Source organism: Endozoicomonas montiporae CL-33 (genome assembly GCF_001583435.1).
Taxonomy (GTDB): domain Bacteria; phylum Pseudomonadota; class Gammaproteobacteria; order Pseudomonadales; family Endozoicomonadaceae; genus Endozoicomonas_A; species Endozoicomonas_A montiporae.
Map to the genome: position 1 here is coordinate 2740678 of NZ_CP013251.1, position 55548 is coordinate 2796225.

The 55548-nt window shown below is 47.1% G+C and carries 62 protein-coding genes, 2 tRNA genes and 1 pseudogene (1 of these 65 only partly in view); 37 read left to right on the forward strand and 28 right to left on the reverse strand.

What is annotated here, in order from left to right:
* From EZMO1_RS12560 to EZMO1_RS12595, 8 genes are all read right to left on the reverse strand, one after another.
* Window positions 1–713, reverse strand: partial view of a hypothetical protein gene (locus EZMO1_RS12560; protein WP_145912581.1) — the 5' portion only. Its footprint begins 58 nt before the window's first position; the window shows 713 of its 771 coding nt (coding positions 1–713); the start codon lies at window positions 711–713; its stop codon lies off the left edge, out of view.
* Window positions 714–1138: 425 nt separating this feature from the next.
* Entirely contained in the window at window positions 1139–1360 is a 222-nt protein-coding gene (locus EZMO1_RS12565; protein WP_034872985.1) for a hypothetical protein, read from the reverse strand.
* A complete protein-coding gene (locus EZMO1_RS12570) occupies window positions 1357–1791 on the reverse strand; it encodes a DUF7673 family protein (protein ID WP_187300019.1) in 435 nt (144 codons plus the stop codon). Before EZMO1_RS12570 ends, EZMO1_RS12565 begins: the two co-directional genes overlap by 4 nt.
* 5 nt (window positions 1792–1796) lie before the next feature.
* Window positions 1797–2111 carry a hypothetical protein gene (locus tag EZMO1_RS12575; RefSeq protein WP_034872984.1) on the reverse strand — a complete coding sequence of 105 codons (315 nt, stop codon included), beginning with the start codon at window positions 2109–2111 and terminating at the stop codon, window positions 1797–1799.
* Entirely contained in the window at window positions 2104–2424 is a 321-nt protein-coding gene (locus EZMO1_RS12580; RefSeq protein ID WP_034872983.1) for a hypothetical protein, read from the reverse strand. The genes EZMO1_RS12575 and EZMO1_RS12580 overlap by 8 nt, the downstream gene beginning before the upstream one ends.
* 325 nt (window positions 2425–2749) lie before the next feature.
* Complete coding sequence (locus EZMO1_RS12585) at window positions 2750–5476, reverse strand: toprim domain-containing protein (protein WP_034872982.1); 2727 nt, start codon at window positions 5474–5476, stop codon at window positions 2750–2752.
* Window positions 5463–5648 (reverse strand): hypothetical protein, encoded by a 186-nt coding sequence (locus tag EZMO1_RS12590; RefSeq protein WP_034872981.1) that lies wholly within the window; start codon window positions 5646–5648, stop codon window positions 5463–5465. The genes EZMO1_RS12585 and EZMO1_RS12590 overlap by 14 nt, the downstream gene beginning before the upstream one ends.
* Window positions 5645–5941, reverse strand: coding sequence for a helix-turn-helix transcriptional regulator (locus tag EZMO1_RS12595; protein ID WP_145912582.1), 297 nt, complete (start codon window positions 5939–5941; stop codon window positions 5645–5647). Before EZMO1_RS12595 ends, EZMO1_RS12590 begins: the two co-directional genes overlap by 4 nt.
* 185 nt (window positions 5942–6126) lie before the next feature.
* Between EZMO1_RS12595 and EZMO1_RS12600 the strand changes: the two genes are divergently transcribed.
* Both EZMO1_RS12600 and EZMO1_RS12605 read left to right on the forward strand, forming a co-directional pair.
* Window positions 6127–6732 carry an XRE family transcriptional regulator gene (locus EZMO1_RS12600; RefSeq protein WP_034872979.1) on the forward strand — a complete coding sequence of 202 codons (606 nt, stop codon included), beginning with the start codon at window positions 6127–6129 and terminating at the stop codon, window positions 6730–6732.
* Entirely contained in the window at window positions 6732–7916 is a 1185-nt protein-coding gene (locus EZMO1_RS12605; RefSeq protein WP_082211606.1) for a tyrosine-type recombinase/integrase, read from the forward strand. Before EZMO1_RS12600 ends, EZMO1_RS12605 begins: the two co-directional genes overlap by 1 nt.
* A 624-nt stretch (window positions 7917–8540) precedes the next feature.
* On the opposite strand, the gene EZMO1_RS12610 is transcribed toward EZMO1_RS12605, so the two are convergent.
* The 3 genes from EZMO1_RS12610 to EZMO1_RS12620 form a co-directional block, all read right to left on the reverse strand.
* Window positions 8541–9941 (reverse strand): IS1380 family transposase, encoded by a 1401-nt coding sequence (locus EZMO1_RS12610; protein ID WP_034873155.1) that lies wholly within the window; start codon window positions 9939–9941, stop codon window positions 8541–8543.
* 224 nt (window positions 9942–10165) lie between these two features.
* Complete coding sequence (locus tag EZMO1_RS12615; protein WP_034874099.1) at window positions 10166–11467, reverse strand: ISKra4 family transposase; 1302 nt, start codon at window positions 11465–11467, stop codon at window positions 10166–10168.
* A 67-nt stretch (window positions 11468–11534) separates the two neighbouring features.
* The gene (locus EZMO1_RS12620) at window positions 11535–11909 is read right to left on the reverse strand and encodes a hypothetical protein (protein ID WP_061509498.1); all 375 of its coding nucleotides are present in this window, start codon (window positions 11907–11909) and stop codon (window positions 11535–11537) included.
* Window positions 11910–12171: 262 nt separating this feature from the next.
* On the opposite strand from EZMO1_RS12620, the gene EZMO1_RS25545 reads away from it, so the two are divergent.
* Window positions 12172–13595 (forward strand): ISNCY family transposase gene (locus EZMO1_RS25545; RefSeq protein ID WP_244886696.1). Its coding sequence is split into 2 segments (ribosomal slippage): window positions 12172–12616 and window positions 12616–13595, totalling 1425 coding nucleotides; the frame shifts between segments, so codons are not numbered across the junction.
* 280 nt (window positions 13596–13875) lie between these two features.
* On the opposite strand, the gene EZMO1_RS12635 is transcribed toward EZMO1_RS25545, so the two are convergent.
* The 4 genes from EZMO1_RS12635 to brnQ form a co-directional block, all read right to left on the reverse strand.
* Entirely contained in the window at window positions 13876–14622 is a 747-nt protein-coding gene (locus EZMO1_RS12635) for a sulfite exporter TauE/SafE family protein (RefSeq protein ID WP_236631959.1), read from the reverse strand.
* A gap of 26 nt (window positions 14623–14648) precedes the next feature.
* Entirely contained in the window at window positions 14649–15419 is a 771-nt protein-coding gene (locus EZMO1_RS12640; protein WP_034872977.1) for a TauD/TfdA family dioxygenase, read from the reverse strand.
* A gap of 161 nt (window positions 15420–15580) precedes the next feature.
* Window positions 15581–16276 (reverse strand): aspartate/glutamate racemase family protein, encoded by a 696-nt coding sequence (locus tag EZMO1_RS12645; protein WP_034872976.1) that lies wholly within the window; start codon window positions 16274–16276, stop codon window positions 15581–15583.
* 144 nt (window positions 16277–16420) lie between these two features.
* Window positions 16421–17755, reverse strand: coding sequence for a branched-chain amino acid transport system II carrier protein (gene brnQ / locus EZMO1_RS12650; RefSeq protein ID WP_051789322.1), 1335 nt, complete (start codon window positions 17753–17755; stop codon window positions 16421–16423).
* A 597-nt stretch (window positions 17756–18352) separates the two neighbouring features.
* Between brnQ and EZMO1_RS12655 the strand changes: the two genes are divergently transcribed.
* The 5 genes from EZMO1_RS12655 (at window position 18353) to EZMO1_RS12675 (ending at window position 23327) form a co-directional block, all read left to right on the forward strand.
* Entirely contained in the window at window positions 18353–19186 is an 834-nt protein-coding gene (locus EZMO1_RS12655; RefSeq protein WP_160174006.1) for a TauD/TfdA family dioxygenase, read from the forward strand.
* A gap of 184 nt (window positions 19187–19370) precedes the next feature.
* The gene (locus tag EZMO1_RS12660) at window positions 19371–21233 is read left to right on the forward strand and encodes an aspartate ammonia-lyase (protein ID WP_160174005.1); all 1863 of its coding nucleotides are present in this window, start codon (window positions 19371–19373) and stop codon (window positions 21231–21233) included.
* Between the two features lie 210 nt (window positions 21234–21443).
* A tRNA-Cys gene (locus EZMO1_RS12665) sits at window positions 21444–21517 on the forward strand.
* A 51-nt stretch (window positions 21518–21568) separates the two neighbouring features.
* Window positions 21569–21642: transfer RNA gene (locus EZMO1_RS12670), tRNA-Cys, on the forward strand.
* 170 nt (window positions 21643–21812) lie between these two features.
* Window positions 21813–23327, forward strand: a complete 1515-nt coding sequence (locus EZMO1_RS12675) for a cobyric acid synthase (RefSeq protein ID WP_236631935.1) — start codon at window positions 21813–21815, stop codon at window positions 23325–23327.
* Here the strand turns inward: EZMO1_RS12675 and EZMO1_RS12680 are convergent.
* The 4 genes from EZMO1_RS12680 to EZMO1_RS12700 form a co-directional block, all read right to left on the reverse strand.
* Window positions 23324–23995 (reverse strand): Dph6-related ATP pyrophosphatase, encoded by a 672-nt coding sequence (locus tag EZMO1_RS12680; RefSeq protein ID WP_034872973.1) that lies wholly within the window; start codon window positions 23993–23995, stop codon window positions 23324–23326. The two genes, EZMO1_RS12675 and EZMO1_RS12680, sit on opposite strands and share 4 nt — an antisense overlap.
* A 55-nt stretch (window positions 23996–24050) precedes the next feature.
* Window positions 24051–24443 carry a hypothetical protein gene (locus EZMO1_RS12685; RefSeq protein ID WP_034872972.1) on the reverse strand — a complete coding sequence of 131 codons (393 nt, stop codon included), beginning with the start codon at window positions 24441–24443 and terminating at the stop codon, window positions 24051–24053.
* 96 nt (window positions 24444–24539) lie between these two features.
* A protein-coding gene (locus EZMO1_RS28140) for an IS1 family transposase (protein ID WP_420809906.1) occupies window positions 24540–25297 on the reverse strand; the annotation gives its coding sequence in 2 pieces (ribosomal slippage) (window positions 24540–25030 and window positions 25030–25297; 759 coding nt in all).
* 132 nt (window positions 25298–25429) lie between these two features.
* Complete coding sequence (locus EZMO1_RS12700) at window positions 25430–25876, reverse strand: hypothetical protein (RefSeq protein WP_034872971.1); 447 nt, start codon at window positions 25874–25876, stop codon at window positions 25430–25432.
* Between the two features lie 225 nt (window positions 25877–26101).
* Here EZMO1_RS12700 and EZMO1_RS12705 point away from each other — a divergent pair, with 225 nt between their 5' ends.
* The 8 genes and pseudogenes from EZMO1_RS12705 (at window position 26102) to EZMO1_RS28145 (ending at window position 32499) form a co-directional block, all read left to right on the forward strand.
* Window positions 26102–27598, forward strand: a complete 1497-nt coding sequence (locus tag EZMO1_RS12705) for a CoA-acylating methylmalonate-semialdehyde dehydrogenase (protein ID WP_034873540.1) — start codon at window positions 26102–26104, stop codon at window positions 27596–27598.
* A 12-nt stretch (window positions 27599–27610) separates the two neighbouring features.
* Window positions 27611–28771, forward strand: coding sequence for an acyl-CoA dehydrogenase family protein (locus tag EZMO1_RS12710; protein WP_034872970.1), 1161 nt, complete (start codon window positions 27611–27613; stop codon window positions 28769–28771).
* On the forward strand, window positions 28768–29556 hold the full coding sequence (locus tag EZMO1_RS12715; protein WP_034872969.1) for an enoyl-CoA hydratase: 789 nt from the start codon (window positions 28768–28770) through the stop codon (window positions 29554–29556). Before EZMO1_RS12710 ends, EZMO1_RS12715 begins: the two co-directional genes overlap by 4 nt.
* Window positions 29557–29588: 32 nt before the next feature.
* Entirely contained in the window at window positions 29589–30470 is an 882-nt protein-coding gene (mmsB, locus tag EZMO1_RS12720; protein WP_034872968.1) for a 3-hydroxyisobutyrate dehydrogenase, read from the forward strand.
* A gap of 9 nt (window positions 30471–30479) precedes the next feature.
* Entirely contained in the window at window positions 30480–31250 is a 771-nt protein-coding gene (locus tag EZMO1_RS12725; RefSeq protein WP_034872967.1) for an SDR family oxidoreductase, read from the forward strand.
* Between the two features lie 90 nt (window positions 31251–31340).
* Window positions 31341–32000, forward strand: a pseudogene (locus EZMO1_RS12730) (transposase); the annotation flags it as partial.
* A complete protein-coding gene (locus EZMO1_RS12735; RefSeq protein WP_051789319.1) occupies window positions 31997–32323 on the forward strand; it encodes a FlgO family outer membrane protein in 327 nt (108 codons plus the stop codon). The pseudogene EZMO1_RS12730 and the gene EZMO1_RS12735, both read left to right, overlap by 4 nt.
* Window positions 32311–32499: a FlgO family outer membrane protein gene (locus EZMO1_RS28145; RefSeq protein WP_420809943.1), complete on the forward strand. Its 189-nt coding sequence runs from the start codon at window positions 32311–32313 to the stop codon at window positions 32497–32499. The genes EZMO1_RS12735 and EZMO1_RS28145 overlap by 13 nt, the downstream gene beginning before the upstream one ends.
* Before the next feature lie 22 nt (window positions 32500–32521).
* Here the strand turns inward: EZMO1_RS28145 and EZMO1_RS12740 are convergent, their stop codons facing one another.
* The 5 genes from EZMO1_RS12740 to EZMO1_RS12760 all read right to left on the reverse strand — a co-directional run bounded on the left by EZMO1_RS12740 (window position 32522) and on the right by EZMO1_RS12760 (window position 37103).
* Window positions 32522–33538, reverse strand: coding sequence for a protein DA1 (locus EZMO1_RS12740; RefSeq protein WP_034872966.1), 1017 nt, complete (start codon window positions 33536–33538; stop codon window positions 32522–32524).
* A 23-nt stretch (window positions 33539–33561) separates the two neighbouring features.
* Window positions 33562–34230 carry an O-methyltransferase gene (locus EZMO1_RS12745; RefSeq protein WP_034873538.1) on the reverse strand — a complete coding sequence of 223 codons (669 nt, stop codon included), beginning with the start codon at window positions 34228–34230 and terminating at the stop codon, window positions 33562–33564.
* An 18-nt stretch (window positions 34231–34248) separates the two neighbouring features.
* Entirely contained in the window at window positions 34249–35364 is a 1116-nt protein-coding gene (locus tag EZMO1_RS12750; protein ID WP_034872965.1) for a tyrosine-type recombinase/integrase, read from the reverse strand.
* 6 nt (window positions 35365–35370) lie between these two features.
* Window positions 35371–36456: a DNA-binding protein gene (locus tag EZMO1_RS12755; RefSeq protein WP_034872964.1), complete on the reverse strand. Its 1086-nt coding sequence runs from the start codon at window positions 36454–36456 to the stop codon at window positions 35371–35373.
* 308 nt (window positions 36457–36764) lie between these two features.
* Window positions 36765–37103: a hypothetical protein gene (locus EZMO1_RS12760; protein ID WP_034872963.1), complete on the reverse strand. Its 339-nt coding sequence runs from the start codon at window positions 37101–37103 to the stop codon at window positions 36765–36767.
* A 196-nt stretch (window positions 37104–37299) separates the two neighbouring features.
* Here EZMO1_RS12760 and EZMO1_RS12765 point away from each other — a divergent pair, with 196 nt between their 5' ends.
* From EZMO1_RS12765 to EZMO1_RS12860, 21 genes are all read left to right on the forward strand, one after another.
* Window positions 37300–37722, forward strand: a complete 423-nt coding sequence (locus EZMO1_RS12765) for a hypothetical protein (RefSeq protein WP_034872962.1) — start codon at window positions 37300–37302, stop codon at window positions 37720–37722.
* Window positions 37719–37910: a hypothetical protein gene (locus tag EZMO1_RS12770; protein ID WP_034872961.1), complete on the forward strand. Its 192-nt coding sequence runs from the start codon at window positions 37719–37721 to the stop codon at window positions 37908–37910. The genes EZMO1_RS12765 and EZMO1_RS12770 overlap by 4 nt, the downstream gene beginning before the upstream one ends.
* A gap of 139 nt (window positions 37911–38049) precedes the next feature.
* Window positions 38050–38280 carry a hypothetical protein gene (locus tag EZMO1_RS12775; RefSeq protein ID WP_034872960.1) on the forward strand — a complete coding sequence of 77 codons (231 nt, stop codon included), beginning with the start codon at window positions 38050–38052 and terminating at the stop codon, window positions 38278–38280.
* Between the two features lie 4 nt (window positions 38281–38284).
* Window positions 38285–40030, forward strand: coding sequence for a replication endonuclease (locus EZMO1_RS12780; RefSeq protein WP_051789317.1), 1746 nt, complete (start codon window positions 38285–38287; stop codon window positions 40028–40030).
* Window positions 40023–40217 carry a hypothetical protein gene (locus EZMO1_RS12785; protein ID WP_034872959.1) on the forward strand — a complete coding sequence of 65 codons (195 nt, stop codon included), beginning with the start codon at window positions 40023–40025 and terminating at the stop codon, window positions 40215–40217. The genes EZMO1_RS12780 and EZMO1_RS12785 overlap by 8 nt, the downstream gene beginning before the upstream one ends.
* The gene (locus EZMO1_RS12790; RefSeq protein ID WP_034872958.1) at window positions 40201–40629 is read left to right on the forward strand and encodes a hypothetical protein; all 429 of its coding nucleotides are present in this window, start codon (window positions 40201–40203) and stop codon (window positions 40627–40629) included. The genes EZMO1_RS12785 and EZMO1_RS12790 overlap by 17 nt, the downstream gene beginning before the upstream one ends.
* On the forward strand, window positions 40629–41084 hold the full coding sequence (locus EZMO1_RS12795; RefSeq protein WP_034872957.1) for a hypothetical protein: 456 nt from the start codon (window positions 40629–40631) through the stop codon (window positions 41082–41084). Before EZMO1_RS12790 ends, EZMO1_RS12795 begins: the two co-directional genes overlap by 1 nt.
* The gene (locus tag EZMO1_RS12800; RefSeq protein WP_051789315.1) at window positions 41044–41733 is read left to right on the forward strand and encodes a type IV secretory system conjugative DNA transfer family protein; all 690 of its coding nucleotides are present in this window, start codon (window positions 41044–41046) and stop codon (window positions 41731–41733) included. Before EZMO1_RS12795 ends, EZMO1_RS12800 begins: the two co-directional genes overlap by 41 nt.
* Before the next feature lie 439 nt (window positions 41734–42172).
* Window positions 42173–42991, forward strand: a complete 819-nt coding sequence (locus tag EZMO1_RS12805; protein ID WP_145912583.1) for a major capsid protein P2 — start codon at window positions 42173–42175, stop codon at window positions 42989–42991.
* 10 nt (window positions 42992–43001) lie between these two features.
* A complete protein-coding gene (locus tag EZMO1_RS12810; RefSeq protein WP_034872955.1) occupies window positions 43002–43268 on the forward strand; it encodes a hypothetical protein in 267 nt (88 codons plus the stop codon).
* Window positions 43268–43471 carry a hypothetical protein gene (locus EZMO1_RS12815; RefSeq protein ID WP_034872954.1) on the forward strand — a complete coding sequence of 68 codons (204 nt, stop codon included), beginning with the start codon at window positions 43268–43270 and terminating at the stop codon, window positions 43469–43471. The genes EZMO1_RS12810 and EZMO1_RS12815 overlap by 1 nt, the downstream gene beginning before the upstream one ends.
* Window positions 43447–43839 carry a hypothetical protein gene (locus tag EZMO1_RS12820; protein WP_034872953.1) on the forward strand — a complete coding sequence of 131 codons (393 nt, stop codon included), beginning with the start codon at window positions 43447–43449 and terminating at the stop codon, window positions 43837–43839. Before EZMO1_RS12815 ends, EZMO1_RS12820 begins: the two co-directional genes overlap by 25 nt.
* On the forward strand, window positions 43839–44321 hold the full coding sequence (locus EZMO1_RS12825) for a hypothetical protein (protein ID WP_051789313.1): 483 nt from the start codon (window positions 43839–43841) through the stop codon (window positions 44319–44321). Before EZMO1_RS12820 ends, EZMO1_RS12825 begins: the two co-directional genes overlap by 1 nt.
* Window positions 44318–44884 (forward strand): hypothetical protein, encoded by a 567-nt coding sequence (locus EZMO1_RS12830; RefSeq protein WP_034872952.1) that lies wholly within the window; start codon window positions 44318–44320, stop codon window positions 44882–44884. Before EZMO1_RS12825 ends, EZMO1_RS12830 begins: the two co-directional genes overlap by 4 nt.
* Window positions 44884–45447 (forward strand): hypothetical protein, encoded by a 564-nt coding sequence (locus EZMO1_RS12835; protein WP_051789312.1) that lies wholly within the window; start codon window positions 44884–44886, stop codon window positions 45445–45447. Before EZMO1_RS12830 ends, EZMO1_RS12835 begins: the two co-directional genes overlap by 1 nt.
* The gene (locus EZMO1_RS12840; RefSeq protein ID WP_051789311.1) at window positions 45447–46043 is read left to right on the forward strand and encodes a DUF4376 domain-containing protein; all 597 of its coding nucleotides are present in this window, start codon (window positions 45447–45449) and stop codon (window positions 46041–46043) included. The genes EZMO1_RS12835 and EZMO1_RS12840 overlap by 1 nt, the downstream gene beginning before the upstream one ends.
* Window positions 46022–46501 (forward strand): structural protein, encoded by a 480-nt coding sequence (locus tag EZMO1_RS12845; protein WP_201772134.1) that lies wholly within the window; start codon window positions 46022–46024, stop codon window positions 46499–46501. Before EZMO1_RS12840 ends, EZMO1_RS12845 begins: the two co-directional genes overlap by 22 nt.
* On the forward strand, window positions 46498–46686 hold the full coding sequence (locus EZMO1_RS12850; protein WP_034872951.1) for a hypothetical protein: 189 nt from the start codon (window positions 46498–46500) through the stop codon (window positions 46684–46686). Before EZMO1_RS12845 ends, EZMO1_RS12850 begins: the two co-directional genes overlap by 4 nt.
* A gap of 14 nt (window positions 46687–46700) precedes the next feature.
* Window positions 46701–46871 carry a hypothetical protein gene (locus EZMO1_RS26815; protein ID WP_169740809.1) on the forward strand — a complete coding sequence of 57 codons (171 nt, stop codon included), beginning with the start codon at window positions 46701–46703 and terminating at the stop codon, window positions 46869–46871.
* Window positions 46864–47049, forward strand: a complete 186-nt coding sequence (locus tag EZMO1_RS12855) for a hypothetical protein (protein ID WP_034872950.1) — start codon at window positions 46864–46866, stop codon at window positions 47047–47049. The genes EZMO1_RS26815 and EZMO1_RS12855 overlap by 8 nt, the downstream gene beginning before the upstream one ends.
* A 542-nt stretch (window positions 47050–47591) precedes the next feature.
* Window positions 47592–47885 (forward strand): high-potential iron-sulfur protein, encoded by a 294-nt coding sequence (locus EZMO1_RS12860; RefSeq protein ID WP_034872949.1) that lies wholly within the window; start codon window positions 47592–47594, stop codon window positions 47883–47885.
* 220 nt (window positions 47886–48105) lie between these two features.
* On the opposite strand, the gene EZMO1_RS12865 is transcribed toward EZMO1_RS12860, so the two are convergent.
* The 4 genes from EZMO1_RS12865 to EZMO1_RS12880 all read right to left on the reverse strand — a co-directional run bounded on the left by EZMO1_RS12865 (window position 48106) and on the right by EZMO1_RS12880 (window position 55131).
* Window positions 48106–48435 (reverse strand): MarR family winged helix-turn-helix transcriptional regulator, encoded by a 330-nt coding sequence (locus EZMO1_RS12865; RefSeq protein WP_034872948.1) that lies wholly within the window; start codon window positions 48433–48435, stop codon window positions 48106–48108.
* An 829-nt stretch (window positions 48436–49264) separates the two neighbouring features.
* Window positions 49265–52363 carry an efflux RND transporter permease subunit gene (locus EZMO1_RS12870; RefSeq protein WP_034872947.1) on the reverse strand — a complete coding sequence of 1033 codons (3099 nt, stop codon included), beginning with the start codon at window positions 52361–52363 and terminating at the stop codon, window positions 49265–49267.
* A gap of 4 nt (window positions 52364–52367) precedes the next feature.
* Window positions 52368–53477, reverse strand: a complete 1110-nt coding sequence (locus EZMO1_RS12875) for an efflux RND transporter periplasmic adaptor subunit (RefSeq protein ID WP_034872946.1) — start codon at window positions 53475–53477, stop codon at window positions 52368–52370.
* Window positions 53478–53703: 226 nt separating this feature from the next.
* Window positions 53704–55131 (reverse strand): transposase, encoded by a 1428-nt coding sequence (locus EZMO1_RS12880; protein WP_145912468.1) that lies wholly within the window; start codon window positions 55129–55131, stop codon window positions 53704–53706.
* Window positions 55132–55548: the final 417 nt, after the last annotated feature.

Below are 55548 nucleotides of genomic sequence, written 5' to 3' on the forward strand. Positions count from 1 at the left end.
AGTCCCTTATAATCAGCCATTAATAGTTCTTTTTTCCATGGCTCTAATGAATCTTTCGCTTTATCAAACCAGCTAATAAATTGCTTCAGGTGGTTGGTAAAACACTTTTGTACATAATGGCTATTCAATCCGAACCGGCGAAACAATCGCACCAGTTCCGGTTTTTTATTATTAGTGGCGCACTGTTCAATATGTCCGATGTAATTGCGGATCATCATATTGCATTCGGCAAAGTCGTCTGCTGAAAATTGAATAAACGGGGCTTTGTGATCAACAAAGGTTGCCATGGGTTTTGCGTCTTGCTGGCCAGTAAATTCTTTCACCATGTCTACTGCTTTCATGGCGGTTTTCTTGCTGACCTTGGCAATAGGGCGGGTGACTTCCAGCAGAGTGTCGGCCAGTGCCGATCCGATGCGTTTTAGTTGGCTGGCGAGTGTGTGCAGGTCAAGGCAGAACCAGACTTTTGCAGGTACACCGCACAGCTTTTCCTGCATGAGTCCGGCTGCAATCAGGCGGCGGCGTGCGGTTTCCTGTTCGCTGCGGGTGAGTCCGGTTTCTTCGGTGATTTGTTTGGCGGTTTTGTAGAACCAGCCATTGCGCTGGCGGGTGGTTTTGTTCTGTGACCAGTAGAAAAACTGGGAGAGCATGACCGCAGCAGCGGCGGATCCGGATACTTCGCGAAACTCTGGGCGGTAGGCGACGACGTTTGTCATGTTGGGCTCCTTTTGGTGGAGCCTGTCGCCCAGGGTGATAAGTCTGATTGGCGACAGGCTTGTCAGGGTTATCACCACCGGTAAAAGGTAACCGGCCTGCTTTCGCAGCCCCAACAAGCCTGTCATTAACTGGCAGGTATGCTGAATTCTGGCACAAAAAAAACCGCATGTCGGCGGCTTGTGCTGCCCTTTTAGACCGGGGTGATAATCCGGATTCCAGATTTTGCTGGAACGATTAGAACTATAATTCAGGAAACTGATTATTGCAACAAACATCAATGATTTGTGTGGTCTGCCGTAAGTAATCAGTCATAGGTTTTTGTGTGGTGTTCTTATGTATTAGTTTGCCGGATTCCAGCAAACTAATTTGCCCTATTTGACTGTTCGCTTTTACGCCCACTGGCCTTTTTCCAGTGGGCTTTTTTTTACTCCCAATCATCAACCATCTCTTTGCCGGTGCGTACCCAGTAGTTAAATTTTTTGCAGAACTTTGTGCAGCGGTTTAACCATGGGCAGGTATCACAAGGGCAGTTTTTTACATAGAACGTATGCCGGACAACGCTACTGGCTGATTCGCCTTTCACTCTGCCATTGACCGTCATGTCTACCTTATAAACGTCGGGCTCTCTGGTGGTTACCGTCGTCATGCGTACACTCCTTCACTGACATAGCTGGTGCCATTGCAGTTGATGCAGATTTCTGTGGTCAGGTCGTTGTCGTCGTCCATGTTGCTGTACTGTTTGCCGGTTCCGTAGCATTCCGGGCACTGGCGTTTCCAGCGGTTATTGACGTTGTAATGGTTCCAGCTGTCCCATAAATCCAGAAATACCTGATTGCCGTTCTCGATTAGCTCCTGTGGCTCTGTACCCAGTGTTACCCGCGCAACAATAAACGTCAGTGCATGACGCAAATGGTTAGAGTCCAGCAGACTGAGGTCATTAATATTTAGCTGCCACTCTTCACCGTTGAACGCACTGAGCAAAACCTGCGCGGCGGTCTTGGCTGCGGATGTGCCAGAGTACGCCAGATTGATCAAAGCGCGGGTGGATGCTGTGTACTGTTCCATTGTTATTTGCATGGTGCTTACTCCCCGGTTAACACTTTAATGGTTTGAAAGACTGTCCAGCCTTTTTTTGTGAGTCGCAGACTGGTGCGTCGTTTGTCGTAAGGATCGGCACCGACCATTAACAGATCCATGCCGTGTTTTTCCCTGCCTCGTCTGCCTTTTGCCAACATGGCCACCTGGTGCTGAACTTCGGTGTGCGGCATGGCCAGCTCGGCAGCAATGTCACAAATGGCAGCGCCTTCATAATCTGCCACCATTGCCAGTATTTTCAGCTTGATCAGATCCAGTGCAGGGTACCGATCAGCCAGCCTGAACAGTGGGCTGTTAAACATGACTGGCGTTCCTGGTCTTTAATATGTCGTTGACGCGGTTGCGGATATCCACGTACCACTCGTAATTGCGCTGGCTTCGCTTGGCCAGTTCTTTCAACTGGGTGAACCGCATCTGGCGCAGGTTTTGGGGCATGTCGGCAATTTGCAGGGCAAGCTGCTCTCTCATGCGGCGGGTAATGTCCTGTTTAAGAGCTGGCACCTTCATGGTTTTTAAAAAGTCGCGCTGCTGGCTGAATGGCTGGCTGATCAGGTGTCTGGCTAGGCAGTCGCGTTTGTGGTTTTCCTGTCTGGCTTCTTCTCTGGCGTTCATCATGTTCTGTTTTCCGCAGGGTAGGTTGTGAAATTTCCGCGCTTTCCGCACTTCAAGCTGTAGCCCTTGTCTCATGCGGGTTTGAAGGTGAAGCTGGAAGCTGCACCTTAGTTCACTGTTTTTCTCAAGCCTTTGATTTCTCTGGGGTTGCGGGTTCCATGCTGGTGCAGTTTTATAAATTCAAAATTTGCACCTCGGTTCATGCTTGGTGCAGTAAAAGTGAAGTTGTCTATATCTGTGTAAGTCATTGGTATATCTGTCTTTTAAGGTTTTTCTAATCATTGGTGCGGGTAGTGCGGTGTTTTTGGCATATACCCACTGTTCCGGTTTATGCTTGCTTCTTTTTGTCTCTGGGATCTTTTTCAAAAATCCAGCAATAGGCAGTTTCTCCATTGCCGAGGATCTTGCTTTTAACGTTTCCGATCTTTACAAATGGGTGTCTCTGGTTGTTTTTTAGTAATGGCTTCAGGTCTCGCATGCGGGTACTTAGGCCATTCAGGTTGTGCTGCTTGCACATAGCTTCGAACTCAGTCATTTTGATAGCGATGTATTCCGGCTTTATTGAATGGTTCAGTCTGTCTCGGCCAAAGCTGTCTGAACCTGGGCGGTTCATATGTTCGAAATATTCCCAGAACTGCTCGACTAATGGATCATCAGTTCTGCGCCTCTTCTCTCTATCCTGCGCTCTTTCCCACACGTACTCTTCAAGATGCTGACACATGACATTTGTCAGATATTTAGGGCTAAAGATAATTTGCAGACAGTGGATAAATGCCGCTGTCATGGCATGGAATTCAGCGATACGGATCATCATTTTGCTGTTACGACGTTTGAATTCAATTTCCAGCCGGGCAAACTCCTTTCGGAACCGAGCTAAAATTCTGCCTTCATTTTCCAAGGCAAGGTCTCGCCAGCCACATAAGTCTTCAGCCCGAAGATTCATCATCTTGCGAAACCAAATATCGGACTCACCTGGTATGTGGTGGTCTCGGGTACAGTGCAGGTGAACTATTCTCGACATAATGGCTTCTGAGCCATTAACCATGTTGTTTTGGCTAATACACAAGCCACCTTTAAAGGTAATAACGTCTGTGTCTGTCCCACGTTTTTTTAAACCAGTACGGCGCAGGATGCCGCCGTAGTCAGTCAGAGGCTTCAGTTCTTCTACATTAAATTTGCTGTCTGCATCACCTTCCAGAAGAACAAAAGGAAAGTTTGAAGCCTGTGCCATGCCCCGAGCAGAGCCAACATTTGAACCCCGCTGGGGGCTGTCTCCTTCATAGTTTTCTCTACCTACCAGACGCCACAAGATGTTCAGCATGGCGGATTTACCAGCGCCAGCTTCACCAGTTACTTCAAGAAATGGCCAGCTTTTAAATTCCTTTCTAACTTGTTCCGCAAAAAGGGTTCCAAGCCACCATGCCATCGCTACGATGCCTTTATCGGTAAATACACGGTGAAAAAGCGGTAGCCAGTCAGGTGTCCATTGTTTATTAGATCGGGTCAGTTTGATGTCATTTGCATTACTTTTAATGCTGTGGTTCCCAGCTTGCAAATAGCCCATCTGGTTGCTTTTCAGCATGCTGCTGTTATAAAAGCCAAAGTCTTTGGGGGCGTTAGGATTGTTTGGATTGTCTTCCCCAACAAATGCATAAACACCTGTATCTTTGTCATAGCCAATAAAAGACAGGGTTCTTACAATATTGATGCCATAGTCAAACCAACGTTTTTCGAGTATTTCCATATCATTGGCGTCACCATTAAAACGCCCACCTGGAGTATTGTCTTTCAGTGCTTCACTAAAAGCGCCTGGGCTTTTCAGGTCACCGGCCGTTAGGGAAATTATTCTTGGCTGGCTTCGGTTCTTAAAAGTAATGCGAAACACATACCACCGATCTCTGGTTACAGAATCTTCTTCTGTGTACAGGAATTCAGGGTATACAGGGCTAATCTGTACAGGTTGTCCAGAATACCCAGCAAAAACTTTCATTGCCGATGAAAGCTCTGCATCTGGTTCTGTCCAGAAATGACTGCGGCTATCTTCACCGAATGTTTCTTCAAAATCAGACAGTGCCTTATCACTGAGCTTAAAGCGCCATAAGGCATTACCATGGTCAATAACAAGTCTGGGCAGTGGATTTCTTAGCCATAGCCAGAATGCTTTTTCTTTCTCATCTTTTGCCTGAGATAGACAACCACGCCACAGGCTTTCGTTTAGATATTTACGATCTAAATTTCCGTCGACATATTCTTCATTCCAGTCTTTCTTTCCGCGACAAAGCATTACTTGTACGGTTTCACCCAGATCCTCTATAAACTTGATATGGTCTGAAAGGTGTTTCAATCCGCCATTATCATTGTCATATGCCAGTACCCAAACAATATCTCTACCGACATTCTCTTTAATTAAGTTGCGAGCAAGATTACTACCGCCAAAAGCTGCAACTGCTTTGTAATTGGTCTGAATATCCTGATTAAGGTGGTAAAACACCCAAGCATTAAAAATGCCTTCAGTGATTACACAGATATCGCCTTCTTCCAGAGTAAAGCCAGGCGGCTGCCAGTGGCGGTCTTCCTTCGGTGTATTTCTTGAGTAGTTGTTCTTTCTTTTGGCTTGAGCAATATGATTTTTATCAATCAAGCGCTCTTCAAAGGCTCCTTCCCAAAGCTTTATATAAACAGTAGGAGCCATAAGACCGTTTGACTGAAAACATCCCTGCGAATACCACCCGGCAATAATTCCAGAATTAAAACCGCGAGCCTCTTCCAGATAGGCTCGTGCTGTGGCATTCGGATCGTCAACTGTTGCAGGGAATCGTTCGACATAGTTTTCATACAGATCCGGGTAAAGGCTGCGGGTAGTTTCTGTGTAACCGCAGCTATCGGTATGATCACAAAAAACACGTCCGGGCTTCTCTATCTTTACCCATACTGATTTGCGGTTGCACTCAGGACACCGGCCATAGCGCAATACTTTGGAGGTTTCTTTAAAGCTGAAAGAGTGATCGTTACGCAGGGCATCAACAATTTCTGCATCCCTGTCAAAATGAAACATGGTCGTCTCCTTGAGCTTCTACTCTAAGGTCTGCCCAGCTTTTTAGCTGGGGAAAATCTTTCGCAAACAGTTCAAATGCAATCTTGGCTGCTGATTTCTCATTGCATGTATAAACACAATCCACCAGTTCCCCCTGGGGCGTGGTAACACGAAAATATTGATACTGATTCATGCCATCGCCTCTTCAATAGCTGCGCGGGCTTCGTTCCGCAGATCCCGACTGGCGGTCAAATGATGGTTGGTTTTGTAAATGTGCTGATTGATCAGGGAGGTTGGCCAGCGTTCTTGCCCGGCCACTTTGACGGCTTCGGGGAACTCTCCGGAACGGATCCGCTTGCGCAGGGTTTCGCGGGTGACTTTCAGACGGTCACATACCTCGTCTCTGGTTAAGAACTCATCGATGCGAATATCCACGTCATTGCTACTGGTCAGTAAGCGGGCAAGGCGATTAATAAATAAAGTCATTTCATCTTCCGTCATTGCAAAATATTCCCGAACTTGCTAAAAATGCCCTAGCTAGAAACGAAACACGCAAAAATAGGGTTAAACGTGCAAATATGGGCATACATCCCAGATGTGAGAATATCATTTTCAGGAGGGATTACAACCCAGATTTGGGACGTTTTTGCATATATGATCGGGAGGGTTAGATGTACTACGAACTAAAAACAATGGGTGCACGGATTCGATTTGTTCAGGAAAAGGTGGGCGGATCCAGTGCGCTGAATAAGCTATCGGGCGTTAGTGCATCACAGCTTTCTCGATTGATACGGAACGAAATCCCTAATCCGGGATTAAATCAGATCCAGTCCATTGCAAAGGCGGGCGATGTGCCACTGGTGTGGCTGGTAGAAGGTGGTGAGCAGTCCGGGGTCGAAGGTGAAACAAAGAGCAACGGCTTTGTGCCTATTTCGTACTTTGATAATGGCAAGTCGCCCGTCATGCTGGAGCGCAGCTACCTGGTTAATGAAATACAGTCGAATCCGGACCACTGCGTAATGTTTCAGTCTGGTGAGGACTCCATGGCCAGTACTATCAGCAAGGGTGACAAAGTATTGATTGATACCAGTCGCACCAGTGGTGATGGCATCTTTCTGGTGAAGATTGAAAACAATGTTTTTTTGAAGCGGTTGCAGTGGTTACCGGGTGCCGGTGTTGATGTGATCAGCGATAACAGTTCGTACAAAAGTTATCAGCTAAAGCCGGAAATGGTGGAAGTCATAGGGCAGGTGGTCTGGATCGGGAGCCGATACTAATGGCCGCACGCAAACGATACAAAATAGACCGGGGAAACTGGGTCGGACAATTCCCACCACCGGGCGGTTGGCAGCGTGGGCGCAATGGTATCCGGCGGGTGCTTTGTTCGGTGTCGTCTATCGCACACATGGATAAGGATGCACAAAGTTTCAAGCTGCATGACTTGTATGAAGAAGCAGCCAATAAGCTGAAGGGTGAGCAGGAGCAGAAAGAAGAAACCCGCAAAAAACAGAAAGCAGATAAGCGGCGGATGACGGTGCAGCAGGCACGCGATTTGTGGAAGGATGAATTATCTGTCACGAACGATGATAAAACCGTGAAACTGTATGTCCGGTCAGTGGATTATTATCTGAAAGCACTGGGTAATCATGAAGTTCGGGATTTTAACCGGGGTTCAAATGTGAAGTTTATAAAGCACCTGAAACAGTTACCCGGTAAGCAGGCAGGCTCGACCATGGCACCAGCCTCGCAAAATATGCACGTCCGGCATTTAGGCATCTTTCTGCGTTGGTGTTATGCCCATGAAATTATTGATAAACGTCATGAGTTGAAAATGCCGCAGGTGCCTAAAAAGGATATGGAAACCTACTCGGTTTCAGAACTGGGTAAGGCAAAATCATTAATAATAAAACGCATGGACGAATACACACGGCCAAAAGATTTATGTGCAATCAACAATATGTACCGCGCATTTATGTTGGCAACCAATACACTGCTGCGACTGGGTGCCATTTGGTCGTTGCCACTGTCGGCCATTGACCTGAAACAGCGAATTATACGGATCCGCAATGTGCCAGAGCTGAAGTGGCAGCCTAAAAAAATGAAGTTCCCGAACAAGCCTATCAATGATCAGCTTTTTGAATTTTTAAAGCAGGATCTGGCGGGTCGTTCCAGGCGGGAAAAATGGTTTCTTGATAAAGGTGACGGCAGCCAGTGGCTAACCGATAGCAGCAATATCAGCCACTACGCTGCAAAGATTTTCAACGACGTTGGTCTGCCATACATCAAGCCATTCCACTGGGGATTCCGTGCCACAATGACAACGCACCTTTTAAATGAAGGTGTAAAGCCACAAATCGTCCAGCAACTTGCCGATCATTCATCACTCGCCACCACCATGAGCTATTTCAATAGCCGCACCGTTGACCAGCGCGAAGCCACTAATGCCATCCCTGAAATTTAGTCGTGGTGCCACTTTGGTGCCACTATTAAAAACCTATCTCTGGAAGTATTGATATAACTGATTTACACATGAGACTTAAAATCTGCCGACCGTTAGGTCGTGCCGGTTCGATTCCGGCTCCGGGCACCAATTCAGATAGTCGTGTGATATGCGCACAGCTATATAACATGAAAAGCTGCAGATTTTAGTGATCTGCAGCTGTTTCTGTATTCTACACCATTATTCACAGACCTTTGTCTGTAGCAAGCCTCAGATGCAATGAGTGTCGCCACGAATACCATCAAGCTCTACTAAACATTTATTTGAACAGTCTGATGCCTTAGATCGTGCGTTATTATTGTTCTAATGAGTGCTTCTGTTACTGTTTTTTCCAGTCTAAATAAGCATTGTCGTGTTCTGTTAGCCCGGATATTTCATAAACAAGCAGCAACTACCATCCCATCCTCTTAATTTTGGACTTTTCCGCAAGCCTGTTGCTCTGTTAACCATGTGAAAGACATTGCAGCCCATACTTGCTTACAGATTAGACGCTAATCAACGAATCCTGCTATTTCAGGATAACGGAAAGCCCCAAGGCTCTTTCATCTGGTTGCTATGTACCTTGATTGAGTCTTATGAAAGTTGCTACCCCGGTCGAAGTATCGGCATCTGGTAAAAGACTTCTGTCACATGCTGCAAAAGCCTCTTGAATGGGCAGCTACGCGGCAGATGAAGTTTAATTCGGTCTTTATATTCAACCACTTTGACTGCAACTTTACAGAGCTTCATGATCACCGTTGATGGCTGCGCTTTTTCCAGCTCCGTACCTTTCAAAGTCTTGGTTCTTAACTCATAGTGCAAAACATAAGCGGCACAGGCATAAAACATTCTCAAATGGTTAGCCAAAAAGCCCTGATCGGACAATCTGTCGCCGGACAGATCACTTTTCAGATGTTTGATGAAGTTCTCATCCTGTCCTCTTGGACAGTAAAGCTCTTCATAAATTACCTCTGGAGAAGCTTCCTTCATCGACGTCACAATGAAACGAGGGTTGTCGCCTTTTTGGTTGACCTCCGCCTTGTAAATTATCCGGGTATCGAGACCTTTCCAGCTCTTGGCCTGGTATTCTGCTTCCCCGTAAAGTCTGAGCCGATCAGGTTCTGGCATGTTGTTCAGTCTTGCCAGCTCAGTCTTGACCTTCAGAGCTTGACGCGCTTCATCCAACAACTCTTTGGCTTTTGGCCGCAAAGCCGTTTTGTGGCCTGCACCTTTGCCCAAGACATAATCCGAATGAGGGGCATTCTGAACCACCCACATTAACTCTGGTTGAGCGAAGTGGCTGTCTCCCCGAACCAGTAGATGGGTTTTCGGCCACTTTTTCCGAAGCAGCCGAATGACCCGTTCGAGAATGGCTGCATTTTCCTTGCCCGTTGGGGTTTTCCCCGGACGAAGAATCGCCGTAATCAGCTTGCCGCTGAGTCCCTCAAAAATCATCAGGGGCAAGTAGCAGTAGTCCTGATATTTGGCATTAAACAGGTTCATCTGCTGGCCACCATGAGTAATGGCCGGTGTATGATCAAGATCGATAACGATCACCGGAGGTGGCAGCTTGTAACTGCTGATAAAGTGATGCACAAATGCTTCAGCCATCCTGTAAATGTCGGAGCGGGTCATAGATTGTCCCAGCCGGGTAAAAGTGGGCGCTGATGCGAGATGGTTATCGCTGTCCAACGGATTGCGACCAGTGGCCAGTTTGAACATAGGGTCTTTACGCAAACGGTTACTGTCGTTGGCATCTTCATAGCCGCAGGCCATTTGCAGAACCCGCTGAACCAGAAGTTCTTTCAGGGAGTGGTCGATATAGGATTGATGGCGTCTGTCATTGATGGCATCAGTCATTTTGCAGATAAGACCGCTCTGCAGAATGGTTTCCCGTAGCAGCAGAGTGCCAAAGTCAGAAGATAACTCCCCACCATTGAAGTCTGCCCGGATGGTTTTTCCATTTGAGGGATGAAAACGAAGCTGTTCTTGTGTAGATTTGGGCATGGCAAGTTCCGGTTTGCTTCTTCCGAAGCTTTCTTTTGTTCGACCCAATTATATCAAGTGATTGGGCGGAACTTGCCTCCTTTTATGAAATATTCGGGTTAGAACCGAAATAAGCTTTTCCAGCTTGCCTGAAAAATGGTTTAATCCTCTTCTCGCAAATGAAGGTAACAGCAGGGTCATATTCCCATCAAGGTCGATATTAATGGATCGGGTGTGCTGCCTAATTAATGTACTGGAGGAAGGTTGTGTGTGACAGGGAATCCGTAACGGCTCATTTTTGACCAAAATGCATTCCAGGATCCGGATGTGCAAACCAGTGCCCTTAACGTCAGCAACATCGATGCTCCCTGCTCCTTCCAGCGCATTCCTGAACGGCACATTCTCTGTTTCACCAATGTTTTACAGCCTGCTTCAGTCACTCCCGAACCTATCGGCAAGTTCTGCTCTCTCGCTTGCGGATAAATCATCTGATGCCAATGATTTTTGAAATACGTTCTGGCACTGATTAACTTTTCCAGAGACGCAGTACGGTTGTTGCCTGGCTTTGCACTATCAAGCTCTTCCTGAAGTCTTTTGGCTGCACCCTTTTCATGTTTCAAGTCGTGTAGTTTCTGCTTCAACCATGCATGCCTCTCCTGTGATGCTTTTTTGCCGGGATAAAGAGCCTCAGCAGCCCCGGCAACATATTCAGAGACATGGTAAAAGTCCAGCACCTGCACGGTTGTAAAGGGCTCTAAAAAAGTCCAGTTATCCGCTGCTCCGTCAGCAATTCCCACATAAACTGCATCAGGATATCGCGCTTTAACCTTGTTGATTTCTCTTGAAAATCTGCTTTTAAAGGTTCCCTTGCCGTATTCTGGTGCCTCTGCACAATAGATGGTATGGAGCCGCTCCCCTTCGTCATCATAAAGGCTTATCGTGCCACACATGGCTTCACGATAGCCTTCGTAATAAAGAAGGTTGGCTCCATCAAGGCCGATGCCTATTGTTTTTACTGCCTTAGGCAAATCGGGTATGTCGTATGCCCATTTTTCTTCTTTTGCCTGAGCGATGCTTGCTACGACATCAGCCAGATCTCTAAGCGTCGAACGACTACTCTTGCGGCCATGGTTTTGTAGTAAGTCTTCTTCTACCTGGGGAGCAGCCATTTGTGCATATTTCCAACTGACGAGCCGGGCAAAAGCAGGAGTCGAGTTGACAATGATTCGCGCATTCTGATCCAGGGGACAAAAGGTTTCACCACCCTGACTGCTTTGATATACATAGCGTGCCAACTTAACGGAACCCCATGAAGTTTCATACACTTTGGGTTCTTTTTTGTGCTTGCTGCTCATGGTAATCCCGCCTACTTTTATAGGCGAACCATCGGTGTCCATGGCTTCAAGCTGTTTTTCTACCCCAAGCACGCCTGCTTCGTTGAGGCTACCCTGAAGAGCAGTCTCAAAGTCAAGCATTGAGTCACCATGCTGGATGGTAATCAGGATCTGCGTTTCGTTGTTTTCTGAAGAGATAACTTGAGCGGGCATATGGTGAAGGCTGTAAGATTTTCAATATCTTAAAATAGACAGAAAATGTTGTTTCTTCCTACATTAATTACCGCTTACACCCAATGGATCTTTCCTGATCCGCCAGTTTATCAATACTAGCTTGCTTAATGAGTTTATTGTAAGGAAGAATAAAATTAATCGGATAGAGTTTTGCGACTTTATTGAATTCGTATTTCAAAAGCTTTCTTAGTATCTCGAATTCAAAAGTTATTTCCTTGGTTGTTGTTAATAGTTCATGGACTTTATAAACAACAATGGTGAACTTTGTACTGGTTTGATAAGTCAGCCTGACGACCAGAAAGCCTTTTGGCATACCTCTTACCGGACTTACATCGATGCACCGCCAGCGCTTTTTGTGGATGTTGATGCTCATGGTAAAGTCGTTTTTATCAAGAATCAGTATTGGAAGGGGTTTGCTCATAAATTTCAGGTTGCATAGCCAGTAGCTACAAAAATGACTGTAGCGAGAAAGGTGATAGTAGAAAGAATCAGGATGCCTATTATAAACCAGTGAATTAAATTCTTTAAGGATACTGGTTAAGAAAAAAGAGTTTAATTATTTATTAAGATGGATGATTTAAAATAATTAGTGCCTGTCCGAAAACCCACAAACACTTGAAAACAGCAGCCTGTAGCCCCATATAGTACTCGAAGATTTTCCAAAACAGGCTGTTTCCACATTTATGCGCCAAACCATCAACCCACAAATGCAGTTGGGCGAAGTTGATATCTCCGCCATCACGTTTAATCCCAAGTCCAGAGACGACATTCCCCGCCTGCTCCGGGGGCTGCAACATATCTGGATAACACCTGATCTGCGACACAGGGTTTTTCAGGTGCTTGAGAACATAATTCCTGCCAGTCGGCACAATGGTCGTCCTGGTATGGACCTCTGGAACATTCTGGTCTTTGGCACTCTGCGCCTTGTCACTAATTGTGACTACGACCGCCTGCAAGAGTTGGCTAATGAACATGGGACATTACGGAAAATGCTCGGGCATGGTCCCTATTGTACCCACACCTACCACATACAAACATTACAGGACAACATCAGCCTCTTCACACCGGAGATACTGGATCAGATTAACCAGGTCACGGTGGATGCAGGTCACCAGCTGGTTAAAAAAAAGATGAGCCACTACATGGCCGTACCGATTCGTTCGTAGTCAAAACCGATGTCCATTTCCCCACGGATATCAGCCTTCTGAGCGACGCTTGCCGTAAGAGTATTGAGTTTGCGTCAGCTCTTGCCAATCAGTACCAGCTTCCGGGCTGGCGTCAGCGCAAATACCTCAAAGATCAGCATCGCAAGCGCTACAACAAGGCTCGAAACCTGAAGCATTCCAGTGCGACCTGTGAACTGAAACAGCAGCAGCGGCAGCACGATATTGAGATGGCTCATCTCGAGTACATAAAGTACAGCCTTTCAATTGTCCGCAGAGCTGAAACGACCTTGTCCTTGCTGGTGAAAAAGCAACCGGATGAGCCAAGGCTGGAAAACCTCAAATATCACATAGCCCACAGTCGTCACCAGATAAACCTGATTTACCGACGGGTGATAGAACATGAGCAGATTCCCCATAATGAGAAGGTGTTCTCAATCTTTGAGCCTCATACAGAATGGATCAGCAAAGGCAAAGCCGGAACTCCGGTTGAACTGGGGTTACGGGTCTGCGTGTTGCAGGATCAGTTCGGTTTTACTTTGCATCATCAGGTCATGCAAAAACAAACAGACGACCAGGTTACAGTACCTATGGCTGAGGCTGCCAAAAAGCGGTTCCCGACATTAAGCCAGGTGAGCTACGACAAAGGCTTCTGGAGTCCGGGCAATCTTGAAAAGCTGGAAGTTCTTCTGGAGCATTCAGTTCTTCCCAAGAAAGGCAGGCTGTCAGCCAATGACAAAAAACGGGAATGCCACCCGGAATTTATCCGGGCAAGAAGGAAGCACTCAGCCGTTGAATCCGATATCAACGCACTGGAAGCGAATGGTCTCGACAAATGCCCGGATAAAGGGATAGAAGGCTTTGAGCGCTATGTCGCACTGGCTGTTGTCGCCAGCAACCTGAAACGGCTGGGTAAAATTCTGCTGACCAGAGATCGTCAGTAGCCTTTCAGCCAGGCTTCCGTCAGTTTACTTTTGATCATGCCGGGCATGAGAGATTACTGCGCTTGTAGATAGTCGAATCAGGTTGTATTTTGAACAGTGCGGTACAAAAAACATCCTTTGTTCGTCTGGTAACTCAAATCCAGCCGTTATCAACTTCTGTCGGCCAAGAACGACTGCCGTTTTTCAGAGGTTTTCTGACAGGCACTAATTATAGGCCATTAATCTAAAAACAATAATAATAATCAGATAAGAGTAATTTAAACGACTATTTAACAGTACATCAAAAAAACAAATTGGAGCCTCCCTCAAAAAACAGTGTAAACATAAAAGTAAATAAAATACCCCGAATAATAGATCTGTATCGGGTTTCATCTATCCTGTGTTGTAGCCAGAATCCTGCGATCAGGCCAATGCTGGCCGCGGTGACAATAAAGCCAGACAGAAGGGGATCAAGATCATCCGTTGTCAGATGCATCGATAAAATCGCCAGCTGTGTCATTTTACTAAGCAGAAAACAGATGTTTGATATAACAATGATTTCTTTTTTAGACTCTGTTACTTCCAGCAAATACATCATCAGCACCGGCGAAACGGCATTGGTTGCACCACCTATCACGCCTGCAAAACTGCCCATGATTGCAGGAAAGAGAAGTGCTCTGGCTGACAGCATTGAGATAAATTGTTTGAGCGGTGCAGAGAACAGGTAAATTAAAATGGAGGCTGCGAGAAGTAGTTTTAGAATATCAGGGTTTACCCATGTCAGCAGCCAAGCACCAGAGAAACTACCGATTGTTGTCATTAGGATAATCGGATAATACTTTTCGTAATCAATATTTATGCCCCGGCAGTTATAAAGGCTCAGAATAATAACTACACTGGATGGAATCATTGTCAGAACAACAGCGGTTTGCAGGTCATATGCGAGTGCGAGAATGGGAGTGGAGAGCATTGGAAAGCCAAACCCCAATGCTCCATGGGCTGCACCTGCCATCATTATTAGCAGCAAAATGACAGGAAGCATGTCCATAGCCACTGTCAGGCAACCTTATGCAGTCAAGGCATATTGAAGCGAATACGCTTCAGATGTCTGTTTTTATCTTTAATTCTGGTTCTTGCGTGAAGGTAACGCTGGTTATCCAACAGCATAATCTGTCCATCTTCAAGACTGACTTTGATCATATTTTGCGGCAATGAAAGCTGCAACTCCAGTTCTTTTAATGCCTCCAGTTCTTCAGCGGTACAGGAACTTCGTTCGATAATGTCATGTCGGTAGCGGAAGGCGTGATTGTCATCAATGAGCGTTGCTTCAATAAAGTCATCGTTTTTATGAAATTCTTCGGGCACTCTCAATCTGAACTTTTTAGAAGACAAAAGCCGGAAAGTTTTCTCCGATAGATTTTCAATAACCCTGTCAGCACAGACAAGGATATTGTTCCCACCTCCCAGCTTGTCAGACTCGACCACATACAGACCAAAGTAGCCGGGCATATCGAGCTCAAAAGCACCGTCATTGTGCAGGCAGAACTCATTATCACTATGTGAAATGGCCATAGCTTCATGCCCGGTCTGGCCACCTATTTTGACATCCCAGACCGTACGCCCCTGTGAATCATGTTCGTGTACCTGTCCTAACTGGCTGACAATCCGCTCCATGGTGGTTGCCGAATCATCTTTAAAGCCCAGGCTGATGATCACAATACCTTTTTTCAACAGGGCGAGTTTATATTGCTCGCTGCTGATATGGGACGGTTTGGTAATTGTAAAGTAGCAGTATTCCGGAGCTCTCAGGGGGATTGCATGGGAAGACAGATGCAGTGAAGACATGGCTAGTTCCTTCTAGTTCTGATTAATTGCAAGGTTGTGCGTTATTGCAATCTTTACTAAGCAATATCAGGGCCATATCTGTGTATGAGAGTTATACACTCCCATACGAGAATATGGCTGGAACGTAGCAGACAAAAAATGAAGTGCTGACAGGCGGAATGTTAGTGGCTAAGCGCAAATTGCACAGCGTGTTCTGCATGGATTGCCGTCGTGTCATATAAAGGAACCGACGTGTGTTTCTGCTGAACCAGCAGCGCTATCTCTGTGCATCCAAGAATGATGGCTTCAGCACCCTGTTTATGAAGTTCATTTATAATGTTCAGGTATGCCTGTCTGGAGTTATCTTTCACTAATCCAAGACACAGTTCGGAATAAATTATATCGTGAACGATGTCACGCTGTTGCTGATTCGGAATAATGACGTCGATCCCGTGTCTGTCGGACAATCGGCCTTTATAAAAGTCCTGTTCCATGGTGAATCGGGTTCCGAGCAGTCCAACTGTCTTCACGCCGTCGTTTTTCAATTTTTCTGCCGTGGCATCAGCAATGTGCAGCAGTGGAATGGAAATAGCCTGTTCAATTTCAGGGGCAACTTTGTGCATGGTGTTGGTGCAGATTAACAGAAAATCAGCTCCTCCCGCCTGAACGGACTGCGCCGCTTCCGACAGGATTTCCGCAGTTTCACCCCATTTGCCCTGATGCTGCAACTGTTCAATTTCAGAGAAATTAACACTGTAGAGGCATATTTTTGCCGAATTCAACCCGCCAAGTGACTGTTTGACGCCTTCGTTGATCATCGTGTAATAGCTGGATGTAGACTCCCAGCTCATACCACCCAACATGCCAATGGTTTTCATTTGTTATTCCTGAATGTACCGGCGAAAGAGGTTGTGCCTGCCATGATATTTCAGTCCTGACACGATCTGCCAGTGATCTGCGGCAATCATTCATACAGTGGTCATTGAATCCCAACCCGAGTCTTCGGGTTGGGTATGTCTACATCAGGTAGCTTCTGAAGTGCGGGCGGCTTTGCCGGGCAGGAAAGACATCAGGCTCTGTACGGCAATACCGGTCAGACAGGGAATCAGCCAACTGGTGTGAACAGTGTAAAGTGGCAGGCTGGCAGTGAACGTTGCGTCAAGACTGGCAGGTATCGCGCCCATGATACTCATCGCATCAATGGCACCAAAAATAAGCGTCAGAATCATTACAACGTTGTGAGACGGTTTCACACGCGGGAAGTGGTGAGACACAAACGATGCCAGAACCAGAGCGAGTGCCACCGGACACAGAATAAGGATAGCGGGCAGGCTGACAGTGATAATCTGCTCAAGGCCAAAGTTGGCAATAATGCAGGTGACGATAACAACGGCGTAAGAAATATAGTTTCGGTTCGCGCGGAATGTTGAGCTGAAATACTCGGCATTCGCCTGAGTCAAGCCAACCGTAGTACTCAGGCAGGCGAGAATAATAATAGCTGCAAGCAGTAATTGTCCGGCACCACCAAAAATTTCATAGACATACAAACTCAGAATTTCACCACCATTGGTTACTCCCTGAGTAATCGTGCTCGCAGTGGCTCCCACATAACCAAGAGCCAGATAGCAACCACCCATTAATACCGAGTAGATCAGGGCAATATGAACCGTTGATCTGGCAATCTGTGCTGAAGAGGTAACACCTTTGCTGCTAATAGCCTGAATGATAACCCAGCCAAAACCAACGGCAGCTAATGCGTCCATGGTCATATAGCCCTGCATAATGCCTTCGGTGACAGGTTTGATAGCGTACTGACCGCCCGGAGCAACAGGCCTGCCAAGAGGTGCAATAAGGGCAGCAACAGCAATGGCTGCCAGCATGATGATCATGGCCGGTGTCATGATCTTACCAATCCAGTCCACCAGTTTTTGCGAATTATACGCCAGGAGTAAGGTAACAAGAGAAAACACAACTGCGAAGGGCAGCAGATAGTCACCCTGTACAAAGGGGCGCAAACCCATTTCATAAGCAACGGTTACCGCACGGGGCATAGCAAAAGCGGGCCCGATGGCAATGAACAGGGCAATCCAGAAGCCTCGTCCCAGCAAAGTCGCCAGCGGAGAAGTCAGGCGGCTGGCCTGCCCGACCATCCCGAGCACAATCAATGCAAACGCAGGCAAACCAACAGCCGTAAATAGAAAGCCAGACATAGCAGGCAACAGGCTGGTACCTGCCTCAAGGCCCAGGGCCGGTGGAAAAATCACATTACCCGCACCCAGAAACAGCGCAAACGTCATCAGACTGATAACGACCGTGTCTTTTAAACTTAACGCTTTGTTGCTTGTTGTATATGCCATGAACACTCCTGATTCTGGTTCAATTTAGATTCCATCAGGAGCTGGCGGGGAAGGGGACTATTTCAATGATCCTTCTTCCGCCAGCCGGGCTGACGGAAGTATCACACCGTCAGCTAATCGCTAATGACTAGTACAGAGACGGATAGGACAGGCACAGCAATGCGGGCTTCTGTAGAAGCTTTTTCAAAACGCATGGTGAAACCTGAAAACATTAAAGTGTCCTGTTATGTACGGCGTGTTTTTTGCACCATAAAACACAAGGCTGGTATAAGTAAACCGGTATAAATACATACAACCTCTTTGTATTAGCATTCATGATAATTCAACATCAGGGTTGTTCACTGCCTGTATTCGTCGTTTTTTTTATGTGCAAACCTATTCCAGCTGGACTACTTTATTTCCACTTTATATAGCACTTTTGTTAAGTCTATGGACAAGCATCTCACCGTTGCACAGAACGACTTTAGTTCCCGGTCGTTAGTTCACTTCGTTGAACTCAGTACTTCCGAAAAGGCAATATTGGTTGACAGAGTCAAAGCTGCAGTCAGGGTTTCCGATTTATATTCAACACCTCAGTCGCTGAATCTGTCGCAGCTCATGCCGCAACTAGACAACTACCGACAGCAGGTTCTGCATCAGTCTGTTTTGTTGATATTCAAGGCGTTGCCGGTTGAGCAATTCTCGCCTCGAGAACGCAACTTTTTATTCTGGTACCTTGGGTGTCAGTTTGGTACTCCCATTGCACAAAACACGACAGGTGACTTGCTCGGCAGGGTTGAAAACATTGAAGGAGACGGGTTTCGTGTCCGGGGTTTTACCAGTTGCAAAGAACTGGAGATGCACACAGACCGGGGTGATATTGTTTGCCTACTGTGTGTCCGGCCGGCCGGGCAGGCGGGAGGGTTGACATCCTTCACACCTTTACTGGCTATTGATGCGCAGCTCGGTGAGGAAGATAACAGTCTGATGTCATCACTGGAGCAGGGCTTTTACTACGCCATGCCCTATCGGGGCAAGCAGGTGACCAACTATAGAATTCCGGTTATATCCAGCTCAAACGACATTAAAAGCATCAGTCTGGTGCGCTTTTTCATCGATTATGCTGCAGAATTAAGGCATGAAGTACTGACTGACGTTCAACTGGCAGCCCTTAACCGGATAGATGAAATTGCCAATTCGCCGGATTTTAAAATCACTCCGGGTTTGCAACCTGGCGATATGGCGGTCTGGAATAATCACTCATGGTTGCATAGTCGCACAGCCTTTATGGATGAAGAGGGTAAGAAAGGTCGCCTGATGTTAAGACTCTGGCTCAATGTGAAAGAGGGGTGGCCCATGTGTCCGCGTCTTACACACTATACCTATGGTTCTGATTTTATGAATTTTCCTCAGTCTTCTGATCGCCTCCAGCCAACACCTTATCCAACATAACGTTAAGCGTATTCTGCAAATCTGTCTAAACTGCTAGTGGCTGGCTGACGTCACATTCTGGTTCAGTTATGCACTGTATAACCAGTGATGAATGCCTCTCCTTTGCTTGATGAATCAACTATGGATTTCATTCCTACGACAATGGTTTTCCATAGTATTGCCGCATATCAACAGGTTTATCCTAATGAGCACAGTTGCTGAGATTATCTCCAGAATACCGGTTCTTCAGGAACTGGAAGCTGAACAGGCCGAGCAGGCTGCCAAACTCTTTTCAGTGAAGCATTTTGCTGCAGGGGAGGTGATCCATAAAGAAGGAACCCGGCGTGACGAACTGGTGCTGATCCAGTCTGGCAGTGTAGAAATATTGCAAATGACAGAAGGCAAACCGTCACAGGCATTAATCACCTATGAACAGGGTGACGCATTGGGTGAAGGGGTCATGCTTGGAGAGGCTGATAATTTTACCACGGCCATTGCCAAAACGTCGGTAGAGGCACTCGTGGCAGACGGAGCCAAAATTCGAGAGATGCTCGACAGTGATGATGCTCTGAAGATCCGGGCTTATGGTCGGATCATTAACAATCTTCTGATGCGACTGACAAGGCTGGCACCCCGGAATACACCTGACTCTCTTGAACTTTTGCCCGGAGATACCCGTACCGAACGGGATTTGCTGGGAGACAAGGAAGTGCCTGCCGATGCCTACTTCGGGGTTCAGACAGCACGGGCTATGGAGAATTTCCAGATATCCGGCATTCCCATTTCTCTTTATCCGGACTTCATTTCATCGTTTGCCCACGTAAAAATTGCCGCAGCTAAAGCAAACCGGGACTGCGGCGTCATCAGCAGTGAGGTGTGTGATGGTATTGAAGCAGCAGCTCATGAAATTGTTCAGGGCAAATGGCTTGAGCAATTTTCTGTTGATGTGATTCAGGGAGGGGCAGGGACGTCTACCAATATGAATGTTAATGAAGTCATTGCCAACAGGGCGCTGGAATTGATGGGGTATGAGAAAGGTGACTATCAGCACTGTCGGCCAAATGATGATGTGAACGCTTCTCAATCGACAAATGACGCCTACCCAACAGCACTGAAACTGACCATGCTCACCAGTAATCAGCGGTTACTGGCCGAACTGAAACGTCTGGTGGCGGCCTTCCGCGCCAAAGGTCGGGAGTTTGAAGATGTATTAAAAATGGGACGTACTCATCTTCAGGATGCCGTGCCCATGACTCTTGGGCAAGAATTTGAAGCGTTTGCCTTAACCATTGAGGGCGAAATTGCCGGACTCGAGAACGGTGCCAGAATGCTGTTGCACATTAATATGGGTGGAACGGCTGTGGGTACCGGTTTGAATGCCCCTGCCGGTTATTCTGACAAAGTCGTCGAATATCTGCGTAAGGAAACCGGCTTTCCGTTTGAGCTGGCACAGGATCTGGTGGAAGCTACCTCGGATACACAGGGATTTGTCACCTATTCTGCCCATTTGCGCAGTCTGGCCATCAAACTGATTAAGGTCTGTAATGATCTGCGACTGATGGTGTCAGGACCCAGGGCGGGATTCGGTGAAATCAACCTGCCGGAGCGTCAGCCCGGTTCATCGATCATGCCCGGTAAGGTTAACCCTGTTATACCCGAGGTGGTGAATCAGGTTTGCTTCAAGATAATGGGTAATGACCTGACAGTGAGCATGGCGGCGCAGGCTGCCCAGTTGCAGTTAAACGTTATGGAACCGGTGATTGCCGCTTCGGTTCTGGAATCCATACGAATGATGATGAATGGTTCATGTACGCTGCGAAGCAATTGTATAGATGGCATTACTGCCAATCGCGATGCCTGTATGCACTATGTAGATCACAGTGTGGGGGTGGTGACCGCACTGGTGCCGGTGCTGGGTTACAAGCCTTCAACCGCTCTGGCGGCAGAAGCATTAAAAACCGGAAAAGGTCTGGTTGAGCTGATTCGGGAAAAAGGTCTGATGACCGAAGAGCAAATTAAAGAAGTGCTTGAGCCTGAACGTATGGCCTGGCCACAGGGGCGACCATAAAAAGATGCTCTACACAGAGTCAGAGAGCAAAAGCTCTCTGACTCTCCTCTTTCAGGAAATATGAGAGTTTTTGAACACGGTTAACATTAAAACTTGCATAGTGGTTAGGTTTTTCATACTATAGCGCCGCGTTCGCAAGGCATTGTTTTAAAACAACTTCTTGATTATTTAAAACACATTGATAGTCTTGTGACATGTCTTCAACGACAAGGCGAGTTAGCAAAGCGGTTATGCACTGGATTGCAAATCCACGTAGACCGGTTCGACTCCGGTACTCGCCTCCATTTTCAAGCACTTGTAGTTTTAACGGTTTTGTTTAAACTACAACCCCGCGCGGCGAGTTAGCAAAGCGGTTATGCACTGGATTGCAAATCCACGTAGACCGGTTCGACTCCGGTACTCGCCTCCAATTTCACTTTCTCAAAAACAATAACACAGACAATACTGTGATTTTTCCTGTTTCCGATACGGATTCTGTATTAGATAATTCGCTGTTTCAGATGTCATGAAATTTGCTCTTACTGCACGGTGAGAACAAATTTTCTTTGCTCGCGGCTGTTTCAGGGAACATTGTCATCCATGTCTCATTCTTCATCAAAAGCACAACCTAACGCACAGACACATCCACCCATGAGCCTGATGGTTCAGGGAACTACCTCTGATGCGGGTAAAAGTGTTATTGCCGCTGGCTTATGCCGGGTACTCAGGCGACGAGGGATAACCGTTGCCCCCTTTAAACCGCAGAATATGGCTTTGAACAGTGCTGTCACCATTGATGATGGTGAAATCGGGCGGGCCCAGGCGGTTCAGGCTCAGGCTTGTGGCATAGAGCCTCACTCGGATATGAACCCAGTCCTGTTAAAACCCAATTCTGATATTGGCGCCCAGGTGATTGTCAACGGGCAGGCTATTGGTGAAATGAATGCTGTTGAATACCATGCATTTAAACCTGAAGTGCTGAAAGCGATTCTGGCTTCCTACCACCGTCTGCAGAATCACTATCAGGCTGTTGTCGTTGAAGGAGCTGGCAGCCCGGCAGAAATTAATTTACGTGATAATGATGTTGCCAACATGGGCTTTGCTGAAGCGGCAGACTGCCCGGTGATTATTGTGTCGGATATTGACCGGGGAGGTGTGTTTGCTCATTTATACGGCACTTTTAAACTGTTATCACCTTCCGAGCAGAAGCGGGTTAAAGGATTTATTATCAATCGGTTCCGTGGTGATATTAAACTGCTTTATTCGGGTATCGACTGGCTTGAAAAAGAGGTGGGCAAACAGGTATTAGGTGTATTGCCTTATCTGCACGGACTGCACCTGGAAGCAGAAGATGCCGTCGCCGAGCAGCAGCTGAATACTGACCGATCTGATAAACTGACCATTGCAGTACCTGTTATCAGTCGTATGAGCAATCATACTGACTTTGATGTTTTGCGCCTGCACCCGGATATTGATATTCAGTTCATATGGAAAGGTCAGCCGCTGCCCGCCTGTGACCTGATCATCCTGCCAGGCAGTAAAAGCACTCGCACTGATCTGGCCTTTATCAGGGATAATGGTTGGGACAAAGACTTATTCAGACACCTTCGCTATGGCGGAAAAGTCATGGGAATCTGTGGAGGCTATCAGATGCTTGGACAATGGGTGCATGACCCCAAAGGTAGCGAAGGTGATGCAGGCAGTACTGAAGGTCTTGGTTTGCTGGCACTGGAAACAACCATTGGCGAACAGAAACAGTTGCGTCGTGTAACCGGTGTCCTGAATTTCCCTGATCAGCTTCCGGCCAAAGTCACAGGCTATGAAATCCATGCCGGCATGACCTCTGGATCAGCACTGGAACAGCCTGTTATCCGGTTGCAGCACCATACCGACGCTGTGATCTCAGACGACGGTCTGATTTTTGGTACCTATCTGCACGGTATTTTTGATCATGCCGAGTCGTGTCAGGCCATACTGCACTGGGCAGGCCGACAGGATATTGAAGTTCCGGATTACGATAAGATTCGTGAGCACGGAATTGATCGAATCGCCGATGCCATTGAGGAGCATGTTGATATGTACCGGCTCTTGGCAGCAATGAGTGACTGCTGCTAAATTTGCAGACTGATATCAAGAGCCGTATAGCCATGTTCAATCATACGACAGTCACCTGTCTTGATATTCAGTGACTTGCTGAACAGTGGAGCATCAATCACAAGACTATGAAATTCGCCGTCCTCTCCGCTGGGGCATACGCCAGATTGTTTAATCCTTACTGCCAGTTCCGGTGTCATTATCTGCCCCAGAAAATCCTTGGGTAACTGCTTTGACTGGACACTGACCAGCATGGTTGTTATCCCGGCATCTAACATTTCATTCAGCAATTGCTCCCTGTTTCTCTGCCATAACGGGAAACAGGGGGCAATGTCAGCTTCTGCAGTTACCCGCTCATACCATACTTTATGGGCTTCAAGGTCAATATCACCAAAAACGACGGTTGTAGCATTAAAACGGTTTTGGCATTCACTGATAACTGATTTTAACTGCTGCTCATATTCCCCCCGACCTGATGACCGAAACAGGATAGGCAGATTCAATGCATTGGCCTGCGCCTCAAGTACCTCTTTATTCAAACCATAAGCACTGGTGTGCTCACCATCTTCACTGAGCATGGTGAACAGTGCTACGGGAATAAAACCAGACTGTCTGGCAAGGTGAAGGGCGTAGCAGGCATCTTTGCCGCCACTCCATGAAATAATGGCATGTTGCGGATTGTCGAGCATGGTTGTGATGTCAGGTTGGAAAAGGCTGAAGTGTATCAGCCTTTTCCAACAATCGTTATGCCAGCGGATCTTCCTTGGGAGCCCACTCTGCCAGATATTTTTCAATCAGGTGAAAGTCCTCTCCCGGGTGCTGGGTAAAGGTGATGTACTGATGGGCAGGCGGTATTTCAAACAATGACTCGACCAGTGTCATGTAATCAATGGCCAGTTCTCGTCTCTGGCTAATGGTTCGGCCTTCGCGTATGTCGAGATTCATGAGACAAACACTGTCTTCCGGTCTGGCTCTGCCAATGCTCAGATTGTATGGTTCGACTTCCCTGATGGAAATAGCGATATGGTCAGTGCCTGTATCCATTATTCGGGCGAATATTGCTCTGACCTGATTGGAAAATTCAACTTTAGACGAGCCATTGAGGGGTTTATTAAACTCAAATTGTAAATGAGGCACAGGATGGTCTTCCTTTATCGTCAGACTATAACTTAGATATTAACTTTGGCATTCAGCCGGTTATGACGATAGCTGTTGGGTAGTGGGCCAGAACTGTTATATCGCGTGAATATTGACCCCAAACTCAACTTTATTAATCAATAATCCAATAACAATATCGTGCATCTTTTCGAGCTTTGAAAAACAAATTGTCTTTCTGGCCAACCGTTTAATCCAAGTCCGAAAATTAAGGTTTTTACGCTCTATCTTCTGAGTGTTTGCTTTACCAATAATATGCATGTTTTCATCAAGGTGTCGCTCATAGGCTCCCCAATCATCGGTGTAAAATTTATTAATACCAAATGGCTTCAGAAGTGTTTTGAGTTCTTTAAAAACTTCATCTTTCCGTTTTCCGAAAACATAAGCAAGCACGGTATTTGTAGCGTGATCAACAGCATACCAAAGCCAGCGTTGGTTCGATTTATCATGAACATACGACCACTGCTCATCTAGCTCAGCCTCTTGGCAGACAAGCCCTACATGAATAATTGCATCTGACTTGAGATCAATAGTTTGAATATTTGGGTTGACCTTTACCAGACCGCTTTCTTTTTTTTTAGAGTCTTTATTACTGTTGTCTTGCTTATTCCGAGTACTTTACTTGTATCCCTGATTCCGCTGCCATTTATTGCCATATCGATGATTTTTTCTTTAACGCCAGGCTCACAGGCCTTGTAGCGATATTCAAGCATGAAGGTTTTGATTTCACATTTGTCATTACAGCAATAGTATCGTGGAACATCATGAGTGCTGTATCCGAAAGGCCGAACTTGGTTACTGCCACATGTTGTACAGAGGACTTGCGTAAGGCACATTTTTAAACCGCATTTTTCAAAGTTGCCGAATGTCGTATTTTAGCAGACAGGGCTAGAATCACAGAACTGTGCCACTACCGCTGTTGAAGGGACAAGCTGTTGCCCATATCAGACAATGTTTCACTCAGGTGTTTAGTCCGGATACAACTCAATCCAGAAACGTCCACTGTTGTGTAAATAAAGATCAAGTACCTGACTTTTATGTGTCTGCTGGTAGAAGCGCAGTGTTTCTGGCAGGTAGGCACCATTTTCCGAATAGAACTTGATGCGTCTGAAGCGAGTATCAACAACGGTGATATCAATAGCCTGATCAGTATCATCAACAGGGAAACGGATCTTGAGGTGTAAACTGTACAGTTGCTGATTGGCAAACCACTGACCAAAGAGAGTTAACAAAGAGTCGAAACGAATATGCTGAAAGCACTGACCGGCTGACAGGTTGGCATTGATGGTATCAATAGTTTGGTCAGGCGGAGAAAGAGGCCAGGATTCGAGCAGTTCGACAGATTGACGATAGATAGGCGTATGCAGCATAAAATCCACTTCGGCATACTGATCGGCTTCAACAGTTGGCGTCATTGACTGAACTCCCTCCCTTTTCTGGAAATTTGTTCTTATAGTTTTAATCACTTACCTGTGTTCGGTTAACATTACATAGATTGCTGTTTTCTGACTCCTCTATTTTGGTTATATCTCTCATCAGTATTTCTTATCATTGTTATGGACTTTTACCGCCCAATAGTAGAAGTACACAGAAGCTGTCTGTTATCTTGGAAAAATAATAACAAAATGTCGGGGGATACCATGACTCATCGGGTTCCACTATTTATTAATGGTCAGTTTGTCAGGTCAACAGCCACCAGCACGCTCCCCGTGCTTAACCCTGCCACTCAGGAAGCGCTAGCCGAGCTTCCCATGTCCACTGAAAATGAAATAGAGCAGGCCATAGCCGGTGCCAGACAGGCATTTGCATCCTGGAAAGAAGTCCCTGTTCCCGAACGTGCAAGATTGATGATGCGCTATCAGGCATTGCTCAAGGAACACCACGATGAGCTGGCAGAACTATTGGCAACCGATACCGGTAAAACCTTCGATGATGCCAAAGGCGATGTATGGCGTGGTATAGAAGTAGTGGAACAGGCCGTGAATATTCCTGCTTTGCTGATGGGGGAAACCGTTGAAAATGTCGCCGGTGGAATCGACACATACAGCTATATGCAACCACTGGGCGTCTGTGTTGGTATTACTCCCTTTAACTTTCCGGCCATGATTCCTTTATGGATGTTTCCTCTGGCCATTGCCTGTGGCAATACGTTTATTCTCAAACCCAGTGAGCAGGTACCGCTAACGCCGGTGCGTTTGCTGGAACTGCTGGTTAAGGCGGGTGTTCCTGACGGTGTCGTGCAACTGATTCATGGCGGGCAGGCACAGGTTGAAAGATTGCTCAAGCACCCTGACACAAAAGCGGTTTCCTTTGTAGGTTCTTCCAGAGTAGGCCAGTCTATTTACAAAATCGGCACCGACCATATGAAACGGGTGCAGTGTATGGCAGGTGCCAAAAATCACTGCGTCATTATGCCGGATGCAGATAAGGAGCAGGCTTTGGGCAATCTTGTGGGGGCATCGGTTGGGGCTGCAGGTCAGCGTTGCATGGCCATCAGTGTTGCTGTCTTTGTTGGGCAGAGCAAGGAATGGATAGCTGATTTGAAAGAACAGTTGAGCGGCTTACGTCCCGGGGCGTGGAACGACCCTGATGCTGCTTATGGTCCGGTCATCAGCCAGGCAGCCAAAGCACGCATTCTTGATCTTATTGAACAGGGAAAACAAGAAGCTACCTGTCTGCTGGATGGCAGTCAGTGTGAGGTTGAGGGTCTGCCGGAAGGTAACTGGATAGGTCCGACACTGTTTACCGATGTTTCACCTGAAATGGCAATTTATCAGCAGGAGGTTTTCGGGCCAGTCCTGTGTTGTATCTGTGTGGATTCTCTGGAACAGGCGATTGAATTGGTGAATGCCAACCCTTATGGCAATGGTACATCCATCTTCACCCGCTCCGGTGGTGCCGCCCGCAAATATCAGCATGAGGTTCAGGTCGGGCAGGTCGGTATTAATGTTCCGATTCCTGTGCCATTGCCGTTTTTCTCCTTTACCGGCTGGAAAGGTTCCTTCATGGGAGATTTGCACGCCTATGGTAAACAGGCCGTTCGTTTTTATACCGACACCAAGACGGTGACTGCCCGCTGGAAATACGACGATGATGAAACAGTCAGCCAACCCAATCTCACTATTCACCTGAAATAATGAGGCAGAGTCATGGACTTTTCTTTAAGCGATGACCAGAAAGCATTTGTCAGTACGGCACGGGCATTTTCCCGGGATACTCTGGCTCCCGGTGCTGCACAGTGGGATGAAGAGCATAGATTTCCTGTGGACGTTTTCAAAGAGGCTGGCGATCTTGGTCTGATGTCTCTCTATGCCCCTGAAGAGATTGGCGGGATGAATCTGCCACGGCTGGATGCCAGCCTGATATTTGAAGAACTGGCTTACGGTTGTACGGCGACTACCGCGTTTATGACGATTCATAACATGGCCACTAACATGGTTGGCCGCTATGGAAGTGAAACCCTGCTGGAGCAATGGGGTGAAAACCTGGCGTCAGGACAGAAACTGGCTTCTTACTGTCTCACCGAGCCGGGCTCTGGCTCGGATGCGGCTTCGCTCGTAACGTGCGCTAAACAAGACGCAGATCACTACATCGTTCACGGCAGTAAAGTCTTTATCAGTGGTGCAGGAGCTACTGATATTCTGGTGGTGATGGTCAGAACCGGAGGTCCGGGAGCGAAAGGTGTGACTGCGCTGGCGATACCTGCAGAAAGTGACGGTATTCATTACGGCAAGTCAGAAACCAAAATGGGTTGGAACTGTCAGCCAACACGACAGGTAACGTTCGACGGTGTCAGAGTTCCTGTCAGTTACAGACTCGGAGACGAAGGTCAGGGCTTCAATATGGCAATGGAAGCTCTGGATGGCGGGCGAATTAACATTGCCAGTTGTTCAGTCGGTACCGCTCAGGCGGCACTCGACCATGCGATTGCCTACAGCAAAGAGCGTGAACAGTTTGGTCAGGCCATTGCCGACTTTCAGGTCACACAGTTCAAGTTGGCAGACATGGTGACAGAACTGGTGGCCGCCCGACAGATGGTGAGGCTGGCAGCATGGAAGCTTGATCATAATGAACCCGAGGCGGGTATTTACTGCTCCATGGCTAAACGACTGGCGACGGATCTCTGTTTCAACATCTGTAATGAAGCGCTGCAGATTCATGGAGGCTACGGCTATATCCGGGAATATCCGCTTGAACGTTTTGTCAGGGATACCCGGGTTCACCAGATACTGGAAGGAACCAATGAAATCATGCGTATGATCATTGGTCGTCGTTTGTTAATGGACAACGTCCCGGAGGTGATTCGATGATTAAAAGTCCAACCGAAAAACTAAAACTGAACATTATTGATCACACAGCCCTGATTACGCTGGATAACCCCGGTGCCAATACCTGGGATCTGGAAAACCTTCAGGGGCTTTATGAGCTGGTTGAGCAGCTGAACGCTGACCGAAGCATTTATGCGCTGGTTATTACCGGTGCGGGCGAGAAGTTTTTCTCTGCTGGTGCCGATCTGAAGCTGTTTAACTCGGGCGATAAGGTGGCGGCGCTGGATATGGCTAAAGCCTTTGGTAAAGCCTTTGAGGCCCTGTCTGATTTTCGTGGTGTTACCATTGCTGCGATTAATGGTTTTGCCATGGGCGGTGGACTTGAAGTGGCGCTGGCCTGTGATATCCGCATTGCAGAGAATCATGCGCAGCTGGCACTGCCGGAAGCGAAGGTAGGATTATTACCTGCAGCAGGAGGTACGCAACGCCTGTCGTGGCTGGTTGGAGAAGGCTGGGCAAAACGGATGATATTGTGTGGTGAGCGCATCACTGCGGGGCAGGCTGAAAAGATAGGACTCATTGAAGAAGTGGTGGCAATGGGTTCTGCAAAAGACAGTGCTTTTGTATTGGCGGCAAAAGTAGCTGAACAGAGCCCCATCGCTGTCAGTTATTGCAAACAGCTGATTCATCATGCCAGAAATACCTCGATAAATGCGGCTCTGCCGGAAGAGCGGGAGCGTTTTCTTGATCTGTTTGATACAGACGATCAGCAGGAAGGTGTCAGTGCTTTCCTCGAGAAGCGCAAACCTCAATGGAAGAATGCATAACGATCAATGCCCGCTAAAAGGATAACAATAAAATGGCAAAGGTTGCTTTTATAGGTCTGGGAAATATGGGTGGTCCTATGGCGGCCAACCTGCTCAAAGCCGGACACAACGTGGTTGTTTTTGATCTGGTCAGTGAGTTAATGCAACAACTGGTCGATCAGGGCGCAACATCGGCCACCAGCGCTCTGGCTGCTTCGGAAGAGGCAGAGTTTATTATCACCATGCTGCCCGCAGGGAAGCATGTTGAAATGGTTTATCTGGGAGACAGTGGTCTTTTATCCAACCTTGACGGTTCGCCACTGTTAATCGATTGCAGCACCATTGATTCTCAAACCGCAAAACAGGTGGCCGCAGCTGCCGCAGAAAAAGGCTTTGAGATGATTGATGCACCGGTTTCCGGTGGTGTGGCAGCAGCACAGGCCGGTACTTTGAGCTTTATGTGTGGCGGGGCTGAAACCGCCTTTCTTCGTGCGGAACCCGTTTTGAAAGATATGGGTAAAAATCTGTTTCATGCCGGGGCGGCAGGTGCCGGGCAGACCGCAAAAATCTGTAACAATATGCTGTTGTCTGTATTGATGACCGGCACTGCTGAAGCACTCCAATTGGGTGTTGATCACGGGCTTGACCCCAAAGTGCTGTCAGAGATCATGCTGGCAAGCTCTGGCAGAAACTGGTCACTGGAAGTCTATAACCCTTACCCGGGTGTGATGGAAAATGCTCCGTCAAGTCATCAGTATCAACCCGGATTTATGGTGGACCTGATGGTTAAGGATCTTGGCCTGGCCATGACAGCGGCACTGGAGAGCCAGTCTGCTGTGCCAATGGGCAGTGCAGCACGCAACCTTTATATGACTCATAAGAAGAAAGGCCATGGGCGGCTGGATTTTTCCAGTATTCTGCAGGCACTGAAATAAGAGGGCGACATGGATATTAAAAATAAAGTGGCTGTCATCAGTGGTGGTGCATCCGGAATCGGAGAAGCAACAGCCCGACACTTTGTCGCTCACGGTGCTCATGTCGCGATTTTCGATGTTAATGAGAGAAAAGCAGCAGCCTTACTGAAAGAGTTGGGCGGAGCTGCTATTTTCTGTCCTGTGGATGTAACGGATGAATCCTCTGTTCAGTCCGGTATGGATGCCACCAGTGAAGAGTTTGGTCAGATTCATATCTGCTGTAATTTTGCCGGAGTTGCCGATGCAGCCAGAACTATTGGAAAGCAAGGCCCCTTTCCTCTGGAAACATTCAAAAGAGTCATTGATATTAACCTGACAGGGACGTTTAATGTGATACGGCTGGCTGCGGAAAAAATGGCGCTGAACCAGCTGGTATCTGATGAAAGTGGTCGTGGGGTGATTATCAATACGGCTTCGATTGCAGCCTTTGAAGGGCAAATGGGGCAGGCTGCCTATAGTGCCTCGAAGGCCGGTGTGGCCGGTCTGACGCTCCCTGTTGCCAGAGATCTTGCGAGTCTGGGAATTCGTTGCAATACCATTGTTCCCGGATTGATCAAAACCCCGATGTTTGACTCGTTGGCACCTGAGTTTATTGAATCACTGTCGAACAGTGTTTTGAACCCGAAACGTCTTGGCAGACCCGAAGAAGTGGCTCATCTGGCTCAATTTATCGTTGAAAATGATTATCTCAATGGAGAGTGTATACGTCTTGACGGGGGAATAAGAATGCAGCCAAGGTAGTGGTTCTTTTCTTATCGGTAAGGCGACCGGCTGGTTTTTTCATACAGCCAGTTACTGAGATGAAACAGTTTGGATTTGTTCGATGCGTATGAAAAAGTTAAACGCAAGGCTGAAACTACTAAGAACGAAGACTTTCGGGAGATGCTGAAAGTTTGTTGTGATAATCAGATCAAATATCGTTACGTGCTGGCAGATAGCTGGTTCTGTTCTAACGACAACATGCTGTATATACGACACAAATGCGATAAGCATTTTGTCATGGCCAGCAAGTCAAACCGGAAGGTTTCGTTGAGTGAGGAAGATAAAAGTCAGGGGCGCTCACAGCGTATAGATTCCATTGACTTCTCAGAAGAAAAGCCCATCAAAGGCTGGATTGCAGGCGTGGACTTCCCCGTTCTGCTGTTCCGGCAGGTCTTTACAAGCAAAGATGGCAGTAAGGGCATTCTCTATCTGGTATGCAGTGATCTTGAGTGTGACACAGAGGCTTTGAAGGCGATCTACAAAAAACGGTGGAAAGTTGAAGTCTTCCATAAAACACTCAAATCTAATGCGTCAATGGCCAAGTCACCGACTTATACAGTTTTGACGCAGAGTAATCATCTGTTTATGTCGATATATTCGGCATTTCGTCTCGAGGTGCTGGCTAATAAGCTTGATTTAAACCATTTTGAGTTGCGGGCAAAGCTTTATCTTACTGCATTGAAATCATCGTTCCAGAAACTTCAGTCGATGAAGGGGTGCGTAACATGAGTATCTTATTTTCAGGCTGCCAATCCAAGCCAGCCTATGACGAGCAGGTTGATCTTGTTGAAGTGACCGTTGAAGCCTCAGAAAGACTGGCAGATAAGGTTGAGGATTCTTTATCAGAGAATGCCATTATTCTTTCGACCAGCCTGTCGAATATTGACAATCTAAGCACCACATCGACCCTGGGCAGGATTATTTCAGAGCAGCTGGCTTCAGGTTTAATGGATCAGGGTTTTCGACTGAAAGAGATTAAAATGCGCAGCGATGTGTTTATCAGAGAAAAAAAGGTGGGGAATTTACCCTGTCCAGAAGACTGGCTGCATTAAGTAAAAACCATCATGCCAGTGCAATTCTTACAGGAACCTATGCAGTCGCCAGCAAAACAGTCTATGTTAATGCCCGTCTTATAGATACGAACAGCAATCTGGTGCTCGGTAGCGTTGATTTTCAACTACCACTGGATGCTGATATGAGAACCTTGATAACCCGCAAAGGCCTGTAAAGCATCTCAAGCCAGTCAGTGCTCAGTGATAAAAGAATGCACTGAGCCGGGTAGGGAAGCTATTCTTTTCTTTCAGAAAACGTAACAGAACTTTCAGAGGCATAAGCTTGAGTGCCGCTCTGGCTTTTTGAAAGCCCTGACCGTAAATCGGATCCTGGCTCTTTTCTATCAGAGTACGCCGATATTCAGCCTCTTTTGTCGCCTGATTCTTCAACCAGATATATTCCATCAAGACACACATGCCTTCTTCTACCTCTAACGGCAACTCATGGTAATGATTATAAAAAAACCAGGCATGCGTTAACTCATGGATGGCAATGGTTCGATAATGCTCTTCCGGTAATTTATTCTGAATGAGAATGTGATTGAAATGCCTGCCAGTAATACGGCCACCTGAAAAAGTCGTTGTCCATTGTGCCAAACCAAGGATAGGACGTTCATTGTGGAAGTTATGTCGGCTTGCCTCTCTCAATTCATCACGATCACACAGTGCAACCGGTGTTTGGGTCTGGTTAAGCTTAAGCCCGACCGATGCCAGAGCCAGTCGCATTTCATCCAGCAGATCTTCGGCTCGCTCCTGAGTATCAACCCCTCTTAAAGTGCACATATTGCAGATCAGTAACCCGTCAGGATGTAACATGCCACCATCCGTCAGATTTTTACAAACAATCCGCCCGCAGCTGGAGCAGTTTGAATAGTTTGTGTGGGTATTACAAAAAGCGTTGCCCCAGAAATCAACCAGATAATTTGTCTTCAATGGTTTACGACAAACATCACATAAAGGTCTGTGTTTTTTGCGATGGCAGTCAAGATGCCATGGCATGCCATCGTGCTCTATGTATTTATTTCTTACTGTTTTACGGCATCCGGGACAACGAAGGCAGCCAGGGTGAAAGGGGCGGCCATTAAAAGCAATGAACTTTTCATTGAATAATGGTCGTTTGCAGGTTCGACAGGTAAAGCAGTGTGGGTGCCAGTTGGCACCCAGTGCCTTCAGAGCGTTGCCGTGAACCGGTTTATGGCAGCTTTTGCATTCCATGCCAGAGCTGAAATTTCCTTATTCTAAATGTCTCGTTTAATGGCTATCGTCAACCCGTCAGAAATCGGAAGGATCATCATATCAACCCGATCGTCATTATGGATTTTCCGATTGAGAACTTTAATAGCAGCGGTGTCTTCATCAGTACAGGTGTCATCCGCAACACGGCCGCTCCAGAGAACGTTATCAATCAGAATCAGCCCCCCGGGGCGAATCAGTTGTAGACACTGTTCGTAATAATGATCGTAACCTGTTTTATCGGCATCGATAAAAGCCATATCAAAAGTGCCCGACTGTTGTTGTTCGATAAGATGGCTGAGTGTTTCGCTAGCCGGAGCCAGACGCAGATCAATTTTATGATCGACTCCGGCTTTTTCCCAGAAACTTCGGGCTGTGCGGGTATAGTCATCACTGATGTCACAGGCAACAATATGACCGTTGTCTGGTAATGCCAAAGCCACAGCTAAAGCGCTGTAGCCCGTAAAAACACCAATCTCGATGGTGTGTTTTGCATTCACCAGTTTTGTCAGTAATGCCATCATCTGTCCCTGCTCGGGCGATATCTGCATATTGCTGAACTCATGATGGCTGGTGAGCTGTCGAAGCTCTGCCAGCACAGAGTGTTCCCGCAATCCATTGGCAACAAGGTACTGATTGAGAGGGGCTGTCATGGTCAGTATTGTGCTGGACATGCGAAACATTCCTCGAATTTAGAGTTGGTGGTCGATCGTCAGGGCTTTTAGGCGACGTGCTTCAACATGATAGTACTGACTGGTTGTATTGATGCTGTCGTGTCCGGCAAAAATAGCCAAGTCTTCAATATCCATTTTTCTGGCAAGGTGTGTCAATGCCGTATGTCGCAAAGCGTGAAAAGGCATCGCCTCAAGACGGTTCTGAAGGTTAATGTCATCCGTTTTTTCAGCACAATATTGCATAAACCCTTGCCACCAGAAGCGTAAACCCCTTGAGGTCAGACCCGCTATAACGCCACCACTTTTTCGTCGTCTGGGAGCGAGAGGCAGTGCGTTGCCGCTAATACCGGTATAGCCATAGAAATTCCGGTAGTCTTTTATGGTCTCAATCAATTGCGGATTAACAGGCAGGTTCCGTCGTTTTCTTCCTTTACCCAACACGCTGAGATAATAGCCTCCTTCGTTGTCGGGATAGATATCATTACACGTTTGCCCGGTGAGTTCAGACTCACGCAATGCCAATCCATAGGCCATTTTGATCATGAAACGGGTTCGCGCAGATTCCATCACTTCCTTAGTGGTAGAGCAGGGCAAAGAGGCAAGGCAGTCGCGTACATGTTGCCATTCAGACTCATGAAAATAGCGAATGACTTTACTGCCCCTGGCCATTTTTTCTCCGGACCGGACCAGAGAAGAAGCGGGGTTGCCCATGGTGTAGCGATTGCGCTCAAGGAACCCGAAAAAGGTAGACAAGACATCAATCACCTGGTCAGTGCTTTTGCCTGGCTTGATCGATGATCTGAACAGTATTTTTTCGGGCTTACCCGGTAAAACACCGGGCTTCAGCCAATGTACCGGCAGGTTCTGGATAAAGTGCAGGTAGGTTTGTAAATGTTTCAGCCTGACTGCTGCATAATCGATCATCAGCTCCTGATAGATATAAGCGGTAAAGCGAATAATCTCTCGCTCATACCTCCGTCGGGTCTCCTGCGAACGGGAACCGGATTTATTAAGGAACAGGGTAAGAGCCTCGCTGTCGTTGGAGGCTCCCATCAGATTGTCCGCACCTGCCACATCGCTGCGTATCGAGCGCATGAGTGGCAGGTGCTCCGGATTCATCAAGTCAGTCATCATTAATGATTATGCCTTTTTTCCTGAACTATCCTGAGCTGCATTCTGGCTTAGACTTAATTTGAGCGCCTCGGAAAAGCCTCGTTCTTTTTCCAGATCTTTTTCCAACTGGTGCAGCTGGTTAAAGACCTGCTCCGATTCAGCGATTTTCTCCTGCAGTTGTTTTAACTGTGTATTTGTTCCAGTCAGTTCCTCTTTTAGTCGTTCAGCATGGACACTGTCGTCTTTCAGTTGTGTAACAACCGACAGGAGTTTGCCTTCATCACAGTTAGCCAGCTGTTGGATGCTTTCCAATAGATGTCGCTTCGCAGACAGTTCATTATTTTGTTGTCGCAGCTGGTTTCTTTCTTCACAGGCTTCAAGGTGGGCACGGGACTTGGACTCCAGACGGTATTGTATTTCATTCCGTTCTTTTTCCAGTTTGTACTGGTTTTCTTTCTCCTGCTTGAGTTGCTGCTCGATGTCAGCCCGCAAGCGTCGTTCATCATCGACCACTTTCATCCAGTGGTTCATTTGCGCATCGTGTTTTGTGTCCAGCTGACGCTCCTGGGCTTTCAATGCATCAGCGTGTTCTTTCTTGAGCTGTTCCGCCTGCTCAGCCAGAGTTTCAGACTTTTGTAGCTCTCCTTTCAACTGCTCGTTCAGGGCAACCTGCTGTTTTTCCAGTTCTGTATTGCCATCTTGCAACTGAGTAATCCTTTCCTTAAGAGACTTGTTCTCACTGGTTAATTGCTCCGCCTGCTCTTTAAAGTGGAGTCGTTCATCTGTGAGTTGGCGATTTTGCTCCTGAAGGTTATCAATTTCCTGATTGGCTTCTTCCTGCAGGGTTCTTTGCTCCTCGGTGGCTTCATGCTTCCACTGTACCAGACCTCGTTTAAGTACTCTGACCAGATCTGCAGGCAGTTCTGTATCCACCTCCTTCTCAGAATCATCCAGATAACGCCATTCATTGTAATAAGGCAGAACGGTCTGCTTTCCCATCTGAGCCATTCTGGCCACTTTATCGGCGTTTATCCGCTCTCCATTTTGCTTCAGATCGTCCAGAACCCGAAAAACCAGTTCACGACGCTGTAAATCCTTATTTGTCTCTGACATGGCGATATTTCAACCGTATTTTGCAAAAAACCAACTATTAATACCAGTATTATAATACTGGTATTAATAGTATCAAGTTTAATTCATTACTACCGGTAACTGAACTTACCGGTAGTAATTGCGGTATTGATAAGTCGTTGAATATCAAGGGATAAGCGGAAATAAGGTAGAAAAAACAGGGGGTTAGCTGGTATCGGAAATCAGACCGGAACGGATGCACCAGTATTTACCAAAATACTAGAACTTGTGTACTTTTTAGGCAGGGGGAAAGGGTAAAAACAGTGGAAAAGCCTGTTTATACAGAAGGATTAAGCAGGCATAGGAAAAGACAATAAAAACGAGATAATACAAGCACTTACAGGGATTACAGCCAGATTTAGACCGGTTAACTTGTCTGACCAGTATTTAAACAGTTCATTATCACCCTTTTTTTGTGCCCGTTCGGCAGCTATTGAGAACATCACATAGTCAGTGTCTAAACCCGTCAAACCCGCACTACGAAAGGCTTCAGGGTCACTTATAGGGTGTCCATTTAACCAATATTTTATTGCACTTCGACTTACATTCAGGGCTTTAGCCAGTCCATAAATCGTGTCGTTATTGATGGATTTTTGTACTTGTTTTAATAGTTCTTCTGTGTTGGTCATAGCGTTACAAAATGGGTAATTATTCAATTAGATGTTTTTTAGAATAGAGGAGTATATGACAAATTGTCACCATGTATGAATTTGTTCATGTGAACAACTTTGTCCATACTTACGTTTACCTGTAGCGAGGTTGGGGGGTAGCTCCCCCCGTTTTAACTCCTACGGCTACATCGCTAACTGATACAGGTAAACAATAATGACTGCACAAAACGTGGTTCCCACGGATAGGGAATCGACCATTCCAGCAACGGACAAACTAGCTACAGCGGCGGCTATCTACTCAGAAAAAACAGAGTACGACTTAATGGCGGCTCTGGAATCCATTCAGTCCCTTTACCGCAAACAGAAAGCCTTATTCGTCGTGGCGTTGCTCACTCCCGAAGGAATGGAACTGGCAATAAGGGATATACACGGCGCTGAATCTGTTGTCGCTTCCATCTGGAACAGCCGCAACCTGTTCGCCCGTCATCATCTGGCGGTGCAAATCACAAAGATGCCTACCGAGTCAATCCTTGATGAATTACCCAGATCGACACTGATGCGAATCGCTATGAAGCTGCACCACGTTGCACAACTGGCGGCGGCTGAGTTGGAAATACAAGGGGAGGTTTGGCAATGAGCAGAGACACCAGAAGCGAAGAACAGAAAAAACTTGATTGGTTGCAAGCGTATATTGATGGACGTTTAAAGGATGCTAAAAGAAGTCTTGAAAATAATATGCGGTCTGATTACGGCCGCGGCATGGATGAGGGCATTATCAGCCAACTAGAACTGATTAAAGAGCAAATTTTAGGGGAGGATAAATAATGCCTCCCTTCATCATTAAGGAAGAAAAACGTACAGCTTTTAAGCGGTGGCTATGGGTTAGGTTTAGCTGGTGCGTTGATGTCACTATCGTTGGTTTTGCCTTTGCTATAGCGTTTAACCTGATGGCGGGGGTGTCGGCATGAGGGCTTATAAGTTCGTTGTCACGTATACGCTGTTGGGTGGTCAATCTTGTCATCTGTTTTATGGTGAGGATGAAGGTGCGGCATGGATCAACCTGTTTGATCGGGTCAATGAAGAACGGATGGATTGTATTAATAGGTATTTTTTAGAGCTTCCTATTAAATCCATAGAGCTTATTGGGGATGTAACGGATGAGTTAAAAGAAATAGACGAATTCTGCCCTTTCTAACGCTATGATAAACGACAAACTAAACCACATCGGAGGCCGTGACAGTAAAGAATTACGGCAATCCGTCTTAAACCGTCATCGTCCAATTGCTTACGCTCTGTCGGCTGATTATGTTGATGTAGCTCGTCGTAATGGTTACATAAAAGCCGATCAGCGTTTAAAGCATCTGGATAATGAGTTATTTCTCGGTGATCAAGCCAATCGTTTATACCCGTCTGCTACTGAAAAAGAAATTAAACAATGGTGCAGTGATCGGGCGCATGAATGCGAAACCCAGTTTCTACGCTTTTATGAAGTGGACGCAGACGCGGCAATGCTTGGCGCTAAAGACTTTGTAGAAAGTCAGGGTTTGGAGTTCCCGTTAGATATGCAGGGTCGTAAAACAGAAGACGACAAAAAGCTTGCATGGATTGAAGCCACGGCGCGGCTATTTGACCATAAATGGTGGCGGCGGCGGGTTCGCACTGCATTAAACCGGAAATTAGAATCTGTTGCCCGTGATATACGGCTTGTTCACGCGGATCGGGGTTTATATTGCTCTGACATTTGTCTGGCTAACCGTAAGCGACAAAAAAAACGTAATGCCGATTTGCTGGAATCGTTGGAGGCTGAAGACCAAGACGGCAATATATTTACACTGTCAGAACTGGCGGCGGCGGGTTTGTCTAATCCGCGTAACCGTTTCTCTGAGTTGGTAGTCAGGGCTAAAGGGTTCGATCAGATAGCGGAAATGTTCGGGCATGAGGGGCGGTGTTTTACCCTGACGTGCCCTAGCCGGTTCCATTGCATGATAAAGGGCAGGAACGGGCGCAAGTGTTTCAGGAATAAATCGTTTTATGAGAATGAAGAACGATTAACGCCGCGTGATGCTCAGGACTGGCTTTGTCGGAACTGGGATAATATTCGCGCAAAGTTTAGCCGCGAGGAGATCCGCTATTACGGCTATAGGGTGGTCGAGCCGCATCACGACGGCTGTCCCCACTGGCATATGTCGTTGTATTTTAATCCTGATCAGGCAGATCAGGCAGAAAGTATTATTCGTGAATGGTCGTTGAAAGATTCCCCAGACGAAAAAGGCGCAGAGGAAAAGCGGGTCGATTCCTTTGTTATTGATCCGGAGCAGGGCGCGACCGGCTACCTCGTTAAATATCTGACCAAGAATATAGACGGCGCTGAAGGCATGGACGGCGAATTAGATTATGAGTCCAGCGAACAGCAATCCTTAGAAATTGATCAAACACAGGCAAGGGTTGAGGCGTGGGCGAGTTGCTGGGGTATCCGGCAGTTTCAGGTATTAGGTGGCCCATCGGTCACGGTCTGGCGGGAACTGCGCAAGCTGAATCCGGAACAGTTGGAAGAGATACAGCAATGTTTACCAGAGTGCGAACAGTTAGAAGATCGGGAAGCGGTTGACCTGAATGCAATAAGACAGGCGGCAGACTCAGCAGACTGGGCAGCGTTCGTGTTGCTGATGGGCGGCGTGATGGTTCCGAAAGCCTCCTACAAGTTGCAGGCGTGGCGACTGGCAAAACCGGAAGAAAACCAATATTTCGAAGTGGTTGAGCAAATTAAGGGGGTTTGTTTTGGCCTGAAAAATATTCTCACACGCTTCAAGGTCTGGGAGATCAGACCCAAGCGTCGGGAGAGTGAAAAAGCTGCGCAGAGCGCAGCGTCTTGGACTCGTGTAAATAACTGTACGGGGTCTGATTTTTTCAACGAAGAGATAGAGGGGATTTGGGCTTATGGATAATGCATGTTTAGAGTGTGACGGCGAGGGTGGATGGTTCGAAGGTGAATATGATGATAAGGAATTTGTAGCGTGTGATGCCTGTGCAGGTAGTGGCGAAGAAATAGGACAGGATGAATACGAACAATTCTACTCAGGCTTATTTGACTATGGGGATGTGGAGGGCAACGGAAATGCCAAGGACGAATAACCCAACACTGGGAACCATCCAGTGTGACGCCTGCGGCGGCATTGCTGACGTGTGTCAGGCACAACGGGGAAAAGGGCGGTTTTTATATACCCGTTGCGGCGAGTGCGGAACCGACCAGAGAACCGGAAAGGTGATACAGAGCCGGTTGTATCTGGAAACTAACTGGCGGGATGGGGTCGAAGTCATGCGGCCTGCTAACGTCGAAGAACCTACAAAGGGGCAGGTACAACCGGAACCGAAACCGGTTGTTAAGTCGGTTGTCGAACCTGCACCGGAACCGGACACAACCGAACCGAAACCGGTTGTTGAACCTGCACCGGAACCGAACAAAGAACCTAAAGGGCGTGGACTGTTTGCACTGGTGGCAACGGTGGCGGCGATTACCTTGTTACCATTCAGGGGGGGCATGTAATGGAACAGGCACTAGAGAATCTGGACGCGTTGGAACAGATCACGCCGGACGAACAGGAAGCCGAAACCCTGCTAGCTGAAGTCGAGCAATCGGAACAGGCACAGCAGCAGGCCAATGCTGAAGACGTGGCAGCGCAACAGGGCGCAGTCATGGCGGTGTCGATGGTTGAAACACTGGTAAAAATGCGGTGGTCATTTGTCCAGATCGACGACGGGATCAGGGGGCAGGTGATAGAAAAAGCCGTTCCTGTATGCAAAAAGTACGGCAGCGATTTTCCGGACTGGCTAAAGCCTTTCAGAGAAGAAATCGAATTAGGCATGGTGGTAGCGGCGGCGGGGTTCGGTATCTGGTCACAGATCAAGGCACACGAAGCCGCGCAACAGTCACCGCAGGAAACCGAACAGGGGGCAGGGGATGAAGCTGAAACCGGTGAATCCGAATACTCAACACCCTAACCGGCATACTCTCTATATAGGGGGAAGCGGCACAGGGAAAAGTCAGGCATTAAGTCAGAATCCCGAAATCCCTAGCCGTGGGGCTAGGGTCATACTCTGGGATGTGAACGCAGACCATGCAGGCATACACACGGATGATAAAAAAACATTCATCACATTACTGAAGGCCGGTATTAAAACCGGTAGGGGTTTCAGGGTGGCGTATGCCGGTAGCAGTATTTCTGATTTTGAATGGTGGTGCTCGGTGGTCTGGGCAGTACTGGACGGTGACTATATAACGTACGCTATCGCGGAGGAATTGAGTCAGGTATGTAAAAGCGCAGGCAAGGCTACGCCTAATGCAGCTATTTTATTAAATCAGGGGCGTAAGTTTGGCCTACGGTTTCATGGTGTAACGCAGAAACCACAAGAAATCAGTAAGACTTTTTATGACCAGTGCGAACGAAAATTTATAGGGTGCTTCAAGGGCAAGAATGCGGAAATGATGGCTAAGTACATTGGCAAAGATGTCACCGCTGATGATATAGCGGCGTTACAGCCGGATGAAGAAAAATTGAGCGACTTTATTTTTGATGATGGCAGGGCAGCAAGCAAGCCGGAAATCAGGAAGTTGAAATACAAACCGGTTAAAGGGATCAAATGGAAATGAATATATTTTGTACTGTTTTCATAGCTGTAACTGTTGTGCTTTCTATCGTCGGATTTCGATATATTCCACTATGTAGCGTAGGTGATAGTCCTCCCTATCCAAAAGAACACGACCGGCAATAGCCGGTTTTTTTTCGTCCATTTGAACCTATAGGTTATCAGCCCGTTTACCGGTTGACGCGGTACAGGTTCTAACCGCTATACCTTCACTATGAGCAAGAACGCAAAAACGCAATTTGTCGTAACCGTTGCCGCTGGCTTAGTCGTGGCAATGGTTACCGCTTATTTCATACAACCGAAAGGAAAGCAAAATGCTTAATAAACTGACTGATTATAAATTTGTTGTGGCCTCGGCACTGGTAGCCGTTGGGGTTATCTACCTCAGCAACAAAAATGATACCGTCCGTAAGCTGACCGGCAAGTAAAAGGGAGCTTTTGCAATGTCATTCACAAGACCATTAAAAGTGAGTCAGATTACTAATGTCGGCGCGAATCAAACCGCTACATTGGGTCTACCCGTTGGGGCGATGACTTACGAATCGGTAAACATGAAGTTGACCGATATCGACAAAAGCGCAGTCACCGAAATTCATGTAAAGGCCAACAGTAAGCCGATTCAGTCCTATAAGTCTGTTGCGGATCTGGAAGCGATCCAGAAGTTTTACGGCTACCACGTGGCGAGTGATGAAATCGAGCTGACTTTCAAGCGCAAGCACTTCACCAGTGCAGCCCAAGCCCGTGTATTCAATATGGGTGTTTATGATCTGAACACGGCACAAATTGAATTCAACATTGGCGCGGCGACCGGTTCACCGGCGATTGATGCCTATGCACCACGTTACAGCCACACCAAAAACGGGCAGGTACACGCAGACGCTAACGGTCTGGGCAGTATCACGAAAGTTCGTAATTTCACCTACGGCGCAACGGCGGCGGGGGATTTTGAAATTGAGAACTTGCCAAAAGAAATGTTCTTACAGGCTTTGCATTTGAAGTCTGACAAGATCGAAAAAGTTCGAATTGAAGTTAACGGACAAACCATTTGGGAACTATCTAAAGCCCGAATGCAGGATTATCTGAAGCGTTCCGGCAGAAACCCGCAAAGCGGCTGGTATCACGTGGACTGGATGACCGATAACGAGCTGGGCAACCAAGTATCGTTACAAGGTCTTTCCGATTTCCGTCTGATTCTGGAAATGTCCGGCGCGGATACCATCGTCGCATACACAGAATACCTGTCCGGTCTGGGCGGTATCTAAGGGGGTCGAAATGGGTAATTTTTTCGACAGTTTGTTAGGGGCTTATGTGGACGTTGAAACCGCAAAAGCCCAGAACAATTTCGATGCCTATCAGCAGGGCATGGATCAGGCGGCGGCGATCCGTGAAGCCGAGTTGCAGTCACAGCAAACGCAAGCAAACGATGTAACCGATTTGCAGTATCAGGACGGTTCACTGATCAACGGCGTGGACAACCGTGTCTTGTATGTCGGCGGTGCATTACTGGCGGGTCTGATTCTTTATAAGGTGGTGCGCTGATGTTTGGTACAGCATCACTGGCAGGCGAGGCATTAAAAGGCGCGAAGGGCGGTTCGGCTGGTCAATCCAGTGCGGGCGGCTCTGCCAATTCGGGCGCGATCAATTTCGGCGCGGTCAATTTCGGCAACAGTACAAACGACACCATTATCAAGGTTGTAGTGGTGGCTGCGGTGGCCTTATGGCTGATCAAAAAGAAAAAGTAACTTTTAATCGGCAGCGGCGGTTAACCGGTACGGCGTATAGAGCATTAAGAGACACGTTTTACGGTTATGACTTCCGGCGCGAGATTGAAACAGGGCAGGCGGAATTATGGAAAGTAAATGGCGGGCGGTTGTGGCTGATTACCCGAATTGAAAACGGAGAATTAGTCGTCTGTTGTGCGGCGGGGCGGGGTCTGGTCAGTGCGTGTGTGTATTTGCTGGCAGCAGCAAAAAAGCAGGGGCTAAAATCAATCCGCTTTCATACCTTCAAGCCTGCCTTTGCCCGATTTATTAAACAAACGTTTTCCGGTTTTCAAAAAGTCGAACAGCGATCAACCGGCGAAACTATTTATCAATGGATGATTAACTAATGGGCGGCGGTTCCAGTAGCAGCAGAAGCAGCAATACCACCAATAACACTAATAGTCAGGTGTCATTGGCAGGTGACAATGAAGGCTTGATACTGTCGAACGTATCCGGTTCGACCATAAGCATTACCGACCATAACGCCATTAATGAAGCGATGCGGCTTGCTGGTGATGTGATTGATCAAAGCGGTGAAAACCTCAGAACCACAAACGCATTAATCGAACACAATACAGGGCAGGTGTTTGATTTTGCTGACGATGTTCTGGCAGCGAACACCCGTAGCACTGATAAGGCGTTTGATTTTGCAAGTAAGAACACAAACACGGCATTTGACGCCATCACCGGCAATCTCAAGCAGGCGCTGGCGTTTGTGAATACCGCCAATTCACCGGACGGCGGTCTAACCGTCGATATTATCAGACCGTTGGCCTACGGATCGGCAGCAGTGGCGGCGGCTTACATTCTATCGAGGGCGGTTAAATGATCCAGCAAGGTTTTAATATTCGCTCATTGTCGGTTCGGGTGGCTGAAGGTCAGGAAGTGAATCTTGCCATTTCCGGCAATTTCTTTTTTGCCGAATCCGCAAACAAACGATTCAGAATCGAAACCGATTCAGGCAACAGTGCCGACATGAGCGCAGGACGCAAAATCGAACTGCAAACACAGCAGAGCAATCTACGCATCATTAACAGTCTCGGGTCTGGTGAATTAGTCGCCAGTTTGATTTACGGCTATGGCGATGTATCCGACTCGGCGGTGTATGGCGAGATCTCCATAAAAAACGCTCAATCTGTGAATCCCATGGCACCAGTAACGCTATCGGACGGGGAAATATTCACCATTGCAGCCAATAGTACACGGCAAAAATTAACCCTGTACGCAGACGCAGGCAATACGGGGCGGGTCTGGCTGGCAGGCGAAAAAAATAAAGGTTTGCCATTGTACGGCGGTCACGCTCACGACTTCACCGAATTTAGCGGCGAGCTGCAATTATGCGGCGATGGGTCAGGGACACAGACCGTGTATTTAATGGAGGTTGTCGAATAATGCGGTTGATGGATGTGAATTGGCAATTAATTAAACAAAGGCCAGTTACAGCGGACAACTGGCCTACATGGGAGCAAGTGACTAGGAAGCCTGTATATGTTGGGCGGTTAGAGTGGTTTACGTTTAATCATATACCGGCGGGTTATTTTGCGCTGGACGGTTCCACTATTCCCAATGGGATTAACGATTTTCCGGATCTGGCGAACTGTGGTAGCGCATTTATAACAAAAAGCGGTAACGATTTAATACTGAATCCGATCACCGATTTTATACGACCGATGGGCAATTCTGGACGTTGGGCGGGGTATGCTCAGGGTGACGCAATCAGGGATATAACAGGCGGTGTTTTTCAGGGCTTGCATGTTCAACCGCTGGGCGCAGTCTGGGGAACCGACGGCGCATTCAAAACCTACAGGGATACCGGCAATCAAGGCGCGAGCGGTGGCGTATCAAGTAGTGCAACTCGAATAGATTTTTTTGCTAGTCGTGTCGTACCGACTGCTAATGAAAACCGACCAAGATCAACAACCGCACTGTTGTGCATTTATCACGGGGTGATCTGATGGAGTGGTATCAATTCAGCCCAAAAACCGGCGAATACACAAGGCCGGTACAGTGCCAGAAAAACCCGAAAGGCGGCTACCTGATACCGGCAAACGCTACACCGGTTGCACCGCCGGAAATCGAAACGAATCAGGCGGCGGTATTTGATGGCGAGCAATGGCAATTAATCGCCGACCATCGGGGAACGGTGGTCTATTCAAAAGCGGATAAAACCGAATCAACGATAAAAGAACTGGGCGAAATTCCAGAAACCCAAACAACAGACAAGCCGCAGCAGTTTGATCAATGGGACGGTTCCGGCTGGGTGCTGGATCAGGCATTAAAAGACCAACACGATATACGTGAATGGAAAATACAACGGACGGTAAACGTTGCAAACATCGTGGTAACGGTGGACGGGATGCCATTCGACGGTGACGAAATCAGCCAACAAAGAATGACGCGGGTGATCACCGTTGCGGAGTCTGACACCGACACAATGACATGGGTATTAGCTGACAACGTAGTAAAAACGGTAACAGTTGCTCAATTAAAACAGGCGTTAATGCTAGCCGGACAGGAACAAGCGCGGCTATGGATACCGGAAATAAAATAATCATTGCCGTATTAGCGGCGGGGGGCTTGCTGATGCTGCATAAGGCGAAACAATATACAAATTTACCGCGGGGTATTAGAAACAACAACCCGCTAAACATTCGGGAGAATGCCGGTACTGATTACCAGTGGGAAGGCGAACGGATAAAAGACGATGATCCAGAGTTTGAGGAATTTACTAACCCTGTTTATGGAATACGTGCAGGGGCGCGGGTGTTAGCCAGTTACCGGCGGCGGGGCGTGGTGACACTGGGCGATATTATCGCAACGTGGGCACCACCAACAGAAAACGACACCGAAAGTTATATAAACGGAGTCGCACAAGCTACAGGGTTGCAGCCTTATAACACGGTTGAACCGAATCATTATCCGGCATTAATCGCGGCAATGATCCGGCATGAGAACGGCATTCAGCCTTATTCAATGGAATTGATCAGGACGGGGGTAGCGTTGGCATGATTCCACTAATCATAGGCGCGGCGGCATTAACCGCCGGACTGGGCGCAGGTTCATTCGTCGGGGCGCAGGTAGACGACGCATTAGATCAAGGCAGCGGCGGCGGTATGCGTACAGATTCTTTAATACTGGGGGCGGCGTTGATCGGCGTGGTTTATCTGGTGGTGAAAAAAGGCAAACTCTTATAGATAGGTAGGTGATCATGGATAGATTAAAAGAGCCTTCTACATGGGCAGGCATAGCGGCGATTGCGTCCGGTTTCGGTTGGGTAACAATTGCGGAGGCTGCAACGTTGTCTAATGCCATACCGGCAATTATCAGCGGCGTGTCGGCACTGGCGGCAATCTTTGTAAAAGAAAAAGGCAATGGTTAATGTCGTGGAAGACGTTAAAAAACATGGATTGTTATACGGCCTTCTGACTCTGGTGCTGACGGTGTCGGGCGTTGATCTTGGAAAGACTGACAGCATTAGTAACCAGATCACCAGCATGGACAAGCGTTTAACCGTTGCCGAATACCGGATTAATGAACTGGAAGAGGAAAGGGAATAGCTATGGCTAAAAGAACGGTAAGCAGGAAAGCGGGAACAAAGGGGAAAGGAAAGCTGAAAAAAGGCTTTAAGTACCTGAAGGGCGGCAGGATCGTTAAAGCCAGAAAGAAAAAATAACTCATTATTCAGTGTTGTGCTTGCCGGATTTAGTCCGGCTTTTTTATGTCTGGTTAGAATATATTTTCATATAAAATAAAATAAATAGGCATTAAAAATTATATTACTACTGTCTTATATGTGGGTATTTATGCACTTATATTTAGAAATTAATGAATTATTAGCATTTATATTCATCATATGTGGGTATCAATGATTTGATAGCGTTTTTTTTTTGCTAAATAACACAGGAATTACAGGGAAAAATACTATAACAGCTGGTTATTTTTTATGCACAAAAGTTCTTAAAAATCAATACGTTAAAACCCGTAGCTGAACTTACCGGTAGTAATCGGCGGTATTCAAATAAATTTGATCGAATCACGGTTTTAATACGTAATACGCATAGAGGCATAAAACAGAAACAGTGAAGAATGGAGAAACTGAATGAAACGCAGACAATTCTTAAAAGCAGGTGCAGCCATCAGCATAATTCCACTGGTTAATGCATTGCCTGCTAAAGCTGAAGAGACAGAGGTTTCTGAAGATGAGCCGATGGCCAAGGCTCTGTCTTATGTGAAGGATGCACAAATGGCTAAAGATCCGAAGTATAAAAAGGGTGACAACTGTGGTAACTGCATGTTCTTTAAACCGGAAAGAAACAACGGCTGTCAGCTGTTCGGCTATCGGACGGTTGAGAAAGGTGGTTGGTGTCTAAGTTGGGCTCCCGTAAGCAAATAGTTTATTAGTGAATCTTCAGGGCTATATTGTGAACGGGAAAAGAGAGGAGGGTGGTTTGTTTGAGCTGGCAAGCCTGCATAAGGCTTATCCCTGGCCTGGCAGCATCATGAAATGCGGGGGGTGCATTCATCATTGAAATGATAGGGGCTCAAGCTGGGAATCTGGACTCAACCAATAACCAGCGCTCAGCATAACTGAGCCCATGCCTGCAGTAGCAACTTCACTTCATGGTGCGAGACTTGCTTTTGATCTTCTCGACCAGTTTTTTGCCTTTGGCGGTAAGAGTCAGTTTGAAGTAACGGCCATCTGCTTCATGTTGTACTTTCTTGATGTAACCGAGACCAGGACGGTCATGACGACCTTCACCCAGACGCTTTACACTGACAGCAATATCACTGGGAGTTCCGCAAGTCAGTTTTTCTTCATTGACCAGATCAGTGATGGTTTCTCCTGGATTTTCAGAGACAACCAGAAGGATCTGCCACTGGATGATCGTCAGAGGATATTCCTGAAGAAGCTGAGTGAGTTTGATTAACCCTTTTATTGTCATCTTTCAGTTCTCTTGTCGTTAGTTGAGGGGGAGTTGCTGCTATGGAGCCGTCGTTTAACCTGTTAATCAGACAAAAATTATCCGACAAAACCTATGGTTTGAACTACAACCCCACAAGAACAAATATTAGACACTTTTAGCCTGTTTAGGCAAATTTAATAAAATATTATCGTAATTTATATAAATAAATGCTCCATACGTTACATTTCGGAACACTTGTGAGACGTGGCCTTGCGGAAAAAAGATAATGAGACTTTATTGCTAATAAATAGATAAAAAAGCCTGCAATATAGAAAATAAGCCGTTCCTGATTTCGCTAATGAAGTAAAGCTCTTGCTGCACATCGCTTGAAAGCAAGGTTTTATTTTCCGCCTTACCGGTCAAATGTTTTGCGAAAGACAAACCACTGTCGTTTATTAATAAATAAAACCAAAGTGCTAAGTATGGGAAGCTAGAGAATACAGGATGAAGAGCGTTGAGACTGAATTTTTATGAGCGTTTACAAAAGCAGTGACAGCGGAGGGTGTCATTCTCATGAATAAATGTTGAGTTTGCAGAAATCCCTAGCCACATAACGTATGTAAAACTTGTAGACATGGATATTTCAAGAAAGGCTATTCATGGTAGAGAATCAGGATAAATCAATATGTCTACATATAAGCAGCCGACGAGCAGCCAGATAAATCTATAAAGCTATACCGTTAGCAACAGAATGATCATCTGTGTTCTTTGATTGCGCATAATATATATTATGTTAAATTATATGTTATAATGATGCCTGACCTGTGCCCCAAGCCTGTGTTCACAGGCTATTCAATGAGACCAACGATTAAATTTGATTATTTCTCCGATCCTCTCTTCTGCCTGCTATCACCAGCAGACAAGGAGTAATAAACAGTGTCAGTACGGTTGCAAAGGATAATCCGCTGGCAATGGCGACTGAAAGCTGGTTCCACATTTGTGTTGAAGGTGCACCAATATCAATTTTATGAGCAAATAGATCTATGTTGGCCGACAGTACCATGGGTAACAGCCCCAGTACCGTGGTGACAGTGGTGAGCAATACAGGTCGTAAACGTTGTGCTCCGGTACGCAAGACCGCCTGTGTCGCATCCATCCCCCTCTCTCTTAGCGTATTGTAGGTGTCGATCAGTACAATATTATTGTTGACGATAATCCCTGCAAGAGAGATGACACCAATGCCACTCATGACAATGCCAAAAGGCTGCCCGGTCACGAGCAGGCCAATAAACACACCACCTGTTGACAGCACCACGGCAGACATAATCAGGAAGGCCTGGTAAAAGCTATTAAACTGGCTGACAAGAATCATTGCCATAACGAACAACGCAACGGCAAAGGCTTTTATCAGGAAGGTCTGACTTTCCTGCTGATCAGCTTGTTCACCTTTAATGGAAACACTGACACCGTCGGGCAAGCCTGCGGCTTCAATCTCGGCAAATATTTCCGGTAAAATCTTGCCAAGCTGCTCACCCTCCAACAGATCGCCACCAATATTGACACTCCGCAGCCCATCGGTGTGATTAATATTATCCAGTTTGCTGGCAATGGTCCGATCGGTAAAGTGACTGATCGGCACCAGACCTGCAGCCGTCATCAGTCTCAGTCGGTCGATGCTCTCAAGATGACGATCCTGCTCCGGAAACCTTATACGGATATCAACTTCATCATTGCTATTATCCGGTCGATAGCTGCCAACTTTCAGTCCTGACGTCACCATCTGGATCATACTGCCAGTGGTGGTGACATCAGCACCAAAGCGCGCAGCTTCGGTACGATCAATGTTCATTTGCCACTCATAACCGGGAGTCGATCCGTTATGTTCAATATTCACGACCTTGGGGTGATTTCGAAGAACGCGCTCGACTATTCTGAGGCTGTTATCAAGGTGACCAAGGTTTTCAGAGAAAATAGTGAGACTTAATGGTACGCCAGAAGGCGGGCCGTCTTTTTGTCGGTTAACCAGAATATCAAGCCCTGAAAAAATCGAGAGTTTTTCCTTTATCTGCTCCATGACCTCAGGTGCTGGTCCCCGGTACTGCCAGTCAACCAGTGTAAGCGACAGAGTACCTATGCTCTGTTTATCACCCGTTCTTGCATAAACGGACTTGATGACGGGTAATTCCATCAACAGGTTTTCAGCCTGTTTCACAATGTCGTGTTTTTCATCAATGGAGTAGTTGCTGGTATTGGCTAAAAGACTAACCCGGGCATAATTGGTTTCGACACTCGGAAAAAACTCGACCCCATTTCCTACTCTGCCAAAAGCCCAGTAAATCGCACATACCAGCAATAAACCCGAGCCTACTATCTTGCCCGGATGATTCAGGGCTTTTGTCAGCAAACGGGTGTAACGTCCTGATAAGCCGACCATTGTCGCCAGTTCACCGACCTCAGAGGCTTTCACGTTTATTGTTTCTGTGGGCGATAGTACCCTGGGTTTGCCAATGAGTGTGCCAATGGTCGGGATGAAAATCAGAGCCATCACCAGTGATGCGGACAGTGTGGCAATTAATGTCAGCGGCAGGTACATCATGAACTCCCCCATCATGCCCGGCCAGAACATTAATGGGAAAAAGGCGGCCAGTGTCGTTGCTGTTGAGGCGGTGATAGGCCATGACATACGCAGGGAAGCCTGTAAATAAGCGTCTTTTCTGGGCAGGCCTTCACTCATTTTCCGGTCAGCAAATTCGGTGACTACAATTGCACCGTCAACGAGCATGCCGACGGACATAATCAGGGCAAACAAAACAATCATATTGATGGTCAGCCCGAAAATGGCGATCATCAGAATGCCGGTCAGAAAAGCACCCGGAATGGCCAGCCCGACCAGAATTGAGCTACGAAGCCCCAGCGCGCCAAGAATAACGATAACCACCAGAATCACGGCAGACAGCACGTTATTTTGCAAATCAAGCAGCATCAATTGTACGTCTTTGGACTGATCTTTACTGAAGTCAACCTGTAAACTGTCGGGAGCCTGTTTTTGTACCTCTGCAACGATGGCTTTGGTCACTTCGATCGTCTGAATGATGTTTTCGCCCGGGCGCTTTTTGACCTCCAGTGAAACACTGGGTTCACCATTCATACTGGCGTAGCTGCCACCGTCCTTAAACGTACTGCGAACGGTAGCAACATCGGCAAACGTGATCACTTTATCACCGTCTACCTTGACGGGCTGGGCCAAAATGTCGGCCGGAGTCTTATAAACAGCGGGTACCTTAACAGCAAAACGACCATTGCCATTATCGACATTGCCTGCGGCTACCAGTTTGTTGTTGCTGCCAACCAAATTAACGACATCGGCCGGTACCAATCCATAACTTTCCAGTTTTAACGGGTCAATAACAACATCAATAACATCCTCACGATCACCGCCAATGGTGACTTCCAGAATTTCCCTACGCCCTTCAAGAACATCCCGCACTTTTCTGGCAATCTGTATCAGAGCTCTCTCCGGCATATCACCAGACAGAATAACGGTGATCACCGGCTCCATACTGGCAATGGTAATCTGTTTTACTACGGGCTCATCACTGCCATCCGGAAGCTTACTCTTGGCCTGATTGACCTTGTCCCGAACATCCGCCATGACCTTGGTGATATCCAGCCCGGCAATGAACTCAATCGTAATGGAAGCGTGAGATTGTGATGCGGTGGATGTGATCTCTTTGATGCCTGCAATTCCCCTGAGTTCTTTTTCAAGGGGAAGCACCATCAGTCGTTCAGAGTCTTCAGGGGAAATGCCTTCATAATGCACTGACACATAAACGACAGGAATGGGTACATCGGGTGCAGCTTCTTTAGGAATCGTAATATAAGACAGTGTTCCGAGAGACAATAACAGCACAAACAACATCAATACGGTGCGCGTCCGGGAGAGAAATAGCTTGATAATCGCATGCATAGTCTTACTCTCCTGCGACCAGAGTCGCATCACTGCCTGCTACTACGACACGACTTCCCTCTTTTACAAATCCCTGTCCCCGCGTAATGATCCGGGCTGTCGCAGGTATCCCGCCCAGCCAAAGGCTGTTACTGCCAGTCTTAACAATCTCGGCAGAAGTGAACTGCACAATATTATTTCGATCCACCCATTTGATGCCCGGTATCCCGCTCTCATTCAGGCTTAATAATGCCGGGCTGAGTTCTACAGCCCTCACCTGCCCCATCACCAGATCCGCTTCCACACTGAGGCCTGCAGGCAATTCCATATCAGGGTTGGCAATGGCCAGTTCAACAGTGAACGTTCTGGTAGCGTCATTGGCTTTGCGGGATATATAACGGACAGTGGCGTTAGCAGACTGTTCGCCCAACAAACGAATGTCAGCGTCATCGCCCACAGATAACGACTGAATCAGTTCCTGGGTTACATCTACCGAGACAATTAATGGATTCAGATCCAGTATCTCTGCAACCGGTTTGCCACGGTCAATAAAATCGCCCAGCTCCACCATTCGTTCATGCAGAATACCGGTTACCGGCGACACTATGCGGGTATTCTCCAAATCAATCTGTAAACGTTGCAAACGCGATTCGGCTTCAGCCACTGCCAGCTCAAGTTGTGGCAGCTGGTTATCGGCAATCAGGTTTTTCTTTTGCAAGGTTCTGGCTGAGTCCAGATCAAGGCGGGCTTTCTTTACTTGTGCCCGGGCTGATTTCAATTCAGCCTTCAGGCTACCTTCCCGAAGGTTGACCAACGCCTCCCCTTCCCTGACCAAAGCTCCTCGTTGAGCTTGAGTAGCAACGATGCGTGCCGCCAGCTCTGAACTGACTGTGATCACCCGATCCGGGCGAGTTTTACCGTATAACGTTATGGTTCTTGGAATCAGCTGATGATTAAACTGGCGTGCGTTGACCGTTGGCAGTGTCGTTTCCGTCATCGCCTCTGCTGACGGTAAAGCTTTTTTTGCAGAATCGTTGATATCAGTAATATCTGCCGTCAGTAGATAAACGCTGAGAACAACGGCAGTGGCAATCGCTGCCAGCCAGGATTTTCCGGGGAGAGGACTATTGAACATAATGTTGATTACGATCCCTGTTACTGCTTTTTTGTTATTTTCAGCTGCACACTACTCGACTTCAAAGCATGCGACAAGCTAGATGTTTGCAGTATTGTGTTTTTTTTAATGCCCACAAGGTTATCTGCACACTTGGCATTTTCACCAGCAAACTTACACACTCTGTACTGAATATATGACTCGATGCTGCAGTTTTACCTAAACAAGTAACGTATTTATCTCGATTCTAAGCTGCATCTAAAAGTTTAAACTTCCGGGCGTGTGCTTTGAGTGAGTCAGTTGCCTTTTGTTCTCCCAGGTCTCTACCAGCCATATGCCTGCTCGACTCCCGCTTGGGCAAAGTATGCTCTAAGGCTAAGGCCAGAGCCTTAAGCTCGGTATCTGGATCTTCCGATTCAACCACTGATTTCACCGTAGCAAGCAAGGCTTCTGCATTGAGGCGTTCGATCAGACAGCCTGCGGGCATTCCGGCCTGTTTGTTTTTCAGTAGGACGAATTGCTCAGGGTGCAGTAACAGCATGTGTTCGCACAGCAGGCTCAGGATCACGCCGCGCTGCGATCCGTCAGCACCTTGCTGTTTGCTCAACCTGTTCCAGCCACAATGAGCTTTCCAGTCTTGAATGAAAACCTCGACCAACCACCTCAAGGTGTAAATCCTGGCTATGTCGGTATGCCGCCATGACATATCTGAAGCCACCAGATAGCGATAATCCTCTTCACCCTCATACTTCAGGGCAATAACAAAACGTCTTTTCCCATGAGCCTTAACATACAGCCGAGCAGCCAGCATCGTGACCTGCTCTTCTTTGCCACCGCGTATTATGAGTTGAGTTTCAGCGCCTTTCTGGCGCGAAAAGTAAGCTTTGAGAGTCGCTTCCGAGTGGTTTCGGTTGGATACTTTCTGATTCGAGCGCAGTTGGCTGACAACCTGGGCTCCGCCTGTTATTTCCGCAGCCTTATCCATAAAGTCTCCTGTGCCATACAGTGCATCAGCGAGAATTGCTTTGATCGTAATGTTGGGAAACGAATCAACAAATTCTTGCAGCATAACCAGCGTCAACGACTGCATGGTGGGGTAACGAACATGATCTGGCTCAGGACGGTTCGGTCGTTCTTTTTTCTGAATGCCTTGCTTCCTGAGCGCCTTGTCTTTCTTCCTCCATGCAGATAACTCAGGGTCAGGAATATAAAAGCGAAACCCTACTGGAAAGGTAGCTACTTCAGTAACGAGCACCATAAACACCAGTTCCTGCCCATTAAAATAACCACCTGTTGATTTGTCTTTTATCTTATGGGCACCGTCGATTTTTGAAGTCCTTTTAGTGCGCTTTTTTCCTGTATCGTCGATAGCAAGGGTTCCACTTTGTATTCCATAGCGTAGAAGAATATTTCTGACGCTGGCCTGTAGCAGGCTTTGCCATGCAATTTCTGCTTGATAAAACATCCAGCACAGACGGGTCGCTTTGAATCTGCCTAAGCTTCTGCGCTCAAAAGCAGCCCAGTTAATAGTTTTAGTTACCACGATTCCCATGATAAAAACGCCCAGTGCCACTTTCTGGGATCTACTCAACTGCGCAGAGGAATTGATGGACTTGAGCGAATCATTCAAAGCATCCAGAAAGGCAGTGACAACGGGTAATGGGCGAATTAGCAAGATACGACACTTGACGGTTATTAAGTTCCTATGAGATCTTACCTCCAACCTGCTGCTGTGGCTATGATGGAATCTCGCAAGGCTTGAATTCGGAGCTGCAGTAGTAGTCTGCTCTTATGCCACCCTGCCATTTCCTGCTCTCCCTCAAATATCAAAAACTGCAGCATCGAGTATGACGTACTTCATATCGTACGACAGTTAAGGTGGTTTCGGATCTGGTCGAACATACAGAAAGATAACCATGGAATGATACAACGATGATTCCTGATTCAGGGCAGCCTCAGCCAATACCGCCAAAGCAGGATAGACAGTCTGAAAATACAGAAAATGACAAGTCGCTATTATCTGAATCTACAAAACATGATCTGTCAGGCAGCTCGATGTATAGGAATTTCAAAGCATAGATAGAAAACCTGT

Bases quoted from the DNA above. Each gene is read 5' to 3' on its own strand.
- EZMO1_RS12840 (WP_051789311.1), top strand. From the start codon at position 45,447: ATGGAGTGGTATCAATTCAGCCCAAAAACCGGCGAATACACAAGGCCG.
- EZMO1_RS12660 (WP_160174005.1), top strand. From the start codon at position 19,371: ATGAGCACAGTTGCTGAGATTATCTCCAGAATACCGGTTCTTCAGGAA.
- EZMO1_RS12705 (WP_034873540.1), top strand. From the start codon at position 26,102: ATGACTCATCGGGTTCCACTATTTATTAATGGTCAGTTTGTCAGGTCA.
- EZMO1_RS12575 (WP_034872984.1), bottom strand. From the start codon at position 2,111: ATGTTTAACAGCCCACTGTTCAGGCTGGCTGATCGGTACCCTGCACTG.
- EZMO1_RS12770 (WP_034872961.1), top strand. From the start codon at position 37,719: ATGAGCAGAGACACCAGAAGCGAAGAACAGAAAAAACTTGATTGGTTG.
- EZMO1_RS12765 (WP_034872962.1), top strand. From the start codon at position 37,300: ATGACTGCACAAAACGTGGTTCCCACGGATAGGGAATCGACCATTCCA.
- EZMO1_RS12710 (WP_034872970.1), top strand. From the start codon at position 27,611: ATGGACTTTTCTTTAAGCGATGACCAGAAAGCATTTGTCAGTACGGCA.
- EZMO1_RS12745 (WP_034873538.1), bottom strand. From the start codon at position 34,230: ATGTCCAGCACAATACTGACCATGACAGCCCCTCTCAATCAGTACCTT.
- EZMO1_RS12680 (WP_034872973.1), bottom strand. From the start codon at position 23,995: ATGCTCGACAATCCGCAACATGCCATTATTTCATGGAGTGGCGGCAAA.
- EZMO1_RS12605 (WP_082211606.1), top strand. From the start codon at position 6,732: ATGGCCGCACGCAAACGATACAAAATAGACCGGGGAAACTGGGTCGGA.
- EZMO1_RS12635 (WP_236631959.1), bottom strand. From the start codon at position 14,622: ATGGACATGCTTCCTGTCATTTTGCTGCTAATAATGATGGCAGGTGCA.
- EZMO1_RS12590 (WP_034872981.1), bottom strand. From the start codon at position 5,648: ATGAATCAGTATCAATATTTTCGTGTTACCACGCCCCAGGGGGAACTG.
- EZMO1_RS12700 (WP_034872971.1), bottom strand. From the start codon at position 25,876: ATGACGCCAACTGTTGAAGCCGATCAGTATGCCGAAGTGGATTTTATG.
- EZMO1_RS12865 (WP_034872948.1), bottom strand. From the start codon at position 48,435: ATGACAATAAAAGGGTTAATCAAACTCACTCAGCTTCTTCAGGAATAT.
- brnQ (WP_051789322.1), bottom strand. From the start codon at position 17,755: ATGGCATATACAACAAGCAACAAAGCGTTAAGTTTAAAAGACACGGTC.
- EZMO1_RS12620 (WP_061509498.1), bottom strand. From the start codon at position 11,909: ATGAGCAAACCCCTTCCAATACTGATTCTTGATAAAAACGACTTTACC.
- EZMO1_RS12725 (WP_034872967.1), top strand. From the start codon at position 30,480: ATGGATATTAAAAATAAAGTGGCTGTCATCAGTGGTGGTGCATCCGGA.
- EZMO1_RS12830 (WP_034872952.1), top strand. From the start codon at position 44,318: ATGATCCAGCAAGGTTTTAATATTCGCTCATTGTCGGTTCGGGTGGCT.
- EZMO1_RS12645 (WP_034872976.1), bottom strand. From the start codon at position 16,276: ATGAAAACCATTGGCATGTTGGGTGGTATGAGCTGGGAGTCTACATCC.
- EZMO1_RS12655 (WP_160174006.1), top strand. From the start codon at position 18,353: ATGCCGCAACTAGACAACTACCGACAGCAGGTTCTGCATCAGTCTGTT.
- EZMO1_RS12860 (WP_034872949.1), top strand. From the start codon at position 47,592: ATGAAACGCAGACAATTCTTAAAAGCAGGTGCAGCCATCAGCATAATT.
- EZMO1_RS12775 (WP_034872960.1), top strand. From the start codon at position 38,050: ATGAGGGCTTATAAGTTCGTTGTCACGTATACGCTGTTGGGTGGTCAA.
- EZMO1_RS12870 (WP_034872947.1), bottom strand. From the start codon at position 52,363: ATGCATGCGATTATCAAGCTATTTCTCTCCCGGACGCGCACCGTATTG.
- EZMO1_RS12790 (WP_034872958.1), top strand. From the start codon at position 40,201: ATGCCAAGGACGAATAACCCAACACTGGGAACCATCCAGTGTGACGCC.
- EZMO1_RS12715 (WP_034872969.1), top strand. From the start codon at position 28,768: ATGATTAAAAGTCCAACCGAAAAACTAAAACTGAACATTATTGATCAC.
- EZMO1_RS12780 (WP_051789317.1), top strand. From the start codon at position 38,285: ATGATAAACGACAAACTAAACCACATCGGAGGCCGTGACAGTAAAGAA.
- EZMO1_RS12795 (WP_034872957.1), top strand. From the start codon at position 40,629: ATGGAACAGGCACTAGAGAATCTGGACGCGTTGGAACAGATCACGCCG.
- EZMO1_RS12565 (WP_034872985.1), bottom strand. From the start codon at position 1,360: ATGACGACGGTAACCACCAGAGAGCCCGACGTTTATAAGGTAGACATG.
- EZMO1_RS12760 (WP_034872963.1), bottom strand. From the start codon at position 37,103: ATGACCAACACAGAAGAACTATTAAAACAAGTACAAAAATCCATCAAT.
- EZMO1_RS12755 (WP_034872964.1), bottom strand. From the start codon at position 36,456: ATGTCAGAGACAAATAAGGATTTACAGCGTCGTGAACTGGTTTTTCGG.
- EZMO1_RS12875 (WP_034872946.1), bottom strand. From the start codon at position 53,477: ATGTTCAATAGTCCTCTCCCCGGAAAATCCTGGCTGGCAGCGATTGCC.
- EZMO1_RS26815 (WP_169740809.1), top strand. From the start codon at position 46,701: ATGGATAGATTAAAAGAGCCTTCTACATGGGCAGGCATAGCGGCGATT.
- EZMO1_RS12850 (WP_034872951.1), top strand. From the start codon at position 46,498: ATGATTCCACTAATCATAGGCGCGGCGGCATTAACCGCCGGACTGGGC.
- EZMO1_RS12750 (WP_034872965.1), bottom strand. From the start codon at position 35,364: ATGATGACTGACTTGATGAATCCGGAGCACCTGCCACTCATGCGCTCG.
- EZMO1_RS12820 (WP_034872953.1), top strand. From the start codon at position 43,447: ATGGCTGATCAAAAAGAAAAAGTAACTTTTAATCGGCAGCGGCGGTTA.
- EZMO1_RS12855 (WP_034872950.1), top strand. From the start codon at position 46,864: ATGGTTAATGTCGTGGAAGACGTTAAAAAACATGGATTGTTATACGGC.
- EZMO1_RS12845 (WP_201772134.1), top strand. From the start codon at position 46,022: ATGGATACCGGAAATAAAATAATCATTGCCGTATTAGCGGCGGGGGGC.
- EZMO1_RS12800 (WP_051789315.1), top strand. From the start codon at position 41,044: ATGAAGCTGAAACCGGTGAATCCGAATACTCAACACCCTAACCGGCAT.
- EZMO1_RS12595 (WP_145912582.1), bottom strand. From the start codon at position 5,941: ATGACTTTATTTATTAATCGCCTTGCCCGCTTACTGACCAGTAGCAAT.
- EZMO1_RS12640 (WP_034872977.1), bottom strand. From the start codon at position 15,419: ATGTCTTCACTGCATCTGTCTTCCCATGCAATCCCCCTGAGAGCTCCG.
- EZMO1_RS12825 (WP_051789313.1), top strand. From the start codon at position 43,839: ATGGGCGGCGGTTCCAGTAGCAGCAGAAGCAGCAATACCACCAATAAC.
- EZMO1_RS12585 (WP_034872982.1), bottom strand. From the start codon at position 5,476: ATGTTTCATTTTGACAGGGATGCAGAAATTGTTGATGCCCTGCGTAAC.
- mmsB (WP_034872968.1), top strand. From the start codon at position 29,589: ATGGCAAAGGTTGCTTTTATAGGTCTGGGAAATATGGGTGGTCCTATG.
- EZMO1_RS12735 (WP_051789319.1), top strand. From the start codon at position 31,997: ATGAGTATCTTATTTTCAGGCTGCCAATCCAAGCCAGCCTATGACGAG.
- EZMO1_RS12835 (WP_051789312.1), top strand. From the start codon at position 44,884: ATGCGGTTGATGGATGTGAATTGGCAATTAATTAAACAAAGGCCAGTT.
- EZMO1_RS12805 (WP_145912583.1), top strand. From the start codon at position 42,173: ATGTCATTCACAAGACCATTAAAAGTGAGTCAGATTACTAATGTCGGC.
- EZMO1_RS12810 (WP_034872955.1), top strand. From the start codon at position 43,002: ATGGGTAATTTTTTCGACAGTTTGTTAGGGGCTTATGTGGACGTTGAA.
- EZMO1_RS12600 (WP_034872979.1), top strand. From the start codon at position 6,127: ATGTACTACGAACTAAAAACAATGGGTGCACGGATTCGATTTGTTCAG.
- EZMO1_RS12740 (WP_034872966.1), bottom strand. From the start codon at position 33,538: ATGGAATGCAAAAGCTGCCATAAACCGGTTCACGGCAACGCTCTGAAG.
- EZMO1_RS12580 (WP_034872983.1), bottom strand. From the start codon at position 2,424: ATGATGAACGCCAGAGAAGAAGCCAGACAGGAAAACCACAAACGCGAC.
- EZMO1_RS12615 (WP_034874099.1), bottom strand. From the start codon at position 11,467: ATGCCCGCTCAAGTTATCTCTTCAGAAAACAACGAAACGCAGATCCTG.
- EZMO1_RS12570 (WP_187300019.1), bottom strand. From the start codon at position 1,791: ATGCAAATAACAATGGAACAGTACACAGCATCCACCCGCGCTTTGATC.
- EZMO1_RS12815 (WP_034872954.1), top strand. From the start codon at position 43,268: ATGTTTGGTACAGCATCACTGGCAGGCGAGGCATTAAAAGGCGCGAAG.
- EZMO1_RS12610 (WP_034873155.1), bottom strand. From the start codon at position 9,941: ATGCCCAAATCTACACAAGAACAGCTTCGTTTTCATCCCTCAAATGGA.
- EZMO1_RS12675 (WP_236631935.1), top strand. From the start codon at position 21,813: ATGTCTCATTCTTCATCAAAAGCACAACCTAACGCACAGACACATCCA.
- EZMO1_RS12785 (WP_034872959.1), top strand. From the start codon at position 40,023: ATGGATAATGCATGTTTAGAGTGTGACGGCGAGGGTGGATGGTTCGAA.